This is a genomic window from Pseudomonas protegens CHA0 (assembly GCF_000397205.1).
Classification (GTDB): domain Bacteria; phylum Pseudomonadota; class Gammaproteobacteria; order Pseudomonadales; family Pseudomonadaceae; genus Aquipseudomonas; species Aquipseudomonas protegens.
The window spans coordinates 3,956,242-4,013,912 of record NC_021237.1 but is presented as its reverse complement, the minus strand read 5'-3'; the positions used below and the strand labels follow the sequence as shown (position 1 = coordinate 4,013,912).

Below are 57,671 nucleotides of genomic sequence, written 5' to 3'. Positions count from 1 at the left end.
ATCACCTCTATGTGCGTGTGCCGTTCTACCACCTGGGCGGCCTGCACCGGCAACTGGCCACGGCGCAGTTGCTGCCCGAGGGCAACCTCTACCAGGGGTATGGCGGGGTACTGCGAGATGTCAGCGACCCCGACTGGACGTCAGCGGCGCGCTGAGGCGTGGAGGAAGGGGAGAACGGGCCCGCCATGGGTGGCGGGCCCGTGAGGGCGGTCAGAGCTTGGGCAACTGGCCGATGCGGCCGACCATCTCGGTGACGATCTGCAGGTCCAGGAGGAACTGCTCCACGGTCTTGAACTCGTTGTCGGTGTGGCCGGTGTACTTGACCTCGGGCCGCGCCAGGCCGAACTGCACGCCGTTGGGCAACTCGTGCACCGAGGTGGCGCCGGCGGAGGTGCCGAACTTGTGCGCCATGCCCAGGTTCTCGCTGGCCACCGCCAGCAGTGCCTTGACCCATTCACCCTCGGGGTTGCGGTACATAGGTTCGGCGATCTTGGTGTCGATGTTCACCGCTACCTGGGTCTTCTTGCTCCAGGCCGCCAGCTTGTCGGTGATTTCGCCCTTCAGCACTTGCGGGGTCTTGCCCTTGGGCACCCGCAGGTTGACCGCCAGCTTGAAGGTCTTGTCATCCACGCTGACCTGGGTCAGGGAGGTAGTCAGCGGCCCCATGAAGTCGTCGGAGAAGCCGATACCCAGCTTGTTGCCCAGGTAGTCCAGGCCCCAGTTGTCGGCGGCGTAGCGGGCACCATCGGTGAAGGCGTTGTGCTTGAAGGCGATCTTGCCGTCCTGGCTGTTGATGAAGTCCAGCATCCGCGCCACCGGGTTGACCCCGGACTCGGGCTCGGAGGAGTGGGCCGAGACGCCGGTGACCGTCAGTTGCACATCCTTGCCCACCACCTTGGCCGCGACCTGGAAGTTGCCGCCGTGCTGCTTGGCATATTCGGCGCCGGCCTTTTGCAGGCTGGCGGCCAGTTCCGCGGGCTGCTCGGTGACCAGGGTGGCTACCGAGGTCGAGGGGATCTGGTTGGTGGCCAGGCCACCGGTGAGGTGGGTGATCTCCGCCCCTTTGCCCTCGGCGGCGCGCCGGGCGAAGCTGGCCATGACCGTGCCGTAACCTTTCTCGGCGATCACCACCGGGTAGCCGCCGTCCAGCGCCAGGTTGTAGTTGGGCGTCGGGTTGTGTTCGAAGTAGTAGGGAATGGCGTCGCCGCTGGTTTCCTCGGTGGTGTCCACCAGCAGCTTGAAGTTGCGCGCCAGGGGCAGCTTCTCTTCCTTGATGATCTTCATCGCGTAGAGCGCTACCACGATGCCGTTCTTGTCGTCCTCGGTACCGCGGCCATACATGCGGTCGCCGATCAGGGTGACCTTGAACGGGTCGAGGCGGGTGCCGTCTTCGAGCACCCAGTTTTCCGGGGTCACCGGCACCACGTCGGCGTGGGCGTGGATGCCGACGACTTCATCGCCGCTGCCTTCCAGGGAGATCTCGTAGACCCGGTTGTCGATGTTGCGAAAGTTCAGGTTGAAGGCCTTGGCCAGGTCCTGGATCTTGGCGGCGATCTTGAGGAACTCGGGGTTCTTGTACTGCGGCACGCCGTCGATGTTGAAGGTGGGGATGGCCACCAGTTCGCGCAGGGTTTCGGTGGCGGCCTTGCCGTACTTGATCCGGGCGTAGAGGCCCAGCAGGCGGTGGATCTCGTTCTGCTGTTCGGCGTTCAGGGGCTTGTTGGCCAGGAAGGTCTCGATGGTCGGGGCGAGCTGGTCGCTCTTGGCCAGCGGGCTCTTGGCCAGGGTGCCGAGGAACTGGCGGAAATCCGTGACCGTGGCGTCATTGAAGGTCTTGAGGATGGCCGCGCTTTGTTGCGGGGTAATGTTGGCCTGGGCGATCGAGGTGTAGGACGACAGGCTGGCGAGCATCAGGGTGGCCGCAGCCAGGTGCTTGAGAGAAAAATCCATTGCGGAGGGCATTCCTTTGCAGGGGGTAAGGATTATCTGAGCTGTTAGTCAGAAACCTTGCCAAGCTAACACTGCGAAGGAGCAGGGCGGGAGCCCCTGAAGTGGGATCTGTCGCACAGAAACGCAAAAGCGACGCACAAACGAAACATTCATCCAGGCAGGAGGCGCCTGCATCGGCGCCTCCTGTCGTGGCTAGTGCATCAAGCCTTGGCGTCCCATGGGCGGTCGCCCTGTTCGTCCTTGATGCGGGTCGGCAGGCCCATCAGGTCCAGCGCCTTGAGGAACGGCTTGGCCGGCAGTTCCTCGACGTTGGCCATGCGCTGCACGTCCCACTCGCCACGGGCCACCAGCAGGGCGGCGGCCACGGGCGGTACGCCGGCGGTGTAGGAAATGCCCTGGCTGTCGGTCTCGGCGTAGGCTTCTTCGTGGTCGGCCACGTTGTAGATGAAGACTTCGCGCGGCTGGCCATTCTTGCTGCCCTTGACCAGGTCACCGATGCAGGTCTTGCCGGTGTAGCCCGGGGCCAGGGAGGCCGGGTCAGGCAGCACGGCCTTGACCACTTTGAGCGGCACCACTTCCAGGCCTTCGGCGGTCTTCACCGGTTGCTCGGAGAGCAGGCCCAGGTTGCGCAGCACGGTGAACACATTGATGTAGTGCTCGCCGAAGCTCATCCAGAACCGCACGTTGGGCACGTCGAGGTTCTTCGACAGCGAGTGCACTTCATCGTGGCCGGTCAGGTACAGGTTTTGCGAGCCGACCACAGGCAGGTCGTCGGTACGCTTGACTTCGAACATGGTGTTGCTGGTCCACTGGCTGTCCTGCCAGCTCCACACCTGCCCGGTGAATTCGCGGAAGTTGATTTCCGGGTCGAAATTGGTGGCGAAATATTTGCCGTGGGAACCGGCATTGACGTCGAGAATGTCGATCGAGTCGATGCGGTCGAAATGTTCCTGCTGGGCCAGGGCCGCATAGGCGTTGACCACGCCCGGGTCGAAGCCGACGCCGAGGATCGCGGTGATGTTCTTCTGCTGGCACTCTTCGAGATGCTTCCACTCGTAGTTGCCGTACCAGGGCGGGGTCTCGCAGATCTTGCCCGGTTCTTCGTGGATCGCGGTGTCCAGGTAGGCCACACCGGTATCGATGCAGGCACGCAGCACCGACATGTTGAGGAAGGCGGAACCGACGTTGATGACGATCTGCGACTCGGTCTCGCGGATCAGCGCCTTGGTTGCCTCGATGTCCAGCGCGTTGAGCGCATAGGCTTTTATTTCAGCGGGCTGTTTGAGGCTGCCCTTGGCCTTGACGCTGTCGATGATGGCCTGGCATTTGGAGATGTTGCGCGACGCGATAGCAATACGACCGAGTTCGTCGTTGTGCTGCGCGCACTTGTGGGCCACCACCTTGGCGACACCTCCTGCACCAATGATAAGAACATTCTTCTTCAATTTATTTACTTCTCCTCGTGACCTGTCCGCTCAGGAAAGGCTGGACAGGTAGTCTTCGAAACCAAACTCGCGTACCACCTCGATGCTGCCATCGAGTTGTTTCACGACAATGGACGGCATTTTCAGACCGTTGAACCAGTTTTTCTTGACCATGGTGTAACCCGCCGCATCAATGAACGACAGTCGATCGCCGATGGCCAGCGGACGATCAAATTGGTATTCGCCGAAGATATCCCCGGCCAGGCAGGACTTGCCGCACACCATGTAGGTATGTTCGCCCGCGCTTGGTGACAGCTTGGCGTTCAGGCGATAGATCAGCAGGTCGAGCATGTGGGCTTCGATGGAGCTGTCCACCACGGCCAGGTGCTTGCCGTTGTACAGGGTGTCGAGCACGGTCACTTCCAGGGAGGCGCTCTGGGTGATCGCCGCTTCGCCCGGCTCCAGGTAGACCTGCACGCCGTACTTCTGGGAGAAAGCCTTGAGGCGCGCACAGAAGGCGTCCAGGGCGTAGTCCTCGCCGGTGAAGTGGATGCCGCCGCCGAGGCTGACCCACTCGACCTTGTGCAGCAGGTGGCCGAAGCGTTCCTCGATGGTGGTCAGCATCTGGTCGAACAGGCCGAAGTCGCCGTTCTCGCAGTTGTTGTGGAACATGAAGCCGGAGATCTGCTCGATGACCTGCTCGATCTTGGCCGGGTCCCACTCGCCCAGGCGGCTGAACGGGCGCGCCGGGTCGGCCAGCAGGTAGTCCGAACTGCTGACCTGGGGGTTGACCCGCAGGCCGCGCACCTTGCCCGCGCTGGCGTCGGCAAAGCGCTGCAGCTGGCTGATGGAGTTGAAGATGATCTTGTCGCAGTTGGCGAGCATCTCCTCGATTTCGTCGTCGGCCCAGGCCACGCTGTAGGCGTGGGTCTCGCCTTCGAACTTCTGCCGGCCGAGCTTGAGCTCGTAGAGCGACGAGGAGGTGGTGCCGTCCATGTACTGCTGCATCAGGTCGAACACCGACCAGGTGGCGAAGCACTTGAGGGCCAGCAGGGCCTTGGCGCCGGACTGCTCGCGCACGTAGGCGATCTTCTGCATGTTGCTCAAAAGCTTCTGCTTGTCGATGAGGTAGTACGGCGTCTTGATCATTTCAGGGTCTCCGGCAGGGCCAGCCAAAAAGGTACGCATTGTGCCCGCAGTGCCACTAGATCGAAAGCTCGGAAATATATTTTCCACGGTCAACCGTCTGTCCCTTGCGTTGTCGAGCCAGGCATGCGATTCCACACAGACAGCTGCAGGCGGTGCACACTGGCCCGAGCCCCGGTCGATGAATGCTGCGGCGCTGCAACGTTTCGCCGATTCGATGAAAAAAATACCCGACGGAAACTGCCATGCCTGATCTGCCCGAGCCGTACCGCCCTCTCACTGACGATCGCTTCCGCCTGCTGGTCGATGCGGTGGTGGACTACGCGATCTACATGCTCGACGCCCAGGGCCGGGTCGCCAGTTGGAACAGCGGTGCCCGGCGCTTCAAGGGCTACCGGGAGGAGGAAGTGCTGGGCCGGCACTTTTCCTGCTTCTATACCCCCGAGGATCGCCAGGCCGGTTTGCCCCAGAGGGCGCTGGACAGTGCCGCGCAGTGCGGGCGTTTCGAAGGCGAGGGCTGGCGCCTGCGCAAGGATGGCACGCGGTTCTGGTGCCATGTGGTGATCGACCCGATCCGCGACAGCGCCGGCGGGCTGATCGGCTTTGCCAAGGTCACCCGGGACATGACCGAGCAACGGGCCGCCGAGCAGACCCTGAAACAGAGCGAACAGCAGTTCCGCCTGCTGGTGCAGAGCGTGACCGACTACGCGATCTACATGCTCGATGCCCAGGGCCGGGTCAGCAGCTGGAACCTGGGGGCGCAACGGATCAAGGGCTATGCCCCAGAGGAAGTCATCGGCCAGCACTTTTCACTGTTCTATACCGCCGAGGACCGGGCCAGCGACGAGCCGCGCAAGGCCCTGGAAGCCGCCGCCCGCGAAGGCCGTTTCGAGAAGCAGGGCTGGCGCCTGCGCAAGGACGGTACGCGGTTCCTGGCCCATGTGATTGTCGACCCGATCCGCGCCGACTCCGGGGCCATCATCGGTTTCGCCAAGATCACCCGCGACATCACCGAGGTGGTCCAGGCGCAGAAGGAACTGGAGGTCGCCCGCGAAGCGCTGTTCCAGTCGCAGAAGCTCCAGGCCATCGGCCAGCTCAGCGGCGGCATCGCCCATGACTTCAACAACCTGCTGACGGTGATCCGCGGCAACCTGGAGCTGCTGCACAAACGGGTCGGCGATGACCCCAGGCTGCGGCGCCTGCTGGACAACGCGCTGCAGGGCACCGAGCGCGGCGTGACCCTGACCCAGCGCATGCTGGCCTTCGCCCGGCGCCAGGAGTTGAAATCCCAGGCCCTGGACCTGGGCCAACTGGTGGCCAGCCTCAGCGGCCTGCTGTGCAGTTCGGTGGGGCCCAGGATTGCCCTGCGGGTGGAGATGGCGCCGGACCTGCCGGCGGTGCAGGCTGATCTCAACCAGCTGGAACTGGCGCTGCTGAACCTGGTGAGCAATGCCCGGGATGCCATGCCCGAGGGCGGTTCGATCCTGATCGAGGCGCAATTGCGCGGGGCCACGGGCAACCTGGTCCGGGGGCAGTACGTCTGCCTGGCGGTGATCGACGATGGCCAGGGCATGGACGAACAGACCCTGGCCTGCGCCGCCGATCCGTTCTTCACCACCAAGGGCCTGGGCAAGGGCACCGGCCTGGGCCTGTCGATGGTCCACGGCCTGGCCGAGCAACTGGGCGGGCGCCTGGTGCTCCAGAGCCGCCTGGGCCAGGGCACCCGCGCCGAGCTGTGGCTGCCCCTGGCGAGCGCGGCCAAGGGTTCGCCGGGCAGTGAGGCCATGCCGGCCCCGGGCCCGGACCACCCGCCGCTGTGCGTGCTGCTGGTGGATGACGACAGCCTGGTCCTGGACAGCACCACGCTGCTGCTGGAGGACCTGGGCCATCGAGTCATCCGCGCCGCCAGCGGAGCCCAGGCGCTGCAGTGTCTTGAGCAGCACCGGGACATCCAGCTGATGATCAGCGACATGGCCATGCCACACATGGATGGCCGCCAGTTGGCCGAAGCGGTGCGGCGCCTGCACCCGCAGTTGCCGATCATCCTGGCCAGCGGTTATGCCCAGCGCCAGGACGGCCCGGTACCGGAGCTGCCACGGATCTTCAAGCCCTTCAGCCAGGCGCAGTTGAGGGACGCCCTGGCCCAGGTCCTGGCGCAGTCTGCGGCGGGCTGACTGCGGCGCACGGCAAGAGGGTGCAAACCCTACACCGGCGACACCTGCTGGGCCATGGCCGCGCCGGTCATGGGGGCCTGTGGAAAGGGCGCGGGAAATGCACGCTCGTAAGCCCGGCATACCCGCAGCACCTGATCGTCGGCAAATCGCGCGCCAACCACCTGCAGGCCGATGGGCAATCCCGCCTCCGAGAACCCGCAGGGCAATGAGGCAGCAGGTTGCTGGGTCAGGTTGAAGGGGTAGCTGAAAGGCGACCACTTCATCCAGTCATCGATTGCGCTGCCGGGCGGGGTGTCGTGGCCGGCCTCGAACGCGGTGATCGGCAGCATCGGGCAGACCAGCAGGTCGTAGCGGCTGTGAAACATGTTCATGTGGGCCATCAAGGCCGCTCGGGCTTCCTGGGCCGCGGTGAAGTCGGCGAGGGTGGTGTGGCGGCATTCTTCGGTAAAGCGCAACAGGCCCGGATCGAGCATGGCTTTCTGGGCCGTGCTCAGTTGCCGGGCCAGCGTCTGTGCGCCGGCGTAGATCACGCTCTTGAACAGTTGCAGGGGGTCGTCGAATCCCGGGTCGACCGCTTCGACGATCGCCCCCAGTTGTTCCAGCCGCGCCACGGCCTGCGCCACCTGGCGAGCGACCTGCGGATCAACCTGCACATAGCCGAAGTCTGCGCTGTAGGCGATGCGCAGGCCGTTGAGGTGGGTGCTGTCGGGCAGCCACGGGGTGTGTCGCGGGGCTCCCATCAGCGCGTCCCGCGGGTCGGGGCGGGCGATGGCCTGCAGGAGCAGCACGGCGTCTTCCACGGTGCGGGTCATGGGGCCCAGGTGAGACACCAGGGTCGTCGCGCTGGCCGGGTACTGGGGGATGTAGCCAAAGGTGGGCTTGAAGCCGAAAGTGCCGGTAAAGCTGGCGGGGATGCGGATCGAGCCTCCGGCATCGCTGCCCTGATGCAGCACGCCCAGATTGAGCGCCGCGGCCACCGCTGCGCCGCCGGAGGAACCGCCGCAGGTCATGCGGGTGTCCCAGGGGTTGCGGGTGATGCCGTAGAGCGGGCTGTCGGTCACGCCTTTCCAGCCGAACTCCGGGCTGGTGGTCTTGCCCAGCACCACGGCGCCGGCCTCCCGCATGAAAGTGGTGACGGGCGCGTCGACGTCCCAGGGGCCTTGCGCACCAATCGTCAGTGATGCCTTGCGCGACGGCATGCCCCGGGTCGGGGTCAGCTCCTTGATCGATGTGGGCAGGCCGTCGAGGGCGCCGCAGGGCTGGCCCTTCATCCAGCGCTTTTCAGCTTCGCGTGCGGTGTTCAGCGCGCCTTCGGGATCGGTGTAGCAAAAGGCATTGACCCGCGGGTTGAAGCGCTCGATGCGGGCCAGTGCGTCCTGGGTGACCTCCACGGGAGACAGCTGCTTGTCACGGTAATGACCGAGCAGCTCGATGGCGCTCATGTCGGCGATGGCGGTAGCGTTTGGCATGGCAGTGTCCTGATAGGCGGGTGCAGGGCTGGCCTGCACAAGACAGTGTGTGGGCGCCCAGTTCGGGGCACCCCGAGAACCAAGCGCCTCAGCGCAAGTAGCCTTCGACCAGTTCCACCCAGCACGCTGCGCCCAGGGGAATCAATTGATCGTTGAAGTCGTAGTGATCGTTGTGCACCGAGCAGCCGTTGAACTCCCCGGTGCCATTGCCCAGGCCGAAATAGCAGCCGGGCACTTCGTCCAGCATCCAGGCAAAATCCTCGCTGCCCATGGCCCTGAATGACACTTGCTCCACCACGTTCTCGTCGCCCAGGGCCTTGCGCGCGGCGTCGAGCATCTGTTGCGTCTCGGCGACGGTGTTCACCAGGACCGGGGCCAGCAACTGATAGTCGATCTCGGCGGTGACCCCGAATGCCGCGGCCTGGCCCTCGACGATGGTGCGGATCCGCTGCTCGACCTGTTGGCGGATCGCCGGGTCAACCGTGCGCACGCTGAGTTCCAGCATGGCCGATTCGGGAATGATGTTGGTGGCGGTTCCGGCCTGTACCTTGCCGATACTGATCACCACCGCATCGTTGGCGCTGATGTTGCGCGAGACCACGGTTTGCAGGGCACTGATGATGCCGGCCAGGGCCGGGATCGGATCGACGGCGCGCTCCGGCACGGCGCCGTGTCCGCCTTTGCCGGTCAGGGTAATGCCGACCCGCTCGGACGAGGCCATGACCCCGCCGCTCTTGATGATCGCGTAGCCCACGGGAAACCCCGGCATGTTGTGGAAGGCGTACACCGCATCGCAGGGGAAGCGCCGGAACAGCCCGTCGGCCATCATGCTCCTGGCGCCGGTCAGGCCTTCTTCATCCGGTTGGAAGATCAGGTTCAGCGTGCCGTCGAACTCGCCGTGCAGGGCCAGTTGTTCGGCCGCCGCCAGCAGGGTTGCGGTGTGGCCGTCATGACCACAGGCGTGCATCACCCCGGCGCGTTGGCTGGCCCAGGGCAAGCCGTTGCGCTCGATGATCGGCAGGGCATCCATGTCCGCCCGCAGGCCCAGGGTCCTGGAGCCCGAGCCGCGACGCAGGACGCCGACCACGCCATGGCCGCCCACCCCGGTGTGGACTTCATAACCCCAGCCTTCGAGCAGGCCGGTGACCAGGGCTGCGGTGTCCAGGGTGTCTTCACCCAGCTCCGGATGGGCGTGGATGTTGCGCCTGATCTTCAGGAAGCGCTCGGTGCTGGCTTGCAGTCGGTCTTGCAGAGAGGTCATGTTCACAACGGATTCCTTGTTCCAGGTAGAGGGGCAGTTGCAGGTCGGATTCAGGGACGGCCGGGATATTCCGGGTAGAAACGCAGGGCCACGCCACTGAGCACGATGGCGCTGCACAGATACCAGGCAGGTACCAGCGGGCTTGCGGTCACGGCGATCAGCCAGGTCACGATCAGCGGCGAGAACCCCCCGAACAGGGTGACCCCGAAGCTGTAGACGATCGACAGCCCGGTGACTCGCTCGTCACGGGCGAAGGCTTCCATCAGCAGCGCCAGGCCGGCGCCGCCGCTGATGGCCATCGGCAGGATCAGCATCGACACCGCCACCAGGCAGAGCAGGGTGCTTTGCAGGCCCAGCAGCATGAAGGCCGGGTAGGTCAGGATGATCTGCAGCCCGCACAGCCAGTACAGCAAGGGCTTGCGCCGTGGCATGCGGTCAGCCCATCGCGAGGCCAGCGGGGGAACGACCGTCAGCAGGACGCAAGCGAAGGCCACCAGCGAAAAGGCGAAGCTGCTGGAGTAGTGCAAGGTCCGGGTGAGGTAGGTCGGCATGTAGAACACCACCATGTAGGAGGTGACCGTCGAACTGGCCATGAGCAATATGCCCAGCCCCAGGGTGCGCGCGTGCTTGCGCAACAGGTCGCGAAACGGCGTCGGGTTCTCCGGGTTCTGGTGGGTTTCATCCAGGTGCTTGCGGATGTACCAGCCCACCGGGCCTATCAGCAGGCCGATGATGAACGGAACGCGCCAGCCCCAGCTGTGCAGCGCCTGCTCCGACAGAACACTGGTCAGCGCCAACCCGGAAAGCGCCCCGAGCAGGGCGGCAGCGCCCTGGCTCGCGCCTTGCCAGCAGACCATGAAGCAGCGGTTGTCGGTGCGCCCGGACTCCATCAGGAAGGCCGACGCGGCGCCAACCTCACCGCCCGCGGAAAAGCCCTGCAGCATCCGCCCCAGCACCAGCATGATGGTGGCGAAGATCCCGATGCTGGAATAGGTGGGGGTAAAGGCAATGATGCCCGTGCCGATGGTCATCAAGGCAATGGTCAGCGACAGCGCCTGCTTGCGGCCGTAGCGGTCGGCCACCCGGCCAATCAGTACCGCCCCTAGCGGGCGGACGACAAAACCCAGGGCGAAGGTCACCAGCGACATCATCAGCGATGCCAATGGGGAGTCGGAGGGGAAGAACAGCTGGCCGATGATCACCGCGAAAAAGCTGTAGACGGTGAAGTCGTACATCTCCAGCGCATTGCCCAGGGAGGAGGCGACGACCACCCGGCGCATGTTGCCGCGGGGTATTGCCGGTGCTGTGCTCGGCGCGTATTGAAGCGGTAGCGAAGGAGCGGGGGTGCTTTTCATGGCATTTTCCAAAGAGTGGCGGTTGGCACAGAGGCTGTGCCCACCGCCAGTACGAGGTCCTGGCGCCCCCTCGGCGAAGGCGCTGTTGTTCGAGCCGTCGTGACCCGAGTTCAGCGCACCCCACTCTGGCGCAAGGCGTTGGGCGTGAACTCGGCCTCCAGCGCCTTGACGCCGAACTGATAGTTGCTCTTCTCTTCGTTCTTCAGGCCCAGCACCAGGTAGCGGCCGCTGACCATGTCATTCAGGGTCTCGGCGGTGTACCAGGGCACCTGGCTGTTGTAGTAGGAAAGCTGGTGGGCTTCGGCAACCCGCCACAGGGTATTGCGCCCGTCGTAGTGATCGATGACCGCGGCCTGCCAGGAGTCCTCGTCGATGTAGAAATCGCGCTTGGCATACACATGGCGCTGGCCGGGTTTCAAGGTCGCGACCACGTGCCACACACGGTGCAGTTCATAGCGCGCCAGGTCCTGGTTGATGTGCCCGGCCTTGGTGATCTCGGCGTACTTGAGCGTGGGCGAATCGAGCTTGTAACTGTTGTAGGGGATGTACAGTTCCTGCTTGCCCACCAGTTGCCAGTCATAGCGATCCGGCGCGCCGTTGAACATGTCGTAGTTGTCCACCACGCGCTGGCCGTCGGTACTGGCGGCCGGCCCGTCGTAGGCCACCTGCGGGGCCCGCCGCACACGGCGCTGGCCGGCGTTGTAGATCCAGGCCTGGCGCGGTTCCTTGACCTGATCGAGGGTCTCGTGAACCAGTTCCACGTTGCCGGCCAGGCGCGCTGGCGCGACCACGGTCTGCTTGTTGTAGAACAGCACGTTGCTCGGCTTGGCCGGATCGTAGTCGGCGAGGCTCTCGCGCAACACGTACTGGTGGGCAAAGGTCACGGGTGTGCCGTTGCCCTGGACATCCGGCACGATCTGCACCATCTGGCGCTTCACGCTGTCACCGCGATAACGGGTGATGTGGTTCCAGATCACCTCCAGCCCATTCCCGGGAATCGGAAACGGATAGGCCTTGGTGAAGTGCTCCAGGCCGTTACCGCCGGCAACCAGGGTGGTGTTCAGGGCGTTCTTGCGGGCTGCCTCGACGATGCTCGGCGGTACGTTGGCGCTGCGGTGAGTGGGGTAGACGTTCATCCGGTAATCGGGGTAGCGCTTGAACATCGCGACCTGGCCCGGGGTCAGGCGGCTTTTGTACTGCTCGACGTTCTGCGAGGTAATGCTGAACAACGCATGTTCGCTGCCATAGGGGTCGGCGAGAAAACCTGCGCTGTCGACCGTCCCGGCATTCTTCGCCAGGCCGCCGGTCCAGGCCGGAATGGTGCCGTCGGCATTGCCGGCGCGCTCGGCACCCACCGGGGTCAGCGTGGTCTCGAGCTTGGCCGCCTCTTCGGGCGACACTGCGGCCATGGCCGACGTGCAAAGCAGCAGCGACAACGCACTGCCGTGAAAAAACGACTTCGAAATGTTCATCGCACCCTGTCCTGTTCGATTGCTGATTGTGGATTCAAAAGCTCACGCCGAAGCTGAGGGCGACGAAGTCGCGATCAGTCGAAGTGTTGTAGGCGCCACCGAAGAAATCGGTGTAGGAAAGACTCGCCGAGTAGGTATTGCGAAGGTCGGCATCCAGGGCGAGGCTGATGGCCTTGCTGCCTTGGTTGAAGTTGGGGCCGTAGCCTTGCACGTCATGGGACCAGGACAGGCTGGGCTTGAGGTTCACCCCGGCGATCACGTTCTGATAGTCGAGGATGGCGCGGCCGCGATAACCCCAGGAATTGGCGCTGTAGAAGCCCTTGTTGTTGCAGTTCTGCGGGTTGACCGGGTTGGCCATCAGCGCGCAATTGCGGTTGTCGGGCAGTTCGCCGTTGCCGAAGATACTGTCCCGGCCGAAGCGCAAGGCGTTGCTGTTGATATCCCCCAGGTGGTTGTAGCCGATCTCGGTAATCAGGCTCAGGCGCTCGGCGGCCCAGACCTGGTCGATGAAATGGGTGAGGGTGATTTGCGCCTGGGTCACCGGCTTTCGCACATAACCGTGGAAGCTCTCGCCTGGCACTGGCTGCGCAAAGCCGCTGGTGAAGATCGGCGCACCGAGATCGGCCGCCATCGGGCCGGCGAGCGCGGCAATGGTCACGTCGCTGCCGTTGAGTGACAGCGGCATGTTCGGCCGGTAGCTCAGTTCGCCGGAAACCGCAGTGGTGCCCAGGGTGGTGGCAAAGCTCAGGCCATAGAGGCGGATGTCTTCCGGGTACTCGATGAAGTACTCGGCGCTCGATGCCCTGGTCCCAGGCTTAACCGCGAAGGGGGCCGTGCCGACCGTGCCACCGAGGAAAGGCGCGCGGCTGTGGTAGTTCAGGGCATACAGGCCGAACTCGGTGTTGTTCAGCGCCTCGACCTGCCAGCGCAGGGCCATCCCGAACTGGCCACTGTCCCGCGCGTCGCGGTCGCCACCCCGGGTGAAGTGATACTGGCCATTGGGGTCCCAGGGGGGCGAGAAACCCATGCGGGTATTGCATCCATCGGCCATCACGTCGGAGCCGAAAAAGGTCCCGCAATTGTCGACGACGGTCTGGTCCCATTCCAGTTGATAGAAAAATTCGGCAGAGAGGTTTTCGCTCAGCCCCTGGGACAAAAACAGCATGTTGACCGGAATCAGGCCTTCCTTGATTTCGGCTCCCGGGCGCCGGAAGGCAGCGACATCCGTCGGGTTGATCACGTTGATGCCATTGCCGATGAAGGTACTTTCCCCCCAACTGACCACCTGTTTGCCCAGGCGCGCATTGCCGGGCTGATCGGCGATGAAATAGTTGTGATAGACAAAGGCGTCCAGCAGCTGCGCGCCCGAGGACTTGGCGGCTTCCTTGCGATGCTCATCGCTGATCTGCACATAGCGCCGGCTCTCGTCCTTGAGCTCGAAGTCGTACCAGTACTTGCCCCGCAGGAATACTCCGCTGTCGCCGTAGCTGAGCTGCAGGTCGTGTACGCCCTTGAAGATCTTCGAGAAGGTTTCGCCCTTGCGAAAGTTCAGCCGGCCGTCGTCGGAGGATTGGCTTGAGGCGTGCCCTGCGTTCCACGTGCCGATGAAGGCCCGGTCCGGGTTGCGCAGTGCCCAGCTGGCGCCAATGGACAACGAAGAATCGAATTGCCCCTGGATCTCGCCGATGTCGAAGGTAGCGGCCTGGCCAGGTGCGCTGATGCTCAGTGCAAGTAGCGTTGGCAGGCCCAGTAAGCGGAATGGATCAAGCTGGAATTGGTGCGCCACAGAACTTCCCCATCGTTTTTTTTATTGGAGGCAGTACGTGTTGTCTGCCGGGCGATGCTGGTGGTGGAGAATCTTCTGGGAGCGTGTTAAGAGTGTCCAATGCAAAGATAGGGCTGGATTAATGCAGTGAACGACTTAATCGATCTGAAACGTGTGCGCCATCTGGTCTATCTGAGCGAGGAACTGCATTTTTCCCGCGCTGCGGCTCGGGCCAACCTGTCGCAGACGGCGTTCAGCCGCAGCATCCAGTCGCTGGAAGCGGACCTGGGCGTTCGGCTCTTCGATCGTGATACGCGCACGGTGATGCTCACCGCTGCCGGGCAGCAGTTGATCGGGCGTGCTCATGAGCTGCTCGGTTGCGCCAGGAAGCTGGTGGCGCAAGCCATCGATATTGCCGGCGCCGAAGGTGGGGAACTGCGCCTGGGCATCAACCCGATGGCGGCCACGCTCAACACCGTCGATATTCTCATCAGGTTGCGCAAACAGGTCCCCAGGCTGGTGCTCAATGTCCAGGTCGGGTACTGGAATCAGTTGTGCCACCTGCTGGAAACCGAGCAACTGGATTTCGTGGTCGCCAGCCTCAAGTCGGGCGAGGAAATCGACCCGCGCTTTTCCGTGACCCATCTGCCGCCTCAGCCGGCCTCGGTGTTCTGTCGCCGCGATCACCCGCTGGCCCGCCAGGCAGGCCCGATTGCCCGTGCCCAGATCCTCGACTACCAGTGGAGTGGCGTGTCGCCGTCCAACGAAGCTTCGCTGTATGCCCTGTTCGATCTGGCGCCGGGCACCTTGCTGCCCTGGACCCTGAGCTCCAACGATCTGAACCTGTTGCGCGAAACCACCCTGAGCAGCGACTCGTTGCTCCTGACCTGGCGCTCGTGGCTCGACCAGGACCTGCACAACGGGCTGCTGGTGGACCTGGCACCGTTCATACAGCCGCCCTGGCCGGCGGATGTGCTGACCATCCGCTACGCCGTGGTGACCCATGCCGGACGCACGCTTTCACCGATTGCCCAGCAAGCCGTGGACATGATCGTCAGCGAAGCCCCGGGGAGTGCCGGGCTGTCGACATTCCCGGGTGCTTGAACCGCGGGTGCCGGGGGGGGCTCAACCGGCCGCCGCAAAGGTCTGTACGAAAACTCGCCGAGCAAAGATCAGGCAAGGCAAAAGCAGGCGAGGAAGCCGAGTTCTGCGGCCTGAATGAGCATGCCGAGCCTGTCTTCAACGCAGTCTGATCGAAGCACAGGTAGTTTTCGTACAGAGCCTAAGGTTGCGCAAGGTGCCTTTGGCGACATGCGCTGGGGCTCTGGCCGAACCAGCGATAGCAGGCGCGGGTCAGCGAGCTGGGGTCGCCGTAGCCCAACAGGAACGCCACTTCGGTCAGGGCGATCTGCGGGTGGGGCAGCAGCGACTCAAGGCGTTTGCGGCGCAAGTCATCGATGATTTCCTCCACCCGCAAGCCTTGGGCTAGCAGGCGGCGCTGGAGCATATGCCGGGGCATGCCCAGTTGTCCGGCCAGGACCGGCAGCGTGCAGTTGCCCGTCACCAGCAGGCGCTCCACCAGTATTTCCACCTGGCGCCCCAGGTCCAGGGGGTGGCTCTGGATCAGGCGGCGGACAATGCGCTCGGTGGTCTCAAGCATTGCCGGGCTGGCGCTGGCCAGCGGGGTACTGAGCAAGCTGGCGGGAAAGAGCAGGGCGTTTTCAGCCTGGTTGATGCGTACCCGGCAGCCATACAGGGCGCGATAGGCCTTGGCGTCGAGGGGGCTGTCATGCCTGAAATTGATTTGCCATTGCTTGCCGGTGTGGTGGGTAACCCGGCGCAGGAAAGCCAGGGCAATGCCATGGACCAGCTCGCTCAATTGCCGGTCGCCCAGCCTGCTTACACTCAGGTCATGCTGCAGGTGCCAGGCGGCATATTGGCCCTCGACGCTCAGGCGCAGGTTCAGCCCGGGGGAGTGGTAGGGCATGTAGCGAGCGACCCGTTCCAGGGCATCGGCCAGGTGGCTGGCGTGGAGCACGATGAGGGCCAGCGGCCCGAGGATGGAGACGTCCTGCAGGTTCGCCATGCGAGCGCCGAAATCCGCCAGCGACAAGGCCTGCGAGGTGATCTCCAGCAACTGCGCGACCTTCTCCAGGGGCAGGCTGAAATGGGCGTCGTCGAGCTGGGCCTGGGTCATGCCGACACGGGCCAGCAGGGCCTGGGCGTCACCGCCATGCTCGCTGACCAGTCGGGTGAAGCCGGTCAGGGCAGGGGCCCTGACAAACAAGGGGGGACGGTTCATTTTGTTCCCGAATGCCAAATTCTTGTTATCAAATGCCAAGTAACCTAATTCGCCTCATGCCAGCATCTCAAGTCAAGAAAATTCATGATTCGAGGTCTTGGAAATGCTTTGCGACTATCAGGACGTTCTGCAGATCGAGGCGGGTCCTCAGCCCTTTGCCGATATCAACAACACCTATGCGTTGATCGAACGCAGCGCGAGCCAATGGCCACAGGCCCCGGCCCTGAGCTTCTTTCTGCGGGTCGAGGATCATGCGCGGCCGGTGCGCTGGACATACGCCCAACTGCTGGCGGACATCACTCGCGCAGCCAACCTGTTCGAGCGCTTGGGGGTACGGCGGGGCGACGTGGTTGCGCTGATCCTGCCGAACTTGCCGCAAACCCATATCGCCATGTGGGGCGCGCAGACCGCGGGTATCGCCTTTGCGGTCAACGTCTTGCTGGACGGCACGCAGATGGCCGAGCTGCTGGCGACGGCCAAGGTCCGCTGGATAGTCACGGTAGGCCCCGAGCCGGATGCGCAGATCTGGCAGCGGGTCGAGGGCGCGATTGCCCGCTTGCCCGGCCTGCAAGGCGTATTGGCTGTCGACCCGATGCGGCACCTGCCGGGCCATGGGCAGAGCGCGCCGCTGCCCGCGGAAGTGGCCGGGGTGCCGGTCCTGGATTTTTTCGCCGAACTGGCCCTCGAGCCAGGCGAGCGCCTGCGGTTTGCCCCGCCGGGCCTGAACGACGTGGCGGCCTACTATTGCACCGGTGGCACCACCGGCTTGCCGAAAATTGCCCGTCACAGCCAGCGCAATGAAGTGATCTTCTGCGGGCAACTGGATGCGGTGATCGGCGCGCCGGTCCTGCGGCCAGGACGCACCGTGCTGACCGCGTTACCGCTGTTTCACGTCAATGCGCTGATCGGTTGTGGCCTGGCGGCATTTGCCCAGGGCGGTCATGTGCTGCTGGCACCACCGGCGGGGTTTCGCACGCCGGGATTCATGCCGCGGTTCTGGGAGATAGTCGAAACCCATCAGGTCAGCAGCTATTCAGCTGTGCCCACGGTCTACGCCGGCCTGTTGCAGGTGCCCTGCGCGGGGCATGACACAAGCTCGCTGACGGTGGCGATCTGCGGCGCGGCGCCGATGCCCAGGGACTTGCTGCGCAAGTTCGAGCAACAGACAGGCCAGCGCATTCTCGAAGGCTATGGCTTGACCGAGGGCACTTGCGCGTCGTCGGTCAATCCGGCGCGCGGTGAGTCGCGCATTGGCTCGGTCGGCCTGCGCCTACCCTGGCAGGACATGCGGGTGATGATCCTCGATGAGCGAGGTGCCTGGTTGCGTGATGCGCAAGTCGATGAGGTGGGGGCGATCTGCATCAGCGGTCCCAATGTCTTCATCGGCTATCTGGACAGCGCCCATGATCAGGGGGCGTGGTTCGATACTGTCGCCCTCGACGGTGTGTCCGAACAGCGCTGGTTCAACACCGGGGACCTTGGGCGCTGCGATGGCGAAGGTTACTTCTGGCTCACCGGGCGCAAGAAGGAACTGATCATCCGCGGGGGGCACAACATTGAGCCCAAATACATCGAGGAGGTGCTGGCCACGCACCCCGATGTGGCGTTGTGTGCAGCGGTGGGCCGGCCCGACGCGCATGCCGGGGAAGTACCGGTGGCCTATGTGCAGGTGCGCGCCGGGAGTGCCATCAGCAGCGCCCAGTTGCTGGACTACGCGACGCGGCATATCAGCGAGCGCGCAGCGGTGCCCAAGGCGATCATCCTGGCCGACGCGCTACCCGTCACCGGAGTGGGCAAGATTTTCAAGCCCGCGCTGGTCATGGCTGAAATCGAGACAGTCATACGCCAGGAAGCCGCCTTGCTGGCCATCGAGCTGCAAGAGGTGAGGGTGGTGCAGAGCGCCAGGCAAGGCCTGGTGGCGAGCTATCGCTGCACAGATGAAACCTCGCGACTGGCCGAGGCTTTGAGCCGCTACACCTTTGTCAGTGAGCGAAGCTGAGCCTGGGCTCCAGGCCGCGGGCCCGAGTGCTTGCGATGCAGCGCCGGTGTTGTGAAGTTGCACGCTTCGCATGCTCGCGCGCTGCCTCGCTTTTTCTTATCCAGCGAGCACATTTTTAATATTTTTCCTTCGCAGGCGTCTGTCGCACCATCTGTGGCATCCGACTTACCCCCGGGTTCTGAACAGCGTGCGCCCAGCCTTCCGGCCGGCGCCATTCGTCTCGCAGAAGGACACAGACATGACCGTAGAACAACCCATACAAGTGGACACCCTGGTGGTGGGCGCAGGCCAGGCCGGCGTGGCCATGAGCGAGCACCTGAGCAAGCTCGGGGTGCCGCACCTGGTGCTGGAGCGCAGCCGAGTGGCCGAGGCCTGGCGCACCGGGCGCTGGGATTCCCTGGTGGCCAACGGGCCGGCCTGGCACGACCGCTTTCCCGGGATGGAATTCGATGTCGCCGCCGATGCCTTCCCGGCCAAGGACCAGGTGGCGGACTATTTCGAAGCCTATGCGCGCAAGTTCAATGCGCCGATCCGCACCGGCGTGGAAGTGCGCAAGGTACTGCGCAATGTCGGCCGCCCGGGCTTCACCGTGGAAACCTCCGAAGGGCTGATCCAGGCCCAACGGGTGGTGGCCGCCACCGGGCCTTTCCAGCGTCCGGTGATCCCGCCGATTGCCCCGGCCAATGACCGGCTGACGCAGATCCACTCCGCCGAATACCGCAACCCGCAGCAACTGCCCGAGGGCGCGGTGCTGGTGGTGGGCGCGGGGTCGTCCGGGGTGCAGATCGCCGATGAGCTGCAGCGTGCGGGGCGCCGGGTCTACCTGTCGGTGGGGGCCCACGACCGGCCACCGCGCTCCTATCGCAACCGGGATTTCTGCTGGTGGCTCGGGGTGCTGGGAGAGTGGGACGCCGAGATCGCCAAGCCGGGGCGCGAGCACGTGACCATTGCCGTCAGCGGCGCCCGCGGCGGCCAGACCATCGACTTCCGCGCCCTGGCGCACCAGGGCATCACCCTGGTGGGGCTGACCAAGGCCTTTGCCGGCGAGCACGTGACCTTCCAGGCCGACCTGCTGGACAACCTGGCCCGGGGCGACGAGAACTACCTGGCATTGCTGGACGCGGCGGATGCCTACATCGCCCGCAACGGCCTCGACCTGCCCCTGGAGCCCGAAGCCCGCCGGCGCCTGCCGGACCCGGACTGCGTCAAGCAGCCGATCCTCGAACTCGACCTGCAACAGGCCGGCATCACCTCGATCATCTGGGCCACCGGCTACGCCGTGGACTTTTCCTGGCTGCAGGTCGACACCTTCAGCGAACAGGGCAAGCCCCTGCACCAGCGCGGCGTGTCCCGCGAGCCGGGGGTCTACTTCCTCGGCCTGCCCTGGCTGTCGCGCCGTGGCTCGTCGTTTATCTGGGGGGTGTGGCACGACGCCAAGCATGTCGCCGACCACATCGCCACCCAGCGCAAGTACCAGGCCTACAGCGACGCCCGGCCGCCGGCGGCTACCGCCGAAGCACCGGCCCTCAACCTCAGCCCCGTGGGAGCCCACTGATGCCTACTCATACTCGCATCCGCATGTTCAACACCAAGGACACCTACCCCAACCAGTCCCTGGACAACGACCTGTGCCAGGCCGTGCGCGCCGGCAACACGGTGTATGTGCGCGGCCAGGTCGGCACCGACTTCGACGGCCGGCTGGTCGGCCTCGGCGACCCGCGGGCCCAGGCCGAGCAGGCGATGAAAAACGTCAAGCAACTGCTGGAAGAGGCCGGCAGCGATCTGAGCCACATCGTCAAGACCACCACCTACCTCACCGACCCGCGCTACCGCGAGCCGGTGTACCAGGAGGTGGGCAAGTGGCTCAAGGGGGTGTTCCCGATCTCCACCGGGCTGGTGGTCTCGGCCCTCGGCCAGCCGCAGTGGCTGATGGAGATCGACGTGATCGCGGTGATCCCCGAGTGAGGGGGTTGCCGAAGGTTCCGGCGGCCTTGTGCCGCGCTTGCCACAAGGCCCTGTGGGCCAGGGAGTTTGCATGACTTTTTCCATCGTTGGACGCTGCGCCGAAACCGGCCAGCTGGGCATCGCCATCAGTTCTTCCAGCATCGCCGTGGGCGCGCGCTGCCCCTGGGTGCGGGCCGGAGTGGGCGCGGTGGCGACCCAGAACGTCACCTTGCCGGCCCTGGGCCCGCAGATCCTCGACCTGCTGGAGGGCCAGAAGCTCGACCCGGCCAGCGCCCTGGACCGGGCCCTGGGCAGCAACGGCTGGAGCCAGTATCGCCAGGTCACGGTGATCGACAGCCAGGGCCGCACCGCGTTGTTCAGCGGCCAGGAAGCCCTGGGCCAGCACAACGCGGTGGCGGGGGAGCAGTGCGTGGCGGCCGGCAACCTGCTGGCAGGCCCGCAGGTGATCGAGGCCATGGTCCAGGCCTTTGAAAACACCCCGGGCATGCTGGTGGAGCGCCTGCTGGCGGCGATGCAGGCAGCGATGGCGGCGGGGGGCGAGGCGGGGCCGGTGCATTCGGCGGCGCTGAGCGTGGTGGACGACCTGACCTGGCCCATCGTCGACTTGCGGGTGGACTGGGCCGACGCCGACCCCATCGGCCAGCTCGCCGGCCTGTGGCAGGCCTACCGGCCGCAGATGCAGGACTACCTGACCCGCGCCCTGGACCCGACGGCGGCGCCCAGCTACGGAGTGCCGGGCAATGAGTGAACAATCGAGCCGCGAGTTGTTGGCGCGGCTGGTGGGCTTTGCCACGGTCAGCCGCGACTCCAACCTGGAGCTGATCGGCTTCATCCGCGATTACCTGGCCAGCCATGGCGTGCACAGCGAGCTGATCTACAACCCGGAGCGGACCAAGGCCAACCTGTTTGCCAGCATCGGCCCCGAGGATCGTGGCGGTGTGGTGCTGTCCGGCCACACCGACGTGGTGCCGGTGGACGGCCAGGCCTGGAGCGTCGAGCCCTTTGTCCTCAGCGAGCGCGAAGGGCGCCTGTACGGCCGCGGTACCGCCGACATGAAAGGTTTCATCGCCTCGGTGCTGGCTGCGGTGCCGGGCCTGACCCGGCGCCGCTTGCGGCTGCCGGTGCACCTGGCCTTTTCCTATGACGAGGAGGTGGGGTGCCTGGGGGTGCGGCCGATGCTTGAGCGAATGCAGCAGCGGCCGCACAAACCGCTGCTGTGCCTGATCGGCGAGCCCACCGAGCTGCGCCCGGTGCTCGGCCACAAGGGCAAGCTGGCCATGCGCTGCCAGGTGCGCGGCGCGGCCTGCCATTCCGCCTATGCGCCCTATGGGGTCAATGCCATCGAGTACGCGGCGCGGCTGATCGGCAAGCTGGGGGAGATCGGCAGCCGCTTGGCGCAACCCGAGCACCACGACCCACGTTTCGATCCGCCGTTCTCCACGGTGCAGACCGGCACCATCCAGGGCGGCCGGGCCCTGAACATTGTGCCGGCCGAGTGCCAGTTCGATTTCGAGGTGCGCACCCTGCCGGGCTATGACGCCCAGGCAGTGGTGGACCAGTTGCAAGGCTATGCCCGGGACCAGCTGCTGCCGCAGATGCAGGCGGTGCAGGCCGACACCGGGATCGCCCTGCAACCTCTGAGTGCCTACCCGGGGCTGGCCACCGCTGCCGACAGCGAGGCCGCCGAACTGCTGGCGCTGCTCAGCGGCTCGCGGGAGTTCGGCACCGTGGCCTTCGGCACCGAGGGCGGGCTGTTCCACCAGGCCGGGATTCCCACGGTGGTCTGCGGCCCGGGCAGCATGGACCAGGGCCACAAGCCGGACGAGTTCATCAGCCTTGAGCAACTGCACGCCTGCGACGCCCTGTTGCTGCGCCTGGGCGACTGGCTGGAGCACCCGGCCTGAACCGGATGTGCTCAACCCAGGCTCCCTCGCCGTGGGACAGTGCCCATTCGCCGCCATCCGGACCTCCGGATGGCGGCGTTTTGCGTGGGGCGCCAGGCCGTCTGGTTGCAGAGCTTTTTCATGGGACTCGAACATATTTTTAGTATTTTTCCTCTGGCCCGCTGTGACGCACCATCGCTCTGGACCCAATAACCAGCAGGCCGTCGCAACGGCCGATGAGGGAATGCAGCGTGTTCGATCTCGGTTACTGGCAGCAGCGGGCTGCCCGACAAACATTCATTGACCAGGCGCTGATCGGCGGCCAGCGGTTGTCCGCCGAATCCGGCGCTACCTTCGATGCCATCAACCCGGCCACCCGCCAGGTGCTGGCCCGGGTCAGCGCCTGTGGCGCAGCCGAGGTGGACCTGGCGGTGGCCGCCGCGCGCCGGGCCTTCGAGCACGGGCCCTGGGCGCGCATGGCCCCGGTGGAGCGCAAGAAGGTCTTGCTGCGCCTGGCCGAACTGATGCTGGCCCACCGCGAGGAACTGGCCCTGCTGGACAGCCTGAACATGGGCAAACCGGTGATGGACGCCTGGAACATCGACGTGCCCGGCGCGGCCAATGTCTTCGCCTGGTACGCCGAAAGCATCGACAAGCTCTACGATCAGGTGGCCCCCGGCGCCCGCAACAGCCACGCCAGCATCAGCCGCGTGCCCCTGGGGGTGATCGGCGCGGTGGTGCCCTGGAACTTCCCCCTGGACATGGCCGCCTGGAAGCTGGCGCCGGCCCTGGCGGTGGGCAACTCGGTGGTGCTCAAGCCCGCCGAGCAGTCGCCGTTCTCGGCGCTGCGCCTGGCCGAACTGGCCCTGGAGGCCGGTTTGCCGGAAGGCGTGCTCAACGTGGTGCCGGGCCTGGGCAGCGAAGCCGGACGGGCCCTGGGCCTGCACCCGGACGTGGATTGCCTGGTGTTCACCGGCTCCACCGAGGTGGGCAAGTTCTTCATGCAGTATTCGGCGCAGTCCAACCTCAAGCAGGTCTGGCTCGAATGCGGGGGCAAGAGCCCGAACCTGGTGTTCGACGACTGCCAGGACCTGGACCTGGCCGCAGAGAAGGCCGCCTTCGGCATTTTCTTCAACCAGGGCGAGGTGTGTTCCGCCAACTCGCGGCTGCTGGTGCAGCGCAGCATCCATGAAGAGTTTGTGGAACGCCTCAAGGCCAAGGCCCGGGACTGGCGGCCGGGCAACCCGCTGGACCCGGCCAGCCGTGCCGGGGCCATGGTCGACGCGCGCCAGACCGCCAGCGTCATGGGGCATATCGCGGCGGCCCTGGAGCAGGGCGCGCAGCTGGCCTGTGGCGGCCGGCAACTGAGCATCGATGGCAGCGACAACTACATCGAGCCGACCATCCTCACCGGCGTGGGCCCGGCGATGGCCATCGCCCGGGAAGAAGTGTTCGGCCCGGTGCTGGCGGTGACGCCGTTCGACGACGAGGAACAGGCCATTGCGCTGGCCAATGACAGCGTCTACGGCCTGGCCGCCTCGCTGTGGAGCGACGACCTCAACCGCGCCCACCGGGTCGCCGGGTGCTTGCGGGCCGGCACGGTGTCGGTCAATACCGTGGATGCCCTGGACGTCACCGTGCCGTTTGGCGGTGGCCGGCAGTCGGGGTTCGGTCGCGACCTGTCGCTGCATGCCTTCGACAAGTACACCCAACTGAAAACCACCTGGTTCCAGCTGCGCTGAGCGCTGTGAACCCTCTGCGGCGCCGGGCTGGCGCCGCTGCACCTGCCGCCCCGGCGGCAGGCCCACAACAACAATAAGAACGGAGTGCGTGCCATGACTGCAAATCTCTCCACGGGGGCCTTGAGCCCCACCAGCAAGGGCGGCCTGCGCCGGGTCCTGGGCCTGGGTTCACTGGTCTCGGTGGCTGTCGGCCTGGTGGTGTCCCAGGGGGTGATGGTGCTGATGCTGCAAGGGGCGGGGATGGCCGGGCTGGGCTTCTTCATCCCGCTGCTGCTGGCCTACCTGCTGGCCCTGACCTATGCCCTGTCGTTTTCCGAACTGGCGCTGATGGTGCCCCGGGCCGGCAGCCTGAGCAGCTACACCGAGGTGGCCATCGGACATTTCCCGGCGATCCTCGCGACCTTCTCCGGCTACATGGTGGTGGCGATGTTCGCCCTGTCCGCCGAGCTGCTGCTTCTGGACCTGATCATCGGCAAGGTCTACCCCGGCGCGTTGCCGCCGATGCTGGTGGCCTATGGGGTACTCGGGGTGTTCACCTTGCTCAACCTGTTGGGCATCGACGTCTTCGCCAAGCTGCAGACGGTGCTGGCGGTGGTGATGGTGGTGATCCTGCTGACCCTGGGCCTGGGCGCCGTGAGCAGTGCCCAGGCCGACCTGCAACTGCCCCTGGACCAGGGCTGGAACCCCTTGCAAGTCGGCGCCCTGGCGCTGGCGGCCATGGCCATCTGGGGCTTTGTCGGTGCCGAGTTCGTCTGCCCGCTGGTGGAGGAAACCCGCAACCCGGAGCGCAATATCCCGCGTTCGATGATCATCGGCCTGAGCGTGATCTTCCTGGTGATTACCCTCTATTGCCTGGGTGCCTTGCTCTGTGTGCCGCGGGCGCAACTGGCCAGCGATCCGCTGCCGCATTTCCTGTTCGCCACCACGGTGTTCGGCGAGGCCGGCAAGCTGTTCCTGGTGGGGGCGGTGATCACTGCCACCTGCAGCACGGTCAACTCGTCCCTGGCGGCGCTGCCGCGGATGCTCTACGGCATGGCCCAGAACGGCCAGGCCTTTCCCCAGTTCAAGCGCTTGAGCCCCCGTGGCCGTACGCCCTGGGTGGCGGTGCTGTTCGTGGCGGCGCTGACCGGGCTGCCGATCCTGCTGCTGGGCCAGGACCCGGATTCCATCAGCCTGCTGCTGTTGGCCGCCGCCCTGGCGTGGCTGCTGGCCTATATCGTCGTGCACATCGACGTGATCGCCCTGCGCCGCCGCTACCCCGATGCGCCACGGCCGTTCCGCTCGCCGTTCTACCCCTGGCCCCAGGTGCTGGGTATCGTCGGCATGCTGTTTGCGATCTACCACGTTTCCCCATCCCCCGAGATGACCGCGCGGATCTTCGGCAGTGCCGGCGTGGTGCTGGGGGTGATTTCGCTGATCGCCGTGGTCTGGATCAAGCTGGTGATGCGCAAGCCGCTGTTCGTTCCCGAACCGCTGCTGCCCGGCGAACCGACCCTGGCAACCCAACCTTCCCTTGAACCCGCCTACCGTGCAGGAGAATGACCATGAGCACCTCCAACCAACAGCCGCAGCCGGCCGCGCCCCGCAGTACCCAGGATTACCAGGCCGCCGACGCCGCGCACCATATCCATGCCTTCCTCGACCAGAAGGCGCTGAACGCCGAGGGCCCGCGGGTGATCGTCCGTGGTGAGGGCCTGCACCTGTGGGACAACGACGGCAAGCGCTACCTGGACGGCATGTCCGGCCTGTGGTGCACCAACCTGGGCTATGGCCGCAAGGACCTGGCCGCTGCCGCCAGCGCCCAGCTGGAGCAATTGCCGTACTACAACATGTTCTTCCACACCACCCACCCGGCGGTGGTGGAGCTGTCCGAGTTGCTGTTCAGCCTGCTGCCCGGGCACTACAGCCACGCCATCTACACCAACTCCGGTTCCGAGGCCAACGAGGTGCTGATCCGCAGCGTGCGCCGCTACTGGCAGATCCTCGGCCAGCCGCAGAAGAAGGTGATGATCGGCCGCTGGAATGGCTACCACGGCTCGACCCTGGCAGCCACGGCCCTGGGCGGAATGAAGTTCATGCATGACATGGGCGGGTTGATCCCGGACGTGGCGCATATCGACGAGCCTTACTGGTTCGCCCACGAAGGCAACCTGACACCCGCCGAGTTCGGCTTGCGCTGCGCCCGCCAGCTGGAGGAGAAGATCCTCGAATTGGGGGCCGAGAACGTCGCCGGTTTCATCGCCGAGCCGTTCCAGGGCGCGGGCGGCATGATCTTCCCGCCGGAAAGCTACTGGCCGCAAATCCAGCGCATCTGCCGCCAGTACGACGTGCTGCTGTGCGCCGACGAAGTGATCGGTGGTTTCGGCCGCACCGGCGAATGGTTCGCCCACCAGCATTTCGGTTTCGAGCCCGACACCCTGTCCATCGCCAAGGGCCTGACCTCCGGCTACATCCCCATGGGCGGGCTGGTGCTGAGCAAGCGCATTGCCCAGGTACTGGTGGAGCAGGGCGGGGTGTTCGCCCACGGCCTGACCTATTCCGGGCACCCGGTGGCAGCGGCCGTAGCCATCGCCAACCTCAAGGCCCTGCGCGATGAAGGGGTGGTGAGCCAGGTCAAGAACGATACCGGCCCCTACCTGCAGCAGTGCCTGAGGGAAGTGTTCGGCAACCACCCGCTGATCGGCGAGATCCAGGGCACCGGGCTGGTGGCGGCGTTGCAGTTCGCCGAGGACAAGGCCAGCCGCAAGCGTTTCGCCAACGAGAACGACATCGCCTGGCGCTGCCGCACCCTGGGCTTCGAAGAGGGGGTGATCATTCGCTCGACCTTCGGGCGGATGATCATGGCCCCGGCCCTGGTGGCCAGCCGTGGCGACATTGACGAGCTGGTGGACAAGACCCGCCGCGCAGTGGAACGCACCGCCGGGGAAATCGAGGCCGGTACCCTGCCGAGCAGCTAAGCGCGACACAGACCCGCCCCCCTTGAGTGGCATCACCCGCCGCAGCCTGGCTGCGGCGGTTTTTTTTGCCTGTCACTCGGCAGGGGAAGCATTTCCTTCTGCATGCCCCGGTGATGGGGCGTTAGCCTGTGGTCAGCCTCTAGAACTTCCCGTTCAAACCGATGCGCAGGCTGTCGTTGCGTTCATCCGAACCCAGCGCGGTCTTATAGGAGAAGCCCATTTGCCAGGCACGCCCGAGGTTGAAGTCAACACCCATGTCCAGGCTGGCGAAGTCGCGGTCCAGGGCGTCGGGCTTGAGCCGGTAGAGCTGGCCTTCATCGCCCTGGTCGGTATAGCGCATCTTGTAGTCGCTGCTGCTACTGAAGTTGTGACCCCAGGCCAGGCCGACCTTGGGGGTGACCACGCCGACCCGGGTCATCAGGTCGTAACCGGTGCGCAGGCCCAGGTAGGAAGTGAAGTTCTGCTGGTTTTGCTCGTCATAGGAAAGCCCGTAGATGCCTCCGCCTTTTTCACTGAAGGCGTCCAGGCGTGTGACGCTGGCGTTCAAGCGGCTGTAGGGGGTCAGCGACAGTGGCCCCTGGCGGTACTCGTAGCTGGCGGTCAGCGAGGCGAACAACTGGTCGGCATCGCGCGAGCCTCGGGCATAGTCGTCGTTGCTGCCCGTGATGTAGCGACGCGAGTCGAAGCTGATGCGGTTGTAGCCCAGCAGGCCGTCGACAAACACCTGGGGCGCCAGGTTCAGGCTCAGGTAGGTGGCGATGCCGATGGCGTCCGCATCGCTGCGGGTCTTGTTGCTGCCGATCTCGCTGCGGTCGTTGCCGTAGCCGATCCCGACCCCGGCGATCAGCGTGGGCGACAGCCGATAGTCGACGCCGGCGCTCAGGCCCAGGGTGGTGAAACTGTTGCCCTGGGCGCCACGGGCGTGGGTCGAGCCGGTGTTGACGAAACCGTCGCTCCAGAACGCCAGGTCATCCTGCTTGCAGTTGTCCTGCGCGGCAGCGGCGGCCTCGCGTTTTTCCTGCTCGGTCTGGTTGGCCGAATCTCCCAGTTGTTCCTTGATCACCTTGGCGACCTCGCCCAGCGGTACGTTGCTGCCGTCCTTGCGCAAACTGGCGTTGAACGAATTGCGGTCGCAGCGCATCTGGTGCAACTGCTCCATACGCTGGTTGAAGTTGTCCATCTGGGTACTGGCAAAGCGTTCCGCGGCGCGGGTCTGGGCGTTGAGCAGGCCGATGACCTCGGCGTCCCTGGTCGGGTCCGCACGGGTCTGGATGATGAAGCTCATGGTGCTGGAGGCGCTGGAGCCGCTGAGGTTGTGCAGGCCGAAGCTGACGACCGCCGTACCGGCGAAGGCCGCCGATGGCACGAAGCGCATCGAGAAGGGGCCCATCATCATCGCCCGGCCGGCCGAGGCCGGGGTCACCGTGCCCAGGGTGGCGTGGGTGAACGGGCCGCCGGTGGCGCCCTGGGTCAGGTCGACGGTGGCCGACTGGCCCGCTGCGAGGATCTGGCTGGAGGCGGGCACGGTGATCGCCACGGCAGCGATGGTGATCGAATAGGCCTGTGAGCCCGTGGCACCGTTGGCATCGGTGGCGGTGATGACCAGGTTGCTGCTGCCGCTGGTAGTCGGCGTACCGCTGATCAGGCCGCTGGCGGTGTTCAGGCTCAGGCCCGCCGGCAGGCTACCGCTGGTGATGCTGTAGCTGTAGGGAACGGTGCCACCGGTGGCGCTGAGAGTTGCGCTGTAGGGGCTGCCTGCCGTGCCGGCCCCCAGGGACGCCGGGGTCAGTACCAGGCTGGGCGCGCTGACGGTGATGGTCACCGTGGCCGGGCTGGAAGTGCCGCTGGCGTTGGTGGCGGTGTAGGTGAAGCTGTCAGCGCCGGAGAAACCGGCGGTGGGAGTGTAACTGATGCTGGTGCCGCTGGCCGTGGCAGTACCGTGGCTGGCGGCGCTGGCCACGGCGACGCTGGTGGCGGCGCCGCCACTGAGGCTCAGAGGGATCGGGTTGGCGCTGCTGTTGGCCGCGACCGTGGCGCTGACGGCGCTGGCAACCGGTGCCTGAATATTGATGGTGATCGAGTAGGCCTGGGACCCGGTGGCGCCGTTGGTATCGGTGGCGGTGATGGTCAGGTTGAAGGTGCCAGCGGCGCTTGGTATGCCGCTGATCGCACCGGTGCCGGTGTTCAGGCTGAGGCCGGTCGGCAGGCTGCCGGATGTGATGCTGTAGCTGTAGGGCACAGTGCCGCCGGTGGCGCTGAGGGTTGAGCTATAGGGCGTGCCGGCAGTGCCGTTGCTCAGGGAGCCGGGGCTCAGGGTGATGCTCGGGGCACTGACGGTAATGCTCACCGTGGCCGGGCTGGAAGTGCCGCTGGCGTTGGTGGCGGTGTAGGTGAAACTGTCGGCGCCGGAGAAACCGGCGGCGGGGGTGTAGCTGATGCTGGTGCCGCTGGCCGTGGCAGTCCCATGGCTGGCGGCGCTGGCCACGGCGACGCTGGTGGCGGCGCCGCCACTGAGGCTCAGAGGGATCGGGTTGGCGCTGCTGTTGGCCGCGACCGTGGCGCTGCCGGCGCTGGCAACCGGTGCCTGAATATTGATGGTGATCGAGTAGGCCTGGGACCCGGTGGCGCCGTTGGTATCGGTGGCGGTGATGGTCAGGTTGGAGGTGCCAGCGGCGCTCGGTATGCCGCTGATCGCACCGGTGCCGGTGTTCAGGCTGAGGCCGGTCGGCAGGCTGCCGGATGTGATGCTGTAGCTGTAGGGCACAGCGCCGCCGGTGGCGTTGAGGGTTGCGCTATAGGGCGTGCCGGCGGTGCCGTTGCTCAGGGAGCCGGGGCTCAGGGTGATGCTCGGGGCACCGACGGTGATGCTCACCGTGGCCGGGCTGGAAGTGCCGCTGGCGTTGGTGGCGGTGTAGGTGAAACTGTCGGCACCGGAGAAACCGGCGGCAGGCGTGTAGCTGATGCTGGTGCCGCTGGCCGTGGCGCTGCCATGGCTGGGGGCGCTGGCCACGGCGACGCTGGTGGCGGCACCACCGGTGATGTTCAAGGGAATCGTGTTGGCGCTGCTGTTGGCCGCGACCGTGGTGCTCAGTGCGTTGGCAACTGGTGGCAGGCCGTTGATCAACAAGGTGTAGGCGCGAGAGCCGGTGGCGCTGTAGGCGTCGGTGGCGGTGATGGTCAGGTTGAAGGCACCACCGGCAGTGGGGGTGCCGCTGAGTGTACCGGTGCTGGTGTTCAGGCTCATGCCGGCCGGCAGGCTGCCGGCAGTGATCGCGTAGCTGTAGGGGGCGGTGCCCGCGGAGGTGCTCAGGGTCTGGCTGTAGGCCGTGCTTTGAGTGCCGTTGGGCAGAGTCGTCGGTGTTATCGCCAGGGTGGGCGGGGTGACGGTGATGGTCACCGTAGCCGGGCTGGAAGTGCCGCTGGCGTTGGTGGCGGTATAGGTGAAGCTGTCGGTGCCGGAGAAACCGGCGGTGGGGGTGTAGCTGATGCTGGTGCCGCTGGCGGTGGCAGTCCCATGGCTGGCGGCGCTGGCCACGGCGACGCTGGTGGCGGCGCCGCCACTGAGGCTCAGAGTGATCGAGTTGGCGCTGCTGTTGGCGGCCACCGTGGCGCTGACCGGGCCGACTGTGGGGGCGGGCACGGCGTAGGTATAGCCATTGGTCAGGGTCGCGCTGCCGCCAGGGGTGATGATCGTTACGTTCACTGCGCCCGCGGCATGAGCCGGTGTGGTGGCCGTGATGGTCGTGGCGTTGTTTACGGTATAACTGGGGGCCGCCGTGCCGCCGAAGCTGACCGAGGTGGCGCCGGTAAAATTGCTGCCGGTGAGGGTGACGGCGGTGGCGCCAGCGGTGCTGCCGGAGTTGGGGGCAACCGAGGTCAGGGTCGGGGTCGCCGCGCCGGTAACCTCCAGGGTATAGGTGGCGACCCCGGCCTGGTTTCTGCCGTCATTCAGGGAAATGTTGAAGGTGTAGTTGCCGGCGATGGTAGGTGCACCATGCAGCGTGGTGGTCGGACTGTTGGGTGAGGCATCGAGGATCAGCCCCGGTGGCAGGCAGGGGGCCGTATCGTCTGGATCGTCGATATCACACTGGTACCACTTATCCAGGGGCATTTCACCGCCGCTGGAAAGGATCTGGATACTCATCGACTGGCCCACCGTGACCGATGGCAGCGTGGTGCCCGTCCCCGGACTTGTGATCACGGGGGGCGGCAGCAGCGCCATGGCGGCCGTTGGCAGGCTCAAAAGCAGAAAAAGCAGGACCAGCGAACGTGCCAGCGAACCGTGGAAACTACTGCGCGATGTTTTCATAAAGGCTCCCTGCCATTTGCGATCAGCTTTGTCGCGGCCGCATCCAGCGTTAAATGAGTCAAGGTCAAAGGGTAAAATTCAGGTCGCCGTTCCGCGAGACCTGCCTACAGCCGTCATCCGGGCTTTCAGGGGTTGTCCAGCTCCTCCCGAGGCAATTGCCGTGCCGGGCGCCGCATTTGCACATACAGGCCGTTTTCGTCACCGGCCAGAAACCCTAGGCGCTGGTACAGGCCCTGGGCCCGGCTGCCGAGTTCGACGCTCAGGCTACAAGAGTGGCCCTGGGTATCGGCTTCGGTCAGGATTTCCCGCAGCAATGCGCTGCCCAGGCCCAGGCCCTGGCAGTGAGGCAGCAGGGCGATATCGACGACGCGCAGGTCAGTGGCTTGCCGATGCAGGCACAGGCGGCCGATTGCTTCGCCGGCCTGTTCGATGATCAGCCACTGTGCCCCCGGGTAGTGCCGCTCATAGTGCTGGCGTTGCAGCTCGGCTTGGCTGTGCAGGAATGCGTGGCGCTGGGCGTCGCTCCAGCCGGGTACGGCACGGACCTCGGCCCAGCGGCGAGACACGAACAACTCCCGCAGGAAGGCCTGGTCGGTGGTGTTCTGCAGGCGCAGAGCGCCACCGACCGGCAGCACCGCTTGCAGGAGGGGGGCGCAGGCTGGGCTTATCACCACCTTTGTGGATACTCGCCGTTCAGGCAGATGCAATAGCGCAGCGTCAGAAAGGGTTGCATCGCATAACGCTGCGACTCGGCCTTGGCGGTGTCCATCCCGGCAGGGGCCACCGTATCGGGGTGCAGGCTGGGCCCGCCAGTGGCCTGCACTCTGGCGTTGTACAAGCGAATCCCCCGTGGTTGTGCCAGGTAGGCCGTGTTATCGGCTAGGTCCAGGGCCATGGCGTTGTCGCTACCATCCTGGGCCAATACCTGATGGGTGTGGGGGGCGAAGTTTTCCGGTTTCAAGATGGTCTTATCGCCGCCCAGTTTCTGGCCCAGGGTGCGCATGCTCAGGGTGGGGGCCTGACCCTCACCTATGGCGACGCGGCCGCGGAGATCGGGCAGATTGAAGTTGATCCCGTTACTGCCACCATAAATGTTGGCGATCACTGAATAGAGCGCTTGATACTCATTCACGAGCAACAGTCGACCGTCGCAGACGGCCCAGTCCACAGGGGCGAAGTTGAAGGGAAAAAGCCGAATTTCACCAGTAAAAGCATCCATGGTCGATCGCTCCTGAAAAAAGAGGGACTAGGGCTTCGATGGGTAGAGGCCCGTCATGCAGATGATGTAGTTGATCACCAGGGACCCCATCATGTTGCTGTGGGGGGCGACCGATTTATTGGCCACGCCCAGGGCCGGGCTGAGAAAACTCGGGTTCAAGCTGACCATTGTGGAATTGTTGGTTCCCTTGCTGTAAAGCCCGGTGACGCTGTCTGTCGGGCTTACCCGCTTGAACTTGCCGAAACTCAGGCTATTGATCGGTGGGGTGATGGCAACCGGCACGGCGGATGCCGCCTCGTTGGCACTGACCTGGAATCCATGAATATGCGGTGGCGTGTTCTCTGCTGTGAGAGTGATCTGCTCGACGCCCGCCCTCTCGGCCAGGGACCAGCTAGACAAGCCCGGTCCGCTGCCCTGACCGACAGGGGTTCTGCCGCGGTAGTCCGGGAGCTTGAAGGTGTTCCGGCCATCGCCGCCATAGGTACTGCCGATCAAGCTGAACAGGGCGTCGTTGCCCTTGACCGGCAACTCGGTGCCATTGCACAAGGCCCAGCCCTTGGGGGCGAAGTTGCCGGCAAACATACGGATCTCTCCGAGGTATGCATCAGACATATTGCTTTCCTTAGTCGTTAGGCTGTGGGCGTTTGCTTACCGAGGTGGGTAGGTACCAGTGATGGCAATGCAGAAGTTGCCGCCGATCGACGGCTGGATGTTCAACATCGGAAGGCCGGGAGGGCTCACCACCGTGGTGATGTTGAGCGTCACGTGACTTGTATCGCCGAAGGCTACATAGGTGGATCTCGAGACAGCGCCTTTGGAGTTCGAACTGATGGCGGGAATATTGCCCGCCGGCCCGGCGACACCTGCTGCGGTTGAGACGTTGGCGATATGGCTGTGGGTTGCCAGGTTGCTGGCATTCAGCGCGACCAGTTCGGTTCCGTCCATGCTGGCCAGCTCCCGCAGATCCAGCAAAGGGGCGGTCGAAGCACCGAGATTCTCCCCCAGTGCTGCCCGGCCTCGCAGGTCCGGCAGGCCGAAGGTGGTTCGGCCGTCGCCGCCGTAACGGTTGCCGAGCAGTGTTGCCAGCGCCATGTAGTCGTTTACCGCCAGCACCTGGCCCTGACACAAAAGCCAGCCTTGTGGGGCCCAGGCCCAAGGGAACAGACGAATCTCGCCGAGAAAGGGTTCCATGTTCTTCGCTCCTTGAAAAAAGGCCTGGCAGAAGTACTTTCCGCAGCTGGCAATTTGATGTTGCGCACGATATACAAAATCGAATTTAGTTAGCAAACAGTATTTCTATCCATGAAAAAAGAGGAACTACTTCCCGGTGTTAGTGGGTTTGCGGCTTATCTTTTTTTACTTGGTCGGTAACATTAAGTTCATCTTGATCGGTAACATTCGATGCGCGTCACAGTCTTGTGCTTTAACGTTTTAGTTGCTGCATAAGCGCAGCGCGGTAAGCCTCATGCCTAGCGGCTTGGCACTAAAGATACAGGCCTTGAGGCATATCGAATGCTGGCTTGCGGCGGGTGGGCGGGGGTTATTGCGCTGCTCGCGAAAGTCCTCTAGTTCGGGCTTTTCAGGCCCTTTCATCACGATCTCTAGTTGAGCGGAAGACGGCAGTCAAAAGTTCAGAAGAAAACAAGGCAGGCTAACGATCTTCCTGGGCGGGAAGCATGGGCCGCTTCCACGGGGAGGGTTCTGGAGTATAAGCAGAGGCTTTGGAAAGTGTTACCCGAAGCGGTCCTTGTTGTTACCTGTTCTTTAAGTTGTTCCCAACTAGAATACTCGGGAATTAGTGCTTTAAGTCTGGCTTGAAAGGCGTTGTTCAAGCGTTGGGCAGAGCTTCTTTCAGGCCTTGCACCTGAAACGGGTAGGGCGCCGCTGCCCTGGCAGGCGGCACCCGGTGCCCGGCTTAGAGCCCGGCGTTTTCCGCCGCTACGCTTTTCGGCTTGCCGTAGTGCCACTCATAGACCACGAACTTGAAGTCCTTGAGATCGCCTTTCTCGTCGAAGCTCAGGTCGCCGGTAGGGGTCTTGAAGGTGCCCTTGTGGATCGCCTCGGCGACTTTTTCCGGGTCTTCGCTCTTGGCTGCGGCGATGCCTCCGGCAATCACTTCCACGGCCGAGTAGGACGGCAGCACGAACGGGCCGCTGGGGTTTTCCTTCTTGGCTTCGAAGGCCTCCACCAGGGCCTTGTTGGCCGGGTCCTGGTCGAAGGACTTGGGCAGGGTCACCAGCATGCCTTCGGAAGCGTCCTTGGCGATCTGCGAGATCGAGTCGTTGCCCACGCCTTCAGGCCCCATGAAGCGTGCGGTCAGGCCCTTTTCCTTGGCCTGGCGCAACAGCAGGCCCATTTCCGGGTGGTAGCCGCCGAAGTAGACGAAATCCACATTGGCCTGCTTGAGCTTGGCCAGGATCGAGGAGTAGTCGCGTTCGCCGACGTTGATGCCTTCGAACATCGCCACCTTGATGCCTTCCTTGCCGAGGATGTCCTTGACCGAGCTGGCAATGCCTTCGCCGTACTGTTGCTTGTCGTGCAGCACCGCCACATTGGTCGGCTTGAGCTGGGCGATGTAGCGTGCCGCCGCCGGGCCCTGGGCGTTGTCCAGGCCGATGGTGCGGAACACCATCTTGTAGCCACGGGCGGTCAGCTCTGGGCTGGTGGCGGCCGGGGTGATCATCACGATGCCTTCGTCTTCGTAGATGTCCGACGCGGGCTGGGTGGAGCTGGAGCACAGGTGTCCGACCACGAACTTGACGCCGTCGTTGACCACCTTGTTGGCCACGGCGACCGCTTGCTTGGGGTCGCAGGCATCGTCGTATTCCACGGCCACCAGTTGCTTGCCGTCGACGCCACCCTTGGCGTTGATCTGCTCGATGGCCATGCGCGCGCCGCTGAACTGCATGTCACCGTATTGCGCCACCGGGCCGGTCTTGGCCCCGGCGATGCCGATCCGGATGCTGTCGGCTGCCATGGAATGGCAGGCCAGGCCGGCAAGGATCATGGCGCTGAGCAGTTGGGTGGCTTTGTTATTGATACGACTCATGGGTTGTTCCACTCCTGTGGGTTACGGTTCTAAGGGTGTTGCGGGTGTTGCGGGTGTTGCCTGGACTGCCGGCGCCCGGGCGCCGGCAGGGTGTTGTAGTCGGCTTTGCCGCCAGATGTGCTGATCCTGCTCAAGGCAGGGCCTTGCCGATCCGGCCCACGGCCTCCAGGGTGGGGCGCGCGGGTTCGGCGCTGGCGTCCAGGGCCTGGGCGATGTCGGCCAGCAGGTCGGCGATGTCTTCCAGCCCCACCGACAGCCGTACCAGGCCCTCGGCGATGCCGTGTTCGGCCCGTTCCTCCTGGGTGTAGGTGGAATGGGTCATGCTCGCCGGGTGCTGGGCCAGGGATTCGGCATCCCCCAGGCTGACCGCGCGGCTGAACAGCCCCAGGGCGTTCATGAAGCGTCGCCCGCTGGCCAGCCCGCCCTTGAGTTCGAAGGCGATCATGCCGCCGGGCAGCTTCATCTGTCTTGCGGCCAGGGCGTGTTGGGCAAAGGATGCCAGCCCCGGGTAGGCGACCCAGGCCACGGCGGGGTGGTCCTGGAGGAACTGGGCGACGGCCTGGGCGTTGGCGCAATGGCGATCCATGCGCAGGGCCAGGGTCTTGAGGCCGCGCATCAGGAGAAAAGCGTCCTGGGGCGAGAGCACCGCGCCGGTCAGGTCCTTCAGGCCCTGCAGGCGGATGCGTTCGGCCAGGGCCTGGCCGGTGACCACGATGCCGGCGGTGATGTCGCCATGGCCGCTGAGGTACTTGGTGGCCGAGTGCAGCACCAGGTCGGCGCCCAGTTCCAGCGGGCGCTGCAGGTAAGGTGTGCAGTAGGTGTTGTCCACCGCCACGAGCAGGCCGGGATGCTGGCGGGCCACCTGGGCCACGGCGGCGATGTCCACCAGTTGCATGTTGGGGTTGGCCGGGGTTTCGAAATAGATCATCCGCGTGGCCGGGCCGATGGCCGCCCGTAGCTCGCCCAGGTCGGTCAGGTCGACATGGCGTACCTTGACGCCGAATTCGCCAAGGCCGTGGTGTAGCAGGGCAAAGGTGCAACCGTACAAAGTCTGGCCGACGATGACCTCGTCGCCCGGGCGCAGCAGGGTCCACAAGGTCGCGGCAATCGCCCCCATGCCGGAGCCGAACGCCACGGCCGCTTCGCCGTTTTCCAGGGCGGCCATGCGCGCTTCCAGCAACGCCAGGGTCGGGTTGCCGATGCGGGTATAGAAGTAGCCGGGTTCTTCACCGGCAAAACAGCCGGCGCCATATTCGGCGGTGGCGAAGGTGAAGGTGGAGGTCAGGTAGATCGGCGGGATCAGCGCGCCCTGATGCTCCTGGGGGTTGTAGCCGTGATGGATGGCACGGGTGGAAAAACCAAGGTCACTGTTTTTATTGTTCATGGTGAACGCTCCCGGATTTACTCTAATGCTATGCTCAAATCCGGCGCAATAATTTCCAATATCGGCCCTTTAGAACCGAATAATTGGAATAAATAACCATAAAAATAAGATAAAAAGGTAAGACATGCCCCTCGATCTGGACCGTATCGACAAAGCCCTGCTGATCGCCCTGCAAGACAACGCCCGGCTGACCAATGCCGAGCTGGCGGACAGCGTCGCCTTGACCACCTCGCCGTGCTGGCGCCGGGTGAAGATTCTCGAAGAGAGCGGGGTGATTACCGGTTACCAGGCGATCCTCTCGCCCAAGGCGCTGGGCTATGGGGTCACCGCCTTTGTCAGCGTGATGATGGAATCCCACTCCCAGGACACCGCCCGGGCCTTCGAGCAGAGGCTGCTGGAGATCCCGGAAATCATCGCCTGCCACAACGTCTCCGGGCGCTACGACTTTCTCCTCGAAGTACTGGCCAAGGACCTGGAATCCTTCGGCGAATTCGCCCGTGAAGTGTTGCAGACCCTGCCGGCGGTGAAGGAGATCTATTCGAGCTTTTCCTTCAAGTCGGTCAAGCCGTTGCGGCAGATTCCGGTACAAGAGTGAGCGCAGGCGGGGCGCCAGCGTCCCTGCGATTCACAAGCAACCTTGCTGTCTGAAACAGGCCCTCAGCGAAGGAGTGCCGGCCAGGGTTCACACTGCGCCCGGGGCCGCGAGGTTGCAATATTGACCTTTGAAATACAGCAATGGCTGCGCAGCCGCCGCTTGCTGCAGGTTCAGCGCCTTGACTTCACCGATCACGATCAGGTGGTCACCGGCGACGTGTTCGGCATGAATTTCACAATCGAGCCAGTGCAGGCTGCCGGCAATGATCGGGTTGCCCAGCGGCGATTCCTGCCATTGAACTCCCTGCCACTTGTCCGTGCCTTTGCTTGCGAACTGGTTGGAAATCCTGACCTGCTCGCCTGAGAGGATATTGACCATGAAGCGGCCCGCCTGACGAATCTTGGGGTAGCTGGCCGAGCTGGACATGACGCTGAATGACACCAGCGGCGGGCTCATCGACACGCTATAGAACGACTGGCACGTGAAGCCGAGCGGCTCGCCATCAACCTGCGAGGTAATCACCGTGATGCCGGATGCGTAGTGCCCGAGCGCTTCGCGAAAGCGCATTGGCTCGATAGCCGTACTGGGAAGTGACATGGCGGGTCCTGAATATTGGGTACTGTCCGACAGCGCGCAGAGGGGTGAAGCGGCGGCTTTACAATCCACCGCTTCACCCCTCTGGCACACCACTTGCGGCTTTAGCTCAGCGCAGGTTCGAGAGTTCTCTTCGGATGATTTCTGCGCCGGCACTCAAAGCCTTCAGCTTGCCCCTTGCCACGCCACGGGATAAGGGCGCCATGCCACAGTTGGTGCAGGGATAGAGTTTGTCGGCATCCACGAACTGCAATGCCTTGCGCAGGGTGTCGGCCACTTCCTCGGGTGTTTCAATGGTGTTGGAGGCCACATCAATGGCCCCGACCATCACCTTCTTGCCTCTGATGAGTTCAATGAGATCCATTGGGACATGAGAGTTGTGACATTCCAGCGAGACGATATCGATACTGGATTTCTGCAGCTTGGGGAACGCCTCTTCATATTGCCGCCACTCTGAGCCCAGGGTCTTTTTCCAGTCCGTATTGGCCTTGATGCCATAGCCATAGCAAATGTGCACCGCCGTTTCGCATTTAAGACCTTCAATGGCTCTTTCCAGGGTGGCCACACCCCAGTCATTCACTTCATCGAAGAAGACGTTAAAGGCGGGCTCATCAAACTGGATGATATCCACGCCGGCCGCTTCCAGCTCCCTGGCTTCCTGGTTGAGGATCTTGGCGAATTCCCAGGCCAGTTTTTCGCGGCTTTTGTAATGGCTGTCATAAAGCGTGTCGATCATCGTCATCGGGCCTGGCAGCGCCCACTTTATGGGTTGCTCGGTCTGCTGGCGCAGAAACTTGGCATCTTCCACGAAAACCGGCTTCTGGCGACTGACAGCCCCCACCACCGTGGGGACGCTCGCATCATAGCGATCACGAATCCTGATGGTTTCACGTTTTGCAAAATCAACGCCGCTGAGGTGTTCGATGAACGTCGTGACAAAGTGCTGACGTGTCTGCTCGCCATCACTGACGATATCAATGCCTGCTTGCTGTTGTTCTTGCAGTGACAAGCGCAAGGCGTCCTGCTTGCCTTCAACCAGTTCTTCCTCTTGCAACTTCCAGGGCGACCAGAGTGTTTCAGGTTGTGCAAGCCAGGAAGGTTTAGGCAAGCTGCCGGCAGTTGAAGTGGGTAACAACTTTTTCATCATGGGTGACCTTGTATTTTTGATGAGTCAAAGAGCGTAATTGGCGGACCACTGCTCAAGAATGGTCTGGTATGGCTTGATGAAGTTGTTCTCGACAAACTGCCCTTGCTCAATCGCCAGGCGGCTACGTTCTTCTCGGTCATAGACAATTCGAGTCAATGAATAGTCCTGGTGCTTCAGGCTCGGTTGATAGGATTTGCCTGCTGCAGAGTTGGCATTGTAGATCTCTGGCCGGTAAATCTTCTGGAAGGTGTCCATCGTGCTGATGGTGCTGATCAGTTCCAGGTTGGTGTAATCACTGAGCAAATCGCCGGCAAAGTAGAAAGCCAAAGGCGCAACGCTGTTGGACGGCATGAAGTAACGAACTTTCAACCCCATCTTGTTGAAGTATTCATCTGTTAGAGAATATTCGTCCTGCTGGTATTCAATGCCCAGTACAGGGTGCTGGTTTTCAGTCCGATGGTAGGTCTTGCTGCTCGAAACGCTCAGGCAGATCACCGGTGGCTTGTTGAAGTTTTCCTTGTAAGTGCTGGAGTTGATGAAGTGCTTGAATAGCTTTCCATGCAGCTCTCCGAAGTTTTCCGGAATGCTGAACTTTGGTCGCTCCCTGTTGTGCTCCGGCAACAGCACGCTGAAGTCGTAGTCCCGTACGTAAGAGGAAAAGTTGTTTCCTACAACGCCCTCAAAGCGTTCGTTGGTCTTTCGATCGAAAATATTGGTTTTCAATATTTCAATCAGGGGGATGGCATGGCCACTGCTTCGAGTGTCGATGTCCATCTCCACGGAGATGATTTCAAGCTCGACTGCATAACGATCGCCCTTGGGGTTATCCCAATGCGCCAAGGCATTGAAGCGGTTGTCAATCATCCTCAAGGTATTGCGCAAGTTCTCTTGGCGACTCTTGCCCCTGGCCAGGTTGGCAAAGTTGGTGGTGATGCGCGTATTCTCGGACGGGTGATAATCTTCGTCGAAGCAAATGCTCTTGATGGTGAATGTGAAGTCGTTGTTCATTGTGATCTGGCATCCTGATTTCCGAGATAAGTTCTGAACTTGTTTATTGGCTTTCAGTGCTTTCCAGTTTTGTTCCTGGCTGCTTTTGCTCGGTAGTCTTTATGTTGTCTATTATTGAGGCGCATCTTATGTCGAGCTATTAATTGAGTACTAATGAATTGATTTCACCAGGTCTTTAGTCACATTCATGATGAGATATTCACTCAATCGCAAAAGCCTATTTGCCCCAGTATTCATTGCCCGGCCAAACCACTGGTTGAGGGTGTGCCTGGGCTCTGGCGCAATCCGACCCGTGGTGGCTGCGGCAGCACTCGACGGGGCTGCCAGTGCCAGATGGGCCGGGAGCTGGCCCATCAATGCAATTGCTGCTCGTCCAGGTAGCGGTTCAGGCATTCGATGAACGCCTGGTGCTTGCGGGTCTGGCGCCGGTGGGCGGGGTAGATCACATGGATCCTCGGGCCGAACTGCTCCGGGTCCAGCTGCGCCTCGGGCAGCAGTTGCACCAGCTCGCCGCGACGCAGGTAGGGCGCGGCGCTCCACTGCGGGCACAGTTGCAGGCCCAGCCCGGCCAGTAGGGCACCGAACAGGAAATCGTAATTGTCACTGGCCAGCCGCGGCACCGGCTGGGGCACACGCTGCTGCTCGCCATTCAAGGTGAAGCGCCAGAAATGCGGGTTCAGTGCCGGGTGACGGAAGATCAGCCAGTCATGCTCGGCAAAATGCGCCGGGGTCACCGGCAAGGGCTGGCGCTGCAGATAGCGCGGGCTGGCGCAGAGCAGGATGCGGTTGGCCGTCAGCGGGCGGGCGATCAGGTCCGGCAGCTCCACCGGCCCGTCGCGCACGGCCAGGTCATAGCCGCCACTTTGCAGGTCGACGAATTCGTCGGTGAGCTCCACGTCCAGGCGCATCTGTGGGTACTGCTCAAGAAAGCCGTAGCAGGCGCCATTGAGAAAGGCCGGGGCGAAGGAGGGCGGCGCCACCAGGCGCAGGGTGCCGCACATTTCCTGCTGCAGGCGCTCGATGTCTTCCCCGGCCTGTTGCAGTTGGCGCAATACCTGCCGGGCGCTGGCCAGGTAGATATGCCCGGCCTCGGTGAGGGCGATCCGGCGTGTGGAGCGCTCCAGCAAGCGGGTGCCGAGCTGGCTCTCCAGGTGGCTCACTGCCTTGGTCAGGGCCGAGGTGGTCTTGCCCAGGCACGCGGCGGCGCGGGTGAAGCTGCCCTGATCGACCGTGGTCACGAACATGGTGATGGCGCCCAGCTGGTCCATTGCAGTCTTGCCTCTTTGGAAAGGATGGGTTGCGCGAAGCAGTATTCTTAAGCACCGGTGACTTGGCTAGTCTCTGGCGCATTCTGAGCCAAGGGTGCGAACAACAATGAAAAAGACGCTGAATATCACGCTGGCCTCGGCCCTGGCCCTGGTCTCGCTGCACAGCCAGGCCGCGGTGGACCTGGTGCTGCACAACGCCAAGGTGTTCACCGCCGAGCGGGGCCAGCCCCTGCAACAGGCGGTGGCGGTAGAGCAGGGGCGTATCGTCATGGTCGGCAGCGATGTCCAGGTGCTGGCGCTGAAGGCCCCGGGCACCCAGGTCATCGACCTGCAGGGCAAGGTGCTGATGCCGGGGTTCATCGACAGCCACAGTCATGCCATCTTCGGGGGCCTGAAGCTCAAGGCCGCCGACCTGGAAACCCGGCAGCTGCCCCTGGACGAGCTGGAGCAGCGCCTGCGCGGCTGGCGCGATGACGGCAAGGCGCGGCATGGCGAGATCCTCAGCGTCAGCGGTTTTCCCTCGACCTACTGGAGCCAGGTGGACGCCCTGGAACAGCGCTTCAACCAGGGCGAATGGGCCGATGTACCGATTCTGTTCGTTGGCTGGGACTACCACACCGGCTGGGCCAACCGCGCCATGCTCAAGCGCGGCGGCATAGACGCCGCGCGGGTCAAGGCGCTGCAGGGCGAGGCCCAGGCCACCATCGGCCATCACCCGGACAGCAGCCCCAACGGTTTTGTCGCCGATGCCGGGCTCTCGGCCCTGACCTCGCAACTGCCGCCGCCGAGCTTCGAGCAGTTGCTCGACGCTGGGCGCGCCGCCCGCGACCTCAACCTGAGCCTGGGCATCACCGCGCTGATGGACCCGGCGGCCAACGCCACCCCGGGCGACGCGCTGTTCGCCATGCATCCCACGGCCCAGACCGTCGGTGTGCTGCCGGTGTACAAGGCGCTGGCGCAGAAGGGCGAGCTGACCCTGCGGGTCGCGGCCCTGATGGTGGCCAATCCCAAGAGCCGCCCGGCGGACCTGGAGGTGCTGGAGCAGGTGCGCCAGCAGTTCCTCGGGGTGCCGAACCTGAGCCTGCCGGGGATCAAGATCTTCGCCGACGGTGTCGCCGAGTTTCCGGCGCAGACCGCTTCCCTGCTGACCCCCTACAAGAACTCGAAGAAGGACGGCGAACTGCTGATCGACCCGGCGCATTTCGGCGAGCTGGTCAGCGCCGCCGATGCCCGTGGCTGGCTGGTGCATGTGCATGCCATTGGCGACCGCGCGGTGCGCGAATCCCTCAACGGCATCGAGCAGGCGCGGCGTGATCGCCAGAGTGGGGTGGTGCACTCCATCACCCACTTGCAGATGGTCAACCCCAAGGAGCTCGCCCGCTTCAAGCCACTGGACGTGATCGCCTCCATGCAGCTGTACTGGGCCGCCGCCGATGAGCTGAGCATCGATTTGCTCCAGCCCTACATCAGCGCCATGCAGTTCCAGTTCATGTACCCGGCCCGCTCGCTGCTGAAGAACGGCGCCACCATCGCCGGGGCCAGCGACTGGCCGGTAAGCACCCCGGAACCCTGGAAGGCCATCGCCCAGGCCATCAGCCGCAAGGGGCCCAAGGGCGTGTTGAACAAGGACGAAGGCATCGACCGGGAAACCATGTTCTACGCCTACACCCGCAACGCCGCGCGGGCCATTGGCCTGGAGCAGCAGATCGGCAGCCTGGCCCCGGGCAAGCAGGCCGACCTGATCGTTCTTGACCGCGATGTGTTCCAGGTGCCCCAGGAGCAACTGGCGCAAACCCAGGTGCTCAAGACCTACTTTGCCGGGCGTGAGGTGTATAGCCGGCCGTGATGCTGCATGGATGCCGGCCGGGCCCGCGATCTTCATCGCGGGCTTTTTTTTGCCTTGTCGACCACTGCGACGCCTTCGCTGGCAAGCCAGCACCTACGGGCGAACGGCCTCACGGCCAAACACTTTTCTGCACGGCGATGATTGACGCGGCCAGAGCGTATCCCTATTCTTTGTCGACCGACAAAGAATAGGGAGCAGTTCGATGAAAACCCTCAAGGGGCCCAGCCTGCATCTGGCGCAATTCAGCGCCGAGACGGCGCCGTTCCACAATTTGCCGGCGATTGCCCAATGGGCCGCCGACCTGGGTTTCAAGGCGCTGCAGATCCCTGCCTGGGATGCGCGGTTGTTCGACGTCGCCACGGCGGCCGAGAGCCAGGACTACTGCGATGAACTCAAGGGCCAGCTGGCGCAGAAGGGCCTGCAGATCAGCGAGCTGACCAGCCATATCTTCGGCCAGCTGGTGGCGGTGCACCCGGCCTACGATGCGATGTGCGACAACTTCGCGCCGCCAGCGCTGCGGGGCAATCCGCAAGCCAGAACGGCCTGGGCCATGGAGCAGATGAAGCTGGCGGCCAAGGCTTCGCGACGCCTGGGGCTGAGTGAGCTGGGGACCTTTTCCGGGTCCCTGGCCTGGCCTTATCTGTTTCCCTTTCCCCAGCGCCCCGAAGGCCTGATCGAGACGGCGTTCGACGAGCTGGCGCGGCGCTGGCGGCCGATCCTCGATGCCTGCGACGAGCAGGGGGTCAACCTGTGCTACGAGATCCACCCCAGCGAGGACCTGCACGACGGCACCAGCTTCGAACGCTTCTATGAATTGGTGGACCATCACCCGCGTTGCAACATCCTCTTCGACCCCAGCCACTTCGTGCTGCAACAGCTGGACTACCTGAGTTACCTGGACATCTACCACGAGCGCATCCGCATGTTTCACGTCAAGGATGCCGAGTTCAATCCCAGCGGCCGCCAGGGCATCTACGGCGGCTACAGCGCCTGGGTCGAGCGCGCCGGGCGCTTCCGCTCCCTGGGCGATGGCCAGGTGGACTTCAAGGGGATCTTTTCCAAGCTGGCGCAATACGACTACCCGGGCTGGGCGACCCTGGAGTGGGAGTGCTGCCTCAAGGATCAGGAGGATGGCGCCCGGGAAGGTGTCGAGTTCATCAACCGGCACATGATCCAGGTCACCCAGCGCATCTTCGACGACTTCGCCGGCGCGCAGATCGACCGCCAACAGATCAACGCCATGCTCGGCATTGCCTGACCCTTCAGCGAGAACACACCATGAACGCTTTGACTGACACCCTCCAGGCCGACAGCCTCGACCTGGTTCACCGCTATGTGCGCGTCGATGGCCAGCGCATCCACTGTGTCACCGCCGGCACGGGCCGGCCGGTGCTGCTGATTCCCGGCTGGCCGCAGACCTGGTACGCCTGGCGTCAGGTGATCCAGGCCCTGGCTGCCCAAGGCTTCCAGGCCATTGCCGTGGACCCGCCGGGCAGCGGCCAGTCCGACCGCCCTGAGCACGGCTACGACACCGGCCATGTGGCCGGGGTGCTGCACCAGGTGATGGGGCAGTTGGGTTTCGAGCGCTACAGCGTGGTCGGCCACGACGTCGGCATGTGGATCGCCTACGCCTTGGCCAGCGACCATCCGCAGGCGGTGGAGCGCCTGGCGCTGACCGAGGCGGTGATCCCCGGGCTGGCGGATGCACCACCGATTTTCGTCGCGCCGGAGCAGAACATCTTTCTCTGGCACTTCATGTTCAACCAGCTGCGGGATTTGCCGGAAGCCTTGATCGCCGGGCGCGAGCGGGCCTATCTGAATTACATCTTCGACCACTGGTCCCATCGCCGCGAGGCGGTGGCCGCCGAAGTCTACATCGAGGCCTACGCTGCCCCGGGCGGGTTGCGCGCAGGCTTCGCCTATTACCGGGCGATCCCCGAGACGGTGCGCCAGAATCAGCTGCGCGCGCAGCGGCCGCTGACCATGCCGGTGCTGGCCATTGGTGCCGAGCACGCCACCAACGATGCACCTCTGCTGACCCTGCAGGGCCATGCCAATGACCTGCGCGGGGCCATTGTCGAGGACTGCGGGCACTTCATCATGGAAGAGGCACCGGAGGAGTTTCTCGCGCTGCTGCTGCCGTTTCTGCAGGAGGGCCGTGACTGAGGCAGGGCGCAGGCAAGGCCGCGGCCACGGAAATTGGCCGCGACCGGCGCAAATCTAATATCATTTCGTCCCGGCGCCCTGCGCCAACCGGCTGTTCGGGCTCAACCGAGCACCTTCCCTGTCCCGACGAGATACCCGACCCCCATGGCTGGAAGACCCCGCGAATTCGACCGTCACCAGGCACTGCGCCAGGCGCTCGAACTGTTCTGGCGCCGTGGTTTCGAAACCACCTCCATGGCCGACCTGGTGGCGGCCCTGGGCATCGCCTCGGCGCGCATCTATGCCGCCTTCGGCTCCAAGGAGGCGTTGTTTCGCGAGGCCATCGAGCTGTACGAAAGCCAGGAAGGCGGTTTCGCCGACCTGGCCCTGCAAGAGCCCTGCGCCTACGTCGCCATCGAGCGCATGCTGCAAGAAGCGGTGGCACTCTACACCCGGGCCGACGGCCCCCGTGGCTGCATGGTGGTGGCCTCGGCGGTGAACTGCTCAAGCGACAACGACAGCGTGCGCGAATGGCTGGCCGAACATCGCCGGGCGCGTACCGCAAGCATTATCCAGCGCCTGGAAGCCGCGCAGCAGGCGGGTGAATTGCCCGGCCACAGCGATGCAACTTCCCTGGGCGATTATTACTCTACGGTGCTCCACGGGCTGTCGGTGCAAGCCCGCGACGGCGTCAGTGCGGCGCGCCTGCTGCAGGGCGTGGCGCTGGCCATGCAGGTCTTTGCGCGAACCGCCCAAGGGAATTGAAGCGGCGCTGCACCCTGGCTCCGCCTGGGAGCCTTTGCCCGCAATCCGGGAGCAGTGATGCTGGCCCGGGTTGTGCATTTTTTCAGCGGGTCCCGGACCCGTTCCATCATCGAAAGAGTATGACGCCCCCCCATGAGTGATTCCGCGGCGACACCCCAAGGCAACTGGCAGCCGGTCATCGCGCTGGCGTTGGCGGCCTTTGTCTTCAACACCACCGAGTTCGTGCCGGTGGGCCTGCTCAGCGCCATTGGCGCCAGCTTCGACCTGCCCACCGAGCGGGTCGGTCTGATGCTCACCATCTACGCCTGGATCGTGTCCCTGACCTCGCTGCCGGTGATGCTGCTGACCCGCAACATCGAACGGCGCAAGCTGCTCACGGTGCTGTTCGGGCTGTTTATCGTCAGCCATGTGTTCTCCAGCCTGGCCAGCAACTTCGGCCTGCTGATGCTCAGCCGCATCGGCGTGGCCCTGGCCCATGCACTGTTCTGGTCCATCACCGCGTCCCTGGCGGTGCGCCTGGCGCCGCCGGGCAAGCAGGTGCAGGCCCTCGGGCTGCTGGCCACCGGCACCTCACTGGCCATGGTCCTGGGCATTCCCCTGGGCCGCTTGCTGGGCGAGGCCCTGGGCTGGCGCACCACGTTCAGCGTGATCGCGGCCATGGCCGGCCTGCTGGTGCTGTGGCTGATACGCACCTTGCCGCTGCTGCCGAGCCAGAACTCCGGTTCCCTGCGCAGCCTGCCGCTGCTGTTCAAGCGCCCGGCGCTGGTGGCGATCTATGTGCTTACCGCCCTGGTGGTGACGGCGCAGTTCACCGCCTACAGCTACATCGAGCCCTTCATCAAGGTGGCGGCGGGCCTGGGGGGCGAAGTGGTGACCCTGGTCCTGCTGGTGTTCGGCGGCGCCGGGATCATCGGCTCGCTGCTGTTCAGCTGGCTGCACCGCCACAGCCCCCAGGGGTTTCTACTGACCGCGGTGGCGCTGCTGGCGCTGTGCCTGAGCCTGCTGTTGCCGCTCAATGGCCACGTCTGGTCGCTGGTGGCCCTGAGTGTGTTCTGGGGCATGGCGATCATGGGCTTCGGCCTGGCCCTGCAATCCAAGGTACTGGTGCTGGCGCCGGACGCCACCGACGTGGCCATGGCGATGTTCTCCGGCATCTACAACATCGGCATTGGCGGCGGTGCGCTGCTGGGCAGTTGGGTCGGCGGGCAGCTGGGCTTTGCCTATGTCGGCCTGGCGGGTGGCGCCCTGGCGACCCTGGCCTTGCTGTTGTACAGCCTGGCCCTGGGCCGCATGAGCCGCACCAGCGTGTAGCCGCTGCCGCAGGCTGCGAACGGTCTGGGCGGCACTCCGTCGCAGGGGCGCGGCGCTCTTGAGGCCGATAGAGGTTCGGCGGTCGATCGTCAAGCAAGGTCCTGCGGACCTTTTCGCAGCCTCGCCGCAGGCTCGGCAGCGGCTACAGGGCCGCAGGGTTTCGATAATGCGCGTCGTTCGCCCGAAGGTTACCGGCGTCGGGCTACGGGCCAGCAGGCCACCAGTACGAGCAGCAGCGCCGCCAGCAGGTAGGGCAGGCGTGGCTCCAGCCCGTAGATCAGGGTCCCGGCCAGGGGCCCGACCACTACCCCCAGGCCCTGGGCCGCGCCGATGGAGCCGGCCGTGGCGCCTTGTTCGGCGGCGTCCACCGAGTTGCTGGCCAGGGCGGCGAAGGAGGGGAAGATCCAGCCCATGCCGGCGGCCGAAACAAAGAACCCCAGCCACAGCACCCAGGCCTGGGCCGCGAGAATGCTGGTGACAAAGCCCAGCGCCGCCACCAGGGCGCCGATGCGGATCATCCGCAGCGGCGGCCATTCCAGTTTGCGCACCACCAGTTGCGAGGCGATCAGCGCCACCCCCACCAGGGTCAGGGAAATGCCGGCGGTCTGCGCCGCGTCGGCCGGGCTCATGCCCAGGCGGTCGAGGGCGAAGAAGCCCACGGTGATCTGCGCCATGGCCACGCACAGCATCGAGACGAACGCCACCACCAGCGGCCGGCGCAGGCGCGGATCGCCCAGGCTCACCGGCTTGGGCGGCTGCTTGAGGTGCAGTTCCTGGCGCGGCAGCCGTGCCTTGAGGAAGGCAAACCCCAGCAGCGGCAGCACCGCCAGCACATAGAACGGCAGGCTCAGACTGTGGCGCGCCAGCAATGCGGCAAGCGCCGGCCCCAGGACCAGCCCGCAGGCGTTGGCCGCCCCCAGGGACGCCATGGCCCGGGCGCGATGCTCGGGTTCGATGTTGTCGGCGATCAGCGCATAGCCGCCCACCGGGATTGCCGCATAGAACACCCCGATCAGGCCGCGGCCCAGCAGCAACCCGGCAAACGCCAGCAGCGCCGAAGGCAGGGCGTGCAGCGCCACGTCGATAAACAGGCTGAGGGCGAGAAAGGCCAGGGTGAAGCCGCCGGTGCCCAGCAGCAGGATGCGCCGCCGACCGAGGCGATCGCTGGCCCGGCCCCAGGGGCGGGCCAGGAGCATCCAGATCACCCCGGAGACGGTCACCGCCATCCCTGCCTGCCAGGTGGCCAGGCCGAGAATCCGCGCAATGGGGCCGATCAGCGAAACGAACGCCATCATCGCCATGGTGCAGGCCAGGTTGGCCAGCAGCAGCGGGCGCAGGTCGAAGGCCGGGGCGGCCTGGGGCGTGTCCAGGGTGTCGAGGGGCAGCTGTTGAGCGTTGGTCATGGTTTATCCCAGGGCTGAGTGAGAGGGCAGGCGGCCGTCGACCATCACCAGCGGTCGACCGCGTACCTGTTCCAGGCTGGCGTCGACGCCGTAGACGTCGCGCAGCAGTTGTGGGTTGATCACCTCCAGGGCCGGCCCGGCGGCGGCCAGGCGGCCATGGTGCAGCACCACCACCTGCTGGCTGAAACCCAGGGCCAGGTTGATGTCGTGGACCACCACCAGGGTGATCAACTGGCGCTCGTGGGTGGCCCGGGTGATGGCTTCCACTACCTGGCACTGGTGGTACAGGTCCAGGGCGCTGGTGGGTTCGTCCAGCAGCAGCACCCGGGGCTGGCGCACCAGGGCCTGGGCAAGGCCCACCAGTTGGCGCTGGCCACCGGAGAGGGCGTCGATCGGGCGGTCGGCCAGGGCGGTGAGGTCCAGGTCCTGCAGCACTTGTTCGACCCCGTGCAACACCGCCGCGCTGGGCCGGCCAGGGGCGAAACCGCCAGTGCGATGCCCGGCCATGGCAGCGCTGAGCACTGCTTCGAAGGCGCACAGGCGGGTACGTTCCGGCAGGCTCTGGGGCAGGTAGACGATGTGCTGCGCCCGTTCCACCTGGGGCAGGCGGTTGAGGTCGACGCCGTCCAGCAGTACCTGGCCCGAGGTCTTGTGCAACCCGGCGATGCCCCGCAGCAGGGTCGACTTGCCCGCCGCGTTGGGGCCGATCAGCGCGGTCACGCTGCCCCCGGCCAGGGGCGGCAGGGCCACGTCGCACAGCACCTGGCGGTTGCCGTAGTGCATGTTCAGGCCGGCGGTGCACAGGCCGGCGTTGGAGGACACAAGCGGCTTCACAGGACACCTCGACGGTTGCGCATGACGATGGCCATGAAGAAGGGAATGCCCACCAGGGCGGTGACGATACCCACCGGAATCAGCACCCCGGGGATCAGCGCCTTGCTGGCGATGGAGGCCATGGACAGGATCAGCCCGCCGCTGAGCACGCTGGCCGGCAGGAACAGCCGATGGTCCTCGCCCACCAGCAGGCGGGCGATGTGCGGGGCGATCAGGCCGATAAAGCCGATGGTGCCGACAAAGGACACCGCCAGGGCCGACAGCAGGCTGATGCGCAACAGTGACAGCAGGCGCAGGCGGCCAACGTCGATGCCGAAGCTGCGGGCCCGTTCCTCGCCCAGGCTCAGGGCGGTCAGGGCCCAGCTCTGGCGCAGGGAGAAGGGCAGGCACAGCAACAGCGCCAGGGCCAGTACCGCGAGCTTTTCCCAGGAGGCCCGGGCCAGGCTGCCCAGGGTCCAGAACACCAGTTGCTGCAGGCTGTCCTGGGTGGCGACGAATTGCAGCAGCGCCACCAGGGCATTGAAGGCGAACACCAGGGCGATGCCGAACAGCACCAGGCTTTCCACGCCGAAGCCGCGCCAGCGTGCCAGCAGGTAGAGCAAGGCCACCGAGGCCAGGGCGAAGAGGAAGGCGTTGGCCGAGATCAGGTACTGCGCCGGCACCCCGGGAAGGCCCAGGCCAAGGACGATGGCCAGGGCTGCACCGAACGCCGCGGCGGCGGATACACCGAGGGTGAAGGGGCTGGCCAGGGGGTTGTCGAGCACGGTCTGCATCTCCGCCCCGGCCAGGGCCAGGGCGGCCCCCACCAGCACCGCCATCAGGGCGTAGGGCAGGCGCACGTTCCACACGATCACCGCTTCCACCCGGGGCATCGAGCCCGGGTCCCAGAGCACCTGCAGCAGGCGCGACAGGCTCATCCCCGAAGGCCCGGTGGTGATGTCCAGGGCCAGGGACAGCAGCAGGGCCAGGGCCAGCCCGCCCAACAGCAGCACTCGGCGCCCGTGGCGTCGCTGGTAATGGCCGGCGGCAAGGTTGTCCGCCACGTCGGTGGCAGCCTGGGTCATGGTTTCAGGCTCGTGGCGAACACGCCGCTGGCGGGAATCGGCATGAAGCGCTGGTACAGCTCGCGGCGGGTCTGGTCCGGGTCCAGGTCCTTGAACAGCTCCGGGTGCAGCCACTTGGCCAGGGCCTGGACCGCGATCAGGTGTTCCGGCGAGTCATAGAAGATGTGCCACAAGCCGTGCACATTGCCTTCGCGCACCGCCCGCAGTTCATTCAGCGGCGGGCGCTGGGCGGCCTGGCGCAGGCTGTCCCGAGCCTGTTGCAGGGTGGCGGAGTAACCCAGGGTCACGCCGCCCTGGCCGGCGGCAAAGACCCCGGTGGCCACGTAAACGTCCGGGTCGCTGGAGAGAATGTACTCCACGTTGAGCACACCAATGGGCCCGGGTATGCGCCCGTCGGCAATGTTGCGCCCGCCCGCCAGCTTGATCATCTCGCCGAAGTTGCCGGTGCCTGGCGAGCCGCAGCAGTCCTGCAGCCCGGCGAGCATGTCGATGAAGATCTTCGGCTGCTTGACGGTACCGGCCTTGGCCAGGGTCTGGGTGACCTTGGCCAGGGACTGTTGATAGAAGGCAATGAATTCCTCGGCCCGCTGCTCACGGCCCAGGGCCTGGCCCAGCAGGCGCATGCTGGGCACGGTGTTGCTCAGGGGATGGTCGCTGAAGTCGACGAAGATCACCGCCACCCCGGCGGCCTCCAGCTGTTTCACCGCCTCGCTGTCGGGGCTCGGCCCATGGCCGCCGCTCAGGGCCATGATCGCCAGGTCCGGGTGCACCGCCAGGGCCTTTTCGACGCTGAAGGTCTCGGCCGAGGTGCCGCCCACCAGCGGCACCTTGTCGGCCTGGGGGAAGACCTTGTGATAGGCCTCGTAGCCCTGCACGTCGAGGCCGCGAAAGTCCCCTTGCCAACCGGCGAGACGGGCGAACGGGTTCTGGCCTTCGAGCAGCGACAGGGAATAGATCATCCGGCCTTCGCCGAGCAGGATGTGCTCGACCTTCTCCGGCACCTGGACCTGGCGTCCGGCCAGATCGGTGAGGGTCGCGGCGCTGGCCGTGGCGGCCCATAGCAGGCCCAGGGGCAGCAGGCCGAGCAAGAGCCCGCGCTGGGCGCGGCGCAAGAAATCACGGTGTGTCATGGCTAGTTTCCTTGAACGATTGGACGGCCCGGCGGGCAGCGCGCTTGCGCCACCACAGCAGCAGGCCGGTGAGGTACAGAAGGGGTAACGAAATACCGCAGAGAAAAGCCAGCCAGGCGCCGGGGGTGCCCAGCAGCAAGTGGCCATGGGCCGCGGAAAACAGCGGCTTGATCGCCATCGGCTGGGCGCCGGGCCAGGTGAAGAGGTCCGGGCGTGCCAGCCAGGCACCGCTGCCGGCAATCAGCAGCAGCGGCAGGCACAGCCAGGCCGCCGCCACGTTGTGCCATTCCCGCAGGCGCCGGTTGCCCCGGCTGCCGGGACGCAGGCTGGCGGCCTTCCACCAACTGCGCCGGCCCGGCCACCACAGGTACAGGCCACTGCCCAGGGAGCCCAGCAGCGCCAGGCCACAGAGCAGCACCAGGTTCGAACCCCAGGCTGGCGGCAGCAGCAGGCTGCGGTGCAGCGCCACCAGCTTGGCCAGCCACAGGTCCTCGAAGACGAAGAAGCCCCGGGGTTCGCCGCTATAAGGATCGATCATGGCGATGCCGGTGCCGGGACGCTCCTTGAGGGCCCCGAAGACGATCACATTGTCCGATTCGAGAAAGCCCTGGCGCGGTGGGGCTGCGCCGAAGGCCTTGTGCAGTTGCGGGTAGGCGTCGGAGGCGGCCCTGATCCAGGCGTCCTGTTGCAGCAGCGTGCCATGCTCGCCAGGGGCCAGTTGCAGCATCTGCGCACCGACCTCCCAGCGCAGGATCGGCCCCTTGAGCTCCAGCAGCGAACCACTGAGGCCCAGCAGCGCGAGGAGCAGCCCCAGGCACAGGGCCAGCCAGCGGTGCAGCCTGAGCCAGATATCACGCATGGACAGCATCGGCGGCTTACCAGCGATAGCGCAGGCTGGCGATGACACTGCGGTCATAACCGGCGCTGCAATTGGTCAGTGAGCAGCCTTCGTAATAGTGCTTGTCGGTGAGGTTGGTGGCATTCACCGCCAGGCGCAGGCCCTTGGCCGCCGGGATCAGCTTGTCGAAGTCGTAGTGCACCGCCGCGTCCAGCAAGGTGTAGGAGGGCACGCGCTGGGTGTTGGCGGCATCGGCCTCGGTGGAGCCGATGTAACGCACCCCGGCGCCGAAGCCCAGGCCGCTCAGGGGGCCTTCGGGCAAGGTGTAGTCGGCCCACAGCGAGGCCATTTTTTCCGGGGTGTCGGTGGGGCGTTTGCCCTTCTCCAGCGGGTTGTTGCTCTTGCTCACCTCGGCGTCGTTGTAGGTCAGCGCCGCCAGCAGGTCCAGGCCCCGGGCCAGGCTGGCCTTGCCTTCGAGCTCGATGCCGCGCACGTTGATCTCGCCGGTCTGGATCTTGTTCAGGCGTTGGGCCGGGTCGGTGGTCAGGACGTTTTCCTGGGTCAGGTCGAACAGCGACAGGGTGATGTAGCTGTCGATGCCCGGCGGCTGGTACTTGACCCCCACTTCCGATTGCTTGGCGCTGGTGGGCTTGTACGGCGTGCCGTAGAAGTTGGTGCCCAGCACCGGGTCGAAGGACGTGGAATAGCTGATGTAGGGCGCCAGGCCGTTGTCCGCCAGGTACACCAGCCCGGTGCGGTAGGTGAACTTTTCGTCGTCCTGCTTGCTGCCGCTGTCGTTCATGCGGTTATCGGTTCGGGCGCTGGAGCGGTCCTGGCGTCCGCCGACGGTGAGCACCCAATGCTCATCGAAGGTGAACTGCTGCTGGGCGTAGACCCCGACCTGATCGGCGCGCTGCACGGTGTTGGTGAAGGGGGTGCTGGGGTCGAACACGCCGCCGTGCACCGGGTTATAGATGTCGATGGGCGAAGCCGAGCCGCCGCGCAGGTAGTAATCCTCGCGGGTGCGCCGGTAGTCGATCCCCAAAAGCGACACCATCTGCGTGCTGCCCAGGTTCCAGCGGGCCTGGGCATTGTTGTCCAGGGAGTAGGTGTCGCCGACGATGCGAAAGCGATAGGCCGCGCGGTTCAGGGTGCGCAGGTCCGGAGCCAGGGACATGCCGCTGGCGGTGTTGGTCAGCAGGTTGACGTGGCCGTAGCGGGCGCTGGAATTGAGGCTCCAGACGTCATTCAGGCGGTGCTCCAGCAGGTAGCCCAGGGAGTACTGGGTGCGGTCGTTGTCCAGCCCCGGTTCATCGAGGAAGACGTTGTGCCTGACCTTGCCATTGGGGTTGCCAAGCAGGGTGCCCTGGGCCGGCAGGAACACCCGCGGCGCGCCGAACGTGTCCTGGGTGTAGTCGGCCAGGAGGGTCAGGCTGGTGTCGTCGTTGGGCTTCCAGGTGAAGGAGGGCGCGAAGTACTGTTTGTCGTCCTTGATGTGATCGAACTGGGTGCCGCTGTCGCGCTCCAGGCCCACCAGGCGATAGAGGAATTGCCCTTCATCATCCAGCGGCCCGCTGAAGTCGAACTGGCCCTGGGCCCGGTCGAAGCTGCCCCCCTGGATCTGCACTTCATGGAAGGGCTTGTCCAGCGGGCGCTTGCTGATCTGGTTGACCACGCCCCCCGGCGAGTTCTGCCCGAACAGCACCGAGGCCGGGCCCTTGAGCACATCGATGCGCTCCAGGCCATAGGCTTCGACCTTGGGCCAGGCCTGGGCGGTATTGCCCTTGAGGCCATCGCGGAGCATGCCGGTGGTGACGTCGAAACCGCGGATCGAGAGGGTGTCGAAGCGCTGGCTGGCGGCGGTGGTATTGGCCTGGACCCCGGCGGTGTAGCGCAGCGCCTCGTTCACCGATTGCACCTGCTGGGCATCCATCTGGTCGCGGGTGATCACGGAAATCGACTGGGGAATTTCGCTCAGGCTGGCATCGGTCTTGGTTCCGCTGAGGCTGCGCTTGGCCACGTAACCGGCCTGCGGCCCGGTGGCGGAGTCGGGCTGGGTGGCGCTGATCACGCTGGTGTCCAGGGTCAGGGCGTGGTCCTGGTCGGTATCGCCATCGGCGGCCAGCGCGGCGCCGGCCTGGGTCAGCGAGAGGCCCAGGGCCAGGCCGTGGATCAGGCACGCCAGCGGGTTGCGGCCCAGAGCCGGACGCGAGACCACACAATTGACGGGACAACCTGAGGTGTTTCGGTGCGCAACGCGGCTACCCATGCTTCACTCCGTGATGGGGATTAAATGAGAATGCAAACGTATCTCATTTGTGAGCTTGGGTTGCGGGCTAAAACTTTGGCTTGAGCGACCATTTCTTTCGTTTGCGGTACGGCGCGGGGAGGGCGCCCGGATCACCAGGCGCAGCTTTGGATGGAGCAGGCTCGAGCAGGAGCGGGCTCAACGCAAGGACTTGGGCGACACCCCGAAGCGCTTGCGAAAGGCCGTGGAGAAATGCGCCGGGCTGTAGCCGACCCGATAAGCCGCGCTGGAGACATTGGTCTCGCCACTGGCGAGCAAGCGATAGGCCGCGCCCAGGCGCTGCTCCTGCAGGTAGGCATAGACGCTGGTGCCAAACACCTGACGGAAACCGGCGGTGAGCTTGCGCGGGTTCAGGCCCACCTGGCGCGACAGCTCCGACAGCGAAGGCGAATCCTGCAATGAGTTGAGCAGCAGGTCACGGGCGGCATGGATGCGCTCGATGTCCGCCGAGCTGCATGGGCTGTCCTGCAGTGGCCTGGATTCGGCCTGGGCGAGAATCCCCTCGACCCCCAGGGCGGTGAGTTCCAGGGCCTTGCCACCCAGGTAGAAGGAGCGGGTCGGGCCCTGCAGCGGGCAGGTGAAGATCTGTTGCGCCAGGGCCAGCAGCGGTTTGCTCGCCGGCTGGCAGAACAGCATCGGGCCGCCGCCGCGCTGATCGAGCAGGCGCTCGGGTTCCAGGCCGACATTGCGGATCGAGGGGAAGTCCAGCTGCACCGTGGTGTAGCGCACCGGCACGCCGCTGGCGAACAGGTGGTCGCCGCAGTGCTCGCCCTGGTTGGCCACGGCGCACAGGGTCGGCCCGCGGATCTCCACTTCGGGCTGGCCTTCGACCCGGCAATTGAGCTGGCCGCTGAGCACCAGGATGATTTTCAGGCCTTCCCAGAGCGGCTCCTGCATCCACATCTGGCTGTCCATCAGCACGGTCCCGGTGGAGAGGGTGACCTCCGGGACTACAGCGGCCGACCCGGTGTGCTGCGGGTTGGGAAAGTGCAGGGTGGAATCCCTTTTGACAGGCTGCGGCGCAGCGTTGGGGCTGAGCATGGCGAACTCCCTGTGGACCTGAAAAGAGGCCATACGCTAGCAGGAAATTGCCTTTCTGTAATTAAGAATGATTATCCTTTAGCCTTCGAGCACCGTCCTGCCGCGCTCTTTCCGGGGCGCGCCGCGCAATCAAAAGAAAAAGCCGCGCAAACGAATGTCCTGCCGATTGCCGGGTCCGGCAAATTGCCTATTAATAATCACTCTCATTTCCAGGCACGGCAGCCTCCCATGGACGACCCCTTGCTCCACAGCGCCGCAGGACCGCCGGCGACTCTTCATTCCCGCCACCCCTGACGGCGGATTCCCAGCTCATTCCAGGGGCCTGATCTCTCAGGTCCGGGGCCGCTTTTTGCGTAAAAAACATCAGGAGACAGCATGTCCACTTTCGATGACCTCAAGGATTGCCCCTCTTGGCCCGAAGACTTCGCCCAGCGCTACCGCCAGGCCGGCTACTGGCGCGACGAAACCTTTGGCGACCTGCTGCGCAGCGCCGCCCAGGCCTTTGCCGAGCGTGAAGCACTGACCGAGGGCGAGCAGCACCTGAGCTACCGGCAACTGGACCTGCGGGTCGACCAACTGGCCGCCGGCCTGTACCGGCTGGGGCTGCGGGCCGGCGACAACGTGGTGCTGCAACTGCCCAACAGTGCGGCCTTCGTCGAAGTCTGCTTTGCCCTTTACCGCCTCGGGGTGCGGCCGATCTTCGCGCTGCCGGCCCACCGGCACCTGGAAATCGGCCGCTTCTGCGAGTTCGCCCAGGCCCGGGCCTACTTCTGCGCCGACCGGGACGCCAGCTTCGACTATCGGGCCATGGCCCGCGACCTCAAGGACCGCAACCCGCAGCTGGAGTGGGTGGTAGTCGCCGGCGAGGCCGAGGAATTCACGGCCTTGCACAGCCTGTATGAGCCGGCGCCTGCGCGCACCTTCCTGCCCCCCAGCGCCGACGCGGTGGCCTGTTTCCAGCTCTCCGGCGGCTCCACCGGGGTGCCCAAGCTGATCCCGCGCCGGCACCACGAATACCTCTACAACCTGCGGGCCAGTGCCGAGCGCTGTGGCCTGTCCGAGGCCAGCGTGTACCTGGTGGCGCTGCCCATGGCGCACAACTTTCCCATGTGCTGCCCAGGGTTCATCGGCACCTTTTCGGTGGGCGGGCGGGTGGTGCTGAGCCCCTCGCCGAGCCCGGAAGTCTGCTTCGAACTGATCGAGCGCCAGGGGGTGACCCACACCGCGCTGGTGCCGCCCCTGGCCCTGGTCTGGCTGGAAGCGGCCCAGGCCCGTGGGCGTGGCCTGGCGCCGTTGCAACTGCTGCAAGTGGGCGGCGCCAAACTCAGCTACGAGGCCGCAAGGCGCATCGAACCGGTGCTCGGCTGCCGCCTGCAGCAGGTGTTCGGCATGGCCGAGGGGCTGATCTGCTACACCGACCCCGAGGACCCGCCACAGCGGGTGCTGCACACCCAGGGCCGGCCGCTGTCGCCGGCGGACGAAATTCGTGTGGTGGACGAGCATGAGCAACCGGTGCCGGTGGGGCAGGTGGGGCAGTTGCTGACCCGCG

The 57,671-nt window shown here is 64.8% G+C and carries 45 protein-coding genes (2 of these 45 only partly in view); 18 read left to right on the top strand and 27 right to left on the bottom strand.

The genetic code is table 11. From position 1 onward, the window contains the following. Positions 1-155, top strand: the 3' end of a protein-coding gene (locus PFLCHA0_RS17855) for a fatty acid desaturase family protein (RefSeq protein ID WP_041752323.1). 811 nt of this gene lie to the left of the window's left edge; the window shows 155 of its 966 coding nt (coding positions 812-966); the start codon falls outside the window, past its left edge; it ends in the stop codon at positions 153-155. Between the two features lie 55 nt (positions 156-210). On the opposite strand, the gene PFLCHA0_RS17850 is transcribed toward PFLCHA0_RS17855, so the two are convergent. From PFLCHA0_RS17850 to PFLCHA0_RS17840, 3 genes are all read right to left on the bottom strand, one after another. Beyond that, the gene (locus PFLCHA0_RS17850; protein ID WP_015635994.1) at positions 211-1,950 is read right to left on the bottom strand and encodes a dipeptidase; all 1,740 of its coding nucleotides are present in this window, start codon (positions 1,948-1,950) and stop codon (positions 211-213) included. A 200-nt stretch (positions 1,951-2,150) separates the two neighbouring features. Continuing rightward, on the bottom strand, positions 2,151-3,395 hold the full coding sequence (locus PFLCHA0_RS17845) for a saccharopine dehydrogenase family protein (protein ID WP_011061818.1): 1,245 nt from the start codon (positions 3,393-3,395) through the stop codon (positions 2,151-2,153). Positions 3,396-3,425: 30 nt separating this feature from the next. Beyond that, positions 3,426-4,523 (bottom strand): carboxynorspermidine decarboxylase, encoded by a 1,098-nt coding sequence (locus tag PFLCHA0_RS17840; RefSeq protein WP_011061817.1) that lies wholly within the window; start codon positions 4,521-4,523, stop codon positions 3,426-3,428. Positions 4,524-4,765: 242 nt separating this feature from the next. Here PFLCHA0_RS17840 and PFLCHA0_RS17835 point away from each other — a divergent pair, with 242 nt between their 5' ends. After that, a complete protein-coding gene (locus PFLCHA0_RS17835; RefSeq protein WP_015635993.1) occupies positions 4,766-6,694 on the top strand; it encodes a hybrid sensor histidine kinase/response regulator in 1,929 nt (642 codons plus the stop codon). Positions 6,695-6,723: 29 nt separating this feature from the next. On the opposite strand, the gene PFLCHA0_RS17830 is transcribed toward PFLCHA0_RS17835, so the two are convergent. From PFLCHA0_RS17830 to PFLCHA0_RS17810, 5 genes are all read right to left on the bottom strand, one after another. Continuing rightward, positions 6,724-8,163, bottom strand: coding sequence for an amidase (locus tag PFLCHA0_RS17830; RefSeq protein WP_011061815.1), 1,440 nt, complete (start codon positions 8,161-8,163; stop codon positions 6,724-6,726). Positions 8,164-8,251: 88 nt separating this feature from the next. Next, positions 8,252-9,424 carry an amidohydrolase gene (locus PFLCHA0_RS17825; RefSeq protein WP_015635992.1) on the bottom strand — a complete coding sequence of 391 codons (1,173 nt, stop codon included), beginning with the start codon at positions 9,422-9,424 and terminating at the stop codon, positions 8,252-8,254. Positions 9,425-9,474: 50 nt separating this feature from the next. Further along, entirely contained in the window at positions 9,475-10,779 is a 1,305-nt protein-coding gene (locus PFLCHA0_RS17820; RefSeq protein WP_015635991.1) for an MFS transporter, read from the bottom strand. 110 nt (positions 10,780-10,889) lie between these two features. Continuing rightward, entirely contained in the window at positions 10,890-12,251 is a 1,362-nt protein-coding gene (locus PFLCHA0_RS17815) for a DUF1329 domain-containing protein (RefSeq protein WP_015635990.1), read from the bottom strand. 34 nt (positions 12,252-12,285) lie between these two features. Beyond that, a complete protein-coding gene (locus PFLCHA0_RS17810; RefSeq protein WP_015635989.1) occupies positions 12,286-14,037 on the bottom strand; it encodes a DUF1302 domain-containing protein in 1,752 nt (583 codons plus the stop codon). Between the two features lie 126 nt (positions 14,038-14,163). Here PFLCHA0_RS17810 and PFLCHA0_RS17805 point away from each other — a divergent pair, with 126 nt between their 5' ends. Continuing rightward, complete coding sequence (locus PFLCHA0_RS17805) at positions 14,164-15,120, top strand: LysR family transcriptional regulator (RefSeq protein ID WP_015635988.1); 957 nt, start codon at positions 14,164-14,166, stop codon at positions 15,118-15,120. A 178-nt stretch (positions 15,121-15,298) separates the two neighbouring features. On the opposite strand, the gene PFLCHA0_RS17800 is transcribed toward PFLCHA0_RS17805, so the two are convergent. Beyond that, a complete protein-coding gene (locus tag PFLCHA0_RS17800) occupies positions 15,299-16,318 on the bottom strand; it encodes an AraC family transcriptional regulator (protein WP_015635987.1) in 1,020 nt (339 codons plus the stop codon). 103 nt (positions 16,319-16,421) lie between these two features. On the opposite strand from PFLCHA0_RS17800, the gene PFLCHA0_RS17795 reads away from it, so the two are divergent. From PFLCHA0_RS17795 to PFLCHA0_RS17760, 8 genes are all read left to right on the top strand, one after another. Continuing rightward, a complete protein-coding gene (locus tag PFLCHA0_RS17795; RefSeq protein WP_015635986.1) occupies positions 16,422-18,317 on the top strand; it encodes an acyl-CoA synthetase in 1,896 nt (631 codons plus the stop codon). Positions 18,318-18,555: 238 nt separating this feature from the next. Further along, positions 18,556-19,872: a flavin-containing monooxygenase gene (locus tag PFLCHA0_RS17790; protein WP_015635985.1), complete on the top strand. Its 1,317-nt coding sequence runs from the start codon at positions 18,556-18,558 to the stop codon at positions 19,870-19,872. Next, complete coding sequence (locus PFLCHA0_RS17785) at positions 19,872-20,282, top strand: RidA family protein (RefSeq protein ID WP_011061806.1); 411 nt, start codon at positions 19,872-19,874, stop codon at positions 20,280-20,282. The genes PFLCHA0_RS17790 and PFLCHA0_RS17785 overlap by 1 nt, the downstream gene beginning before the upstream one ends. 70 nt (positions 20,283-20,352) lie before the next feature. Next, entirely contained in the window at positions 20,353-21,030 is a 678-nt protein-coding gene (locus PFLCHA0_RS17780; RefSeq protein ID WP_011061805.1) for a DUF1028 domain-containing protein, read from the top strand. Next, positions 21,023-22,186, top strand: a complete 1,164-nt coding sequence (argE, locus tag PFLCHA0_RS17775) for an acetylornithine deacetylase (protein WP_011061804.1) — start codon at positions 21,023-21,025, stop codon at positions 22,184-22,186. The genes PFLCHA0_RS17780 and argE overlap by 8 nt, the downstream gene beginning before the upstream one ends. 230 nt (positions 22,187-22,416) lie before the next feature. Beyond that, on the top strand, positions 22,417-23,907 hold the full coding sequence (locus tag PFLCHA0_RS17770; protein WP_011061803.1) for an aldehyde dehydrogenase: 1,491 nt from the start codon (positions 22,417-22,419) through the stop codon (positions 23,905-23,907). Positions 23,908-24,000: 93 nt separating this feature from the next. Further along, on the top strand, positions 24,001-25,449 hold the full coding sequence (locus PFLCHA0_RS17765; protein ID WP_011061802.1) for an APC family permease: 1,449 nt from the start codon (positions 24,001-24,003) through the stop codon (positions 25,447-25,449). Positions 25,450-25,451: 2 nt separating this feature from the next. Next, positions 25,452-26,864, top strand: coding sequence for an aspartate aminotransferase family protein (locus tag PFLCHA0_RS17760; protein WP_011061801.1), 1,413 nt, complete (start codon positions 25,452-25,454; stop codon positions 26,862-26,864). A gap of 139 nt (positions 26,865-27,003) precedes the next feature. On the opposite strand, the gene PFLCHA0_RS17755 is transcribed toward PFLCHA0_RS17760, so the two are convergent. The 7 genes from PFLCHA0_RS17755 to PFLCHA0_RS17725 form a co-directional block, all read right to left on the bottom strand. Next, positions 27,004-31,008, bottom strand: a complete 4,005-nt coding sequence (locus PFLCHA0_RS17755; RefSeq protein WP_230493563.1) for a putative Ig domain-containing protein — start codon at positions 31,006-31,008, stop codon at positions 27,004-27,006. 290 nt (positions 31,009-31,298) lie between these two features. After that, a complete protein-coding gene (locus PFLCHA0_RS17750; RefSeq protein WP_015635981.1) occupies positions 31,299-31,847 on the bottom strand; it encodes a GNAT family N-acetyltransferase in 549 nt (182 codons plus the stop codon). Continuing rightward, positions 31,841-32,392 (bottom strand): phage tail protein, encoded by a 552-nt coding sequence (locus PFLCHA0_RS17745; RefSeq protein ID WP_015635980.1) that lies wholly within the window; start codon positions 32,390-32,392, stop codon positions 31,841-31,843. The genes PFLCHA0_RS17750 and PFLCHA0_RS17745 overlap by 7 nt, the downstream gene beginning before the upstream one ends. 27 nt (positions 32,393-32,419) lie before the next feature. Then, positions 32,420-33,004, bottom strand: coding sequence for a phage tail protein (locus tag PFLCHA0_RS17740; protein ID WP_015635979.1), 585 nt, complete (start codon positions 33,002-33,004; stop codon positions 32,420-32,422). Between the two features lie 36 nt (positions 33,005-33,040). Beyond that, positions 33,041-33,583 (bottom strand): phage tail protein, encoded by a 543-nt coding sequence (locus PFLCHA0_RS17735; RefSeq protein ID WP_015635978.1) that lies wholly within the window; start codon positions 33,581-33,583, stop codon positions 33,041-33,043. A gap of 724 nt (positions 33,584-34,307) precedes the next feature. Further along, positions 34,308-35,441, bottom strand: a complete 1,134-nt coding sequence (locus PFLCHA0_RS17730; protein ID WP_011061795.1) for a branched-chain amino acid ABC transporter substrate-binding protein — start codon at positions 35,439-35,441, stop codon at positions 34,308-34,310. A gap of 130 nt (positions 35,442-35,571) precedes the next feature. After that, on the bottom strand, positions 35,572-36,825 hold the full coding sequence (locus PFLCHA0_RS17725) for a methionine gamma-lyase (protein ID WP_015635977.1): 1,254 nt from the start codon (positions 36,823-36,825) through the stop codon (positions 35,572-35,574). Between the two features lie 124 nt (positions 36,826-36,949). On the opposite strand from PFLCHA0_RS17725, the gene PFLCHA0_RS17720 reads away from it, so the two are divergent. Next, on the top strand, positions 36,950-37,420 hold the full coding sequence (locus PFLCHA0_RS17720; RefSeq protein WP_011061793.1) for an Lrp/AsnC family transcriptional regulator: 471 nt from the start codon (positions 36,950-36,952) through the stop codon (positions 37,418-37,420). Between the two features lie 87 nt (positions 37,421-37,507). Here PFLCHA0_RS17720 and PFLCHA0_RS17715 read toward each other — a convergent pair whose 3' ends face one another. The 4 genes from PFLCHA0_RS17715 to PFLCHA0_RS17700 all read right to left on the bottom strand — a co-directional run bounded on the left by PFLCHA0_RS17715 (position 37,508) and on the right by PFLCHA0_RS17700 (position 41,437). Then, a complete protein-coding gene (locus PFLCHA0_RS17715; protein ID WP_011061792.1) occupies positions 37,508-38,017 on the bottom strand; it encodes a flavin reductase family protein in 510 nt (169 codons plus the stop codon). 106 nt (positions 38,018-38,123) lie between these two features. Beyond that, positions 38,124-39,158 carry a methionine synthase gene (locus tag PFLCHA0_RS17710; protein ID WP_172621748.1) on the bottom strand — a complete coding sequence of 345 codons (1,035 nt, stop codon included), beginning with the start codon at positions 39,156-39,158 and terminating at the stop codon, positions 38,124-38,126. A gap of 27 nt (positions 39,159-39,185) precedes the next feature. Continuing rightward, positions 39,186-40,169: a DUF1852 domain-containing protein gene (locus PFLCHA0_RS17705; protein WP_015635975.1), complete on the bottom strand. Its 984-nt coding sequence runs from the start codon at positions 40,167-40,169 to the stop codon at positions 39,186-39,188. A gap of 353 nt (positions 40,170-40,522) precedes the next feature. Then, positions 40,523-41,437 (bottom strand): LysR family transcriptional regulator, encoded by a 915-nt coding sequence (locus PFLCHA0_RS17700; protein WP_011061789.1) that lies wholly within the window; start codon positions 41,435-41,437, stop codon positions 40,523-40,525. A gap of 106 nt (positions 41,438-41,543) precedes the next feature. Here PFLCHA0_RS17700 and PFLCHA0_RS17695 point away from each other — a divergent pair, with 106 nt between their 5' ends. From PFLCHA0_RS17695 to PFLCHA0_RS17675, 5 genes are all read left to right on the top strand, one after another. Beyond that, positions 41,544-43,283, top strand: coding sequence for an amidohydrolase (locus PFLCHA0_RS17695; protein ID WP_015635974.1), 1,740 nt, complete (start codon positions 41,544-41,546; stop codon positions 43,281-43,283). A gap of 202 nt (positions 43,284-43,485) precedes the next feature. Then, positions 43,486-44,541, top strand: coding sequence for a sugar phosphate isomerase/epimerase family protein (locus tag PFLCHA0_RS17690; RefSeq protein ID WP_015635973.1), 1,056 nt, complete (start codon positions 43,486-43,488; stop codon positions 44,539-44,541). 20 nt (positions 44,542-44,561) lie between these two features. Then, the gene (locus PFLCHA0_RS17685) at positions 44,562-45,449 is read left to right on the top strand and encodes an alpha/beta fold hydrolase (protein WP_015635972.1); all 888 of its coding nucleotides are present in this window, start codon (positions 44,562-44,564) and stop codon (positions 45,447-45,449) included. A 144-nt stretch (positions 45,450-45,593) separates the two neighbouring features. Then, complete coding sequence (locus PFLCHA0_RS17680; RefSeq protein ID WP_011061785.1) at positions 45,594-46,193, top strand: TetR/AcrR family transcriptional regulator; 600 nt, start codon at positions 45,594-45,596, stop codon at positions 46,191-46,193. A gap of 132 nt (positions 46,194-46,325) precedes the next feature. Then, positions 46,326-47,504 (top strand): sugar transporter, encoded by a 1,179-nt coding sequence (locus tag PFLCHA0_RS17675; RefSeq protein ID WP_011061784.1) that lies wholly within the window; start codon positions 46,326-46,328, stop codon positions 47,502-47,504. A gap of 188 nt (positions 47,505-47,692) precedes the next feature. On the opposite strand, the gene PFLCHA0_RS17670 is transcribed toward PFLCHA0_RS17675, so the two are convergent. The 7 genes from PFLCHA0_RS17670 to PFLCHA0_RS17640 form a co-directional block, all read right to left on the bottom strand. Continuing rightward, on the bottom strand, positions 47,693-48,907 hold the full coding sequence (locus PFLCHA0_RS17670; protein WP_015635971.1) for an MFS transporter: 1,215 nt from the start codon (positions 48,905-48,907) through the stop codon (positions 47,693-47,695). Between the two features lie 3 nt (positions 48,908-48,910). Continuing rightward, a complete protein-coding gene (locus PFLCHA0_RS17665; protein ID WP_227454026.1) occupies positions 48,911-49,729 on the bottom strand; it encodes an ABC transporter ATP-binding protein in 819 nt (272 codons plus the stop codon). Between the two features lie 8 nt (positions 49,730-49,737). Further along, a complete protein-coding gene (locus PFLCHA0_RS17660) occupies positions 49,738-50,805 on the bottom strand; it encodes a FecCD family ABC transporter permease (protein WP_015635969.1) in 1,068 nt (355 codons plus the stop codon). Next, entirely contained in the window at positions 50,802-51,935 is a 1,134-nt protein-coding gene (locus tag PFLCHA0_RS17655) for an ABC transporter substrate-binding protein (protein ID WP_015635968.1), read from the bottom strand. The genes PFLCHA0_RS17660 and PFLCHA0_RS17655 overlap by 4 nt, the downstream gene beginning before the upstream one ends. After that, positions 51,922-52,794, bottom strand: a complete 873-nt coding sequence (locus PFLCHA0_RS17650) for a PepSY domain-containing protein (RefSeq protein ID WP_230493562.1) — start codon at positions 52,792-52,794, stop codon at positions 51,922-51,924. The genes PFLCHA0_RS17655 and PFLCHA0_RS17650 overlap by 14 nt, the downstream gene beginning before the upstream one ends. 16 nt (positions 52,795-52,810) lie before the next feature. After that, positions 52,811-55,042, bottom strand: a complete 2,232-nt coding sequence (locus PFLCHA0_RS17645; RefSeq protein WP_015635966.1) for a TonB-dependent siderophore receptor — start codon at positions 55,040-55,042, stop codon at positions 52,811-52,813. Positions 55,043-55,219: 177 nt separating this feature from the next. Then, complete coding sequence (locus PFLCHA0_RS17640; protein ID WP_041752319.1) at positions 55,220-56,122, bottom strand: AraC family transcriptional regulator; 903 nt, start codon at positions 56,120-56,122, stop codon at positions 55,220-55,222. A 375-nt stretch (positions 56,123-56,497) separates the two neighbouring features. Here PFLCHA0_RS17640 and PFLCHA0_RS17635 point away from each other — a divergent pair, with 375 nt between their 5' ends. After that, positions 56,498-57,671, top strand: the 5' portion of a protein-coding gene (locus PFLCHA0_RS17635) for a (2,3-dihydroxybenzoyl)adenylate synthase (protein ID WP_015635964.1). It continues 494 nt past the right edge of the window; 1,174 of the gene's 1,668 nt are visible here — the first part of the coding sequence; it begins with the start codon at positions 56,498-56,500; its stop codon lies off the right edge, out of view.

Excerpts from the sequence above, each read along its gene's own strand:
- PFLCHA0_RS17640 (WP_041752319.1), bottom strand. The coding sequence starts at position 56,122 with ATGCTCAGCCCCAACGCTGCGCCGCAGCCTGTCAAAAGGGATTCCACC.
- PFLCHA0_RS17815 (WP_015635990.1), bottom strand. The coding sequence starts at position 12,251 with ATGAACATTTCGAAGTCGTTTTTTCACGGCAGTGCGTTGTCGCTGCTG.
- PFLCHA0_RS17715 (WP_011061792.1), bottom strand. The coding sequence starts at position 38,017 with ATGTCACTTCCCAGTACGGCTATCGAGCCAATGCGCTTTCGCGAAGCG.
- PFLCHA0_RS17675 (WP_011061784.1), top strand. The coding sequence starts at position 46,326 with ATGAGTGATTCCGCGGCGACACCCCAAGGCAACTGGCAGCCGGTCATC.
- PFLCHA0_RS17795 (WP_015635986.1), top strand. The coding sequence starts at position 16,422 with ATGCTTTGCGACTATCAGGACGTTCTGCAGATCGAGGCGGGTCCTCAG.
- PFLCHA0_RS17730 (WP_011061795.1), bottom strand. The coding sequence starts at position 35,441 with ATGAGTCGTATCAATAACAAAGCCACCCAACTGCTCAGCGCCATGATC.
- PFLCHA0_RS17840 (WP_011061817.1), bottom strand. The coding sequence starts at position 4,523 with ATGATCAAGACGCCGTACTACCTCATCGACAAGCAGAAGCTTTTGAGC.
- PFLCHA0_RS17820 (WP_015635991.1), bottom strand. The coding sequence starts at position 10,779 with ATGAAAAGCACCCCCGCTCCTTCGCTACCGCTTCAATACGCGCCGAGC.
- PFLCHA0_RS17670 (WP_015635971.1), bottom strand. The coding sequence starts at position 48,907 with ATGACCAACGCTCAACAGCTGCCCCTCGACACCCTGGACACGCCCCAG.
- PFLCHA0_RS17710 (WP_172621748.1), bottom strand. The coding sequence starts at position 39,158 with ATGAAAAAGTTGTTACCCACTTCAACTGCCGGCAGCTTGCCTAAACCT.
- PFLCHA0_RS17685 (WP_015635972.1), top strand. The coding sequence starts at position 44,562 with ATGAACGCTTTGACTGACACCCTCCAGGCCGACAGCCTCGACCTGGTT.
- PFLCHA0_RS17780 (WP_011061805.1), top strand. The coding sequence starts at position 20,353 with ATGACTTTTTCCATCGTTGGACGCTGCGCCGAAACCGGCCAGCTGGGC.
- PFLCHA0_RS17725 (WP_015635977.1), bottom strand. The coding sequence starts at position 36,825 with ATGAACAATAAAAACAGTGACCTTGGTTTTTCCACCCGTGCCATCCAT.
- PFLCHA0_RS17700 (WP_011061789.1), bottom strand. The coding sequence starts at position 41,437 with ATGGACCAGCTGGGCGCCATCACCATGTTCGTGACCACGGTCGATCAG.
- PFLCHA0_RS17655 (WP_015635968.1), bottom strand. The coding sequence starts at position 51,935 with ATGACACACCGTGATTTCTTGCGCCGCGCCCAGCGCGGGCTCTTGCTC.
- PFLCHA0_RS17695 (WP_015635974.1), top strand. The coding sequence starts at position 41,544 with ATGAAAAAGACGCTGAATATCACGCTGGCCTCGGCCCTGGCCCTGGTC.
- PFLCHA0_RS17745 (WP_015635980.1), bottom strand. The coding sequence starts at position 32,392 with ATGGATGCTTTTACTGGTGAAATTCGGCTTTTTCCCTTCAACTTCGCC.
- PFLCHA0_RS17850 (WP_015635994.1), bottom strand. The coding sequence starts at position 1,950 with ATGGATTTTTCTCTCAAGCACCTGGCTGCGGCCACCCTGATGCTCGCC.
- PFLCHA0_RS17645 (WP_015635966.1), bottom strand. The coding sequence starts at position 55,042 with ATGGGTAGCCGCGTTGCGCACCGAAACACCTCAGGTTGTCCCGTCAAT.
- PFLCHA0_RS17830 (WP_011061815.1), bottom strand. The coding sequence starts at position 8,163 with ATGCCAAACGCTACCGCCATCGCCGACATGAGCGCCATCGAGCTGCTC.
- PFLCHA0_RS17755 (WP_230493563.1), bottom strand. The coding sequence starts at position 31,008 with ATGAGTATCCAGATCCTTTCCAGCGGCGGTGAAATGCCCCTGGATAAG.
- argE (WP_011061804.1), top strand. The coding sequence starts at position 21,023 with ATGAGTGAACAATCGAGCCGCGAGTTGTTGGCGCGGCTGGTGGGCTTT.
- PFLCHA0_RS17790 (WP_015635985.1), top strand. The coding sequence starts at position 18,556 with ATGACCGTAGAACAACCCATACAAGTGGACACCCTGGTGGTGGGCGCA.
- PFLCHA0_RS17785 (WP_011061806.1), top strand. The coding sequence starts at position 19,872 with ATGCCTACTCATACTCGCATCCGCATGTTCAACACCAAGGACACCTAC.
- PFLCHA0_RS17765 (WP_011061802.1), top strand. The coding sequence starts at position 24,001 with ATGACTGCAAATCTCTCCACGGGGGCCTTGAGCCCCACCAGCAAGGGC.
- PFLCHA0_RS17735 (WP_015635978.1), bottom strand. The coding sequence starts at position 33,583 with ATGGAACCCTTTCTCGGCGAGATTCGTCTGTTCCCTTGGGCCTGGGCC.
- PFLCHA0_RS17650 (WP_230493562.1), bottom strand. The coding sequence starts at position 52,794 with ATGCGTGATATCTGGCTCAGGCTGCACCGCTGGCTGGCCCTGTGCCTG.
- PFLCHA0_RS17720 (WP_011061793.1), top strand. The coding sequence starts at position 36,950 with ATGCCCCTCGATCTGGACCGTATCGACAAAGCCCTGCTGATCGCCCTG.
- PFLCHA0_RS17835 (WP_015635993.1), top strand. The coding sequence starts at position 4,766 with ATGCCTGATCTGCCCGAGCCGTACCGCCCTCTCACTGACGATCGCTTC.
- PFLCHA0_RS17705 (WP_015635975.1), bottom strand. The coding sequence starts at position 40,169 with ATGAACAACGACTTCACATTCACCATCAAGAGCATTTGCTTCGACGAA.
- PFLCHA0_RS17680 (WP_011061785.1), top strand. The coding sequence starts at position 45,594 with ATGGCTGGAAGACCCCGCGAATTCGACCGTCACCAGGCACTGCGCCAG.
- PFLCHA0_RS17690 (WP_015635973.1), top strand. The coding sequence starts at position 43,486 with ATGAAAACCCTCAAGGGGCCCAGCCTGCATCTGGCGCAATTCAGCGCC.
- PFLCHA0_RS17660 (WP_015635969.1), bottom strand. The coding sequence starts at position 50,805 with ATGACCCAGGCTGCCACCGACGTGGCGGACAACCTTGCCGCCGGCCAT.
- PFLCHA0_RS17800 (WP_015635987.1), bottom strand. The coding sequence starts at position 16,318 with ATGAACCGTCCCCCCTTGTTTGTCAGGGCCCCTGCCCTGACCGGCTTC.
- PFLCHA0_RS17760 (WP_011061801.1), top strand. The coding sequence starts at position 25,452 with ATGAGCACCTCCAACCAACAGCCGCAGCCGGCCGCGCCCCGCAGTACC.
- PFLCHA0_RS17825 (WP_015635992.1), bottom strand. The coding sequence starts at position 9,424 with ATGACCTCTCTGCAAGACCGACTGCAAGCCAGCACCGAGCGCTTCCTG.
- PFLCHA0_RS17740 (WP_015635979.1), bottom strand. The coding sequence starts at position 33,004 with ATGTCTGATGCATACCTCGGAGAGATCCGTATGTTTGCCGGCAACTTC.